Annotated in this window: 59 protein-coding genes, 5 tRNA genes and 1 pseudogene; 33 read left to right on the top strand and 32 right to left on the bottom strand. The window is 68.1% G+C overall.

Translation table 11 applies throughout. The features are described 5' to 3' along the window. Window positions 1–142: transposase (locus BVI061214_RS13165; protein ID WP_162208001.1), on the bottom strand; the 142-nt coding region annotated here is incomplete at its 3' end. 400 nt (window positions 143–542) lie between these two features. On the opposite strand from BVI061214_RS13165, the gene BVI061214_RS01370 reads away from it, so the two are divergent. Both BVI061214_RS01370 and BVI061214_RS01365 read left to right on the top strand, forming a co-directional pair. Beyond that, the gene (locus BVI061214_RS01370) at window positions 543–1,037 is read left to right on the top strand and encodes a hypothetical protein (protein WP_053766992.1); all 495 of its coding nucleotides are present in this window, start codon (window positions 543–545) and stop codon (window positions 1,035–1,037) included. Between the two features lie 25 nt (window positions 1,038–1,062). After that, window positions 1,063–1,656 carry a TetR/AcrR family transcriptional regulator gene (locus BVI061214_RS01365; protein ID WP_053766991.1) on the top strand — a complete coding sequence of 198 codons (594 nt, stop codon included), beginning with the start codon at window positions 1,063–1,065 and terminating at the stop codon, window positions 1,654–1,656. 133 nt (window positions 1,657–1,789) lie between these two features. Here the strand turns inward: BVI061214_RS01365 and uvrA are convergent, their stop codons facing one another. The 3 genes from uvrA to BVI061214_RS12825 are packed head-to-tail and all read right to left on the bottom strand — an operon-like array spanning window position 1,790 to window position 5,302. After that, a complete protein-coding gene (uvrA, locus tag BVI061214_RS01360; protein ID WP_053766990.1) occupies window positions 1,790–4,648 on the bottom strand; it encodes an excinuclease ABC subunit UvrA in 2,859 nt (952 codons plus the stop codon). A 40-nt stretch (window positions 4,649–4,688) separates the two neighbouring features. Next, window positions 4,689–5,087: a type II toxin-antitoxin system VapC family toxin gene (locus BVI061214_RS12830; protein WP_003045239.1), complete on the bottom strand. Its 399-nt coding sequence runs from the start codon at window positions 5,085–5,087 to the stop codon at window positions 4,689–4,691. Continuing rightward, window positions 5,069–5,302 carry a FitA-like ribbon-helix-helix domain-containing protein gene (locus BVI061214_RS12825; RefSeq protein ID WP_053766989.1) on the bottom strand — a complete coding sequence of 78 codons (234 nt, stop codon included), beginning with the start codon at window positions 5,300–5,302 and terminating at the stop codon, window positions 5,069–5,071. The genes BVI061214_RS12830 and BVI061214_RS12825 overlap by 19 nt, the downstream gene beginning before the upstream one ends. Before the next feature lie 30 nt (window positions 5,303–5,332). Between BVI061214_RS12825 and BVI061214_RS01345 the strand changes: the two genes are divergently transcribed. Beyond that, window positions 5,333–6,364, top strand: a complete 1,032-nt coding sequence (locus BVI061214_RS01345) for an SIS domain-containing protein (protein ID WP_053766988.1) — start codon at window positions 5,333–5,335, stop codon at window positions 6,362–6,364. A gap of 6 nt (window positions 6,365–6,370) precedes the next feature. Here BVI061214_RS01345 and BVI061214_RS01340 read toward each other — a convergent pair whose 3' ends face one another. Beyond that, window positions 6,371–6,700 carry a tRNA-binding protein gene (locus tag BVI061214_RS01340; protein WP_003045234.1) on the bottom strand — a complete coding sequence of 110 codons (330 nt, stop codon included), beginning with the start codon at window positions 6,698–6,700 and terminating at the stop codon, window positions 6,371–6,373. Window positions 6,701–6,742: 42 nt separating this feature from the next. Next, window positions 6,743–6,819: transfer RNA gene (locus BVI061214_RS01335), tRNA-Ile, on the bottom strand. Window positions 6,820–6,882: 63 nt separating this feature from the next. Between BVI061214_RS01335 and BVI061214_RS01330 the strand changes: the two genes are divergently transcribed. Then, on the top strand, window positions 6,883–7,074 hold the full coding sequence (locus tag BVI061214_RS01330) for a YgaP family membrane protein (RefSeq protein WP_003045232.1): 192 nt from the start codon (window positions 6,883–6,885) through the stop codon (window positions 7,072–7,074). Further along, entirely contained in the window at window positions 7,071–7,595 is a 525-nt protein-coding gene (locus tag BVI061214_RS01325) for a DUF402 domain-containing protein (RefSeq protein WP_053766987.1), read from the top strand. The genes BVI061214_RS01330 and BVI061214_RS01325 overlap by 4 nt, the downstream gene beginning before the upstream one ends. Here BVI061214_RS01325 and BVI061214_RS01320 read toward each other — a convergent pair. The 4 genes from BVI061214_RS01320 to BVI061214_RS01305 form a co-directional block, all read right to left on the bottom strand. Then, window positions 7,592–8,608 carry a hypothetical protein gene (locus BVI061214_RS01320; protein WP_053766986.1) on the bottom strand — a complete coding sequence of 339 codons (1,017 nt, stop codon included), beginning with the start codon at window positions 8,606–8,608 and terminating at the stop codon, window positions 7,592–7,594. The genes BVI061214_RS01325 and BVI061214_RS01320 overlap by 4 nt on opposite strands. A 3-nt stretch (window positions 8,609–8,611) precedes the next feature. Continuing rightward, entirely contained in the window at window positions 8,612–9,154 is a 543-nt protein-coding gene (locus tag BVI061214_RS01315) for a LabA-like NYN domain-containing protein (RefSeq protein ID WP_053766985.1), read from the bottom strand. 58 nt (window positions 9,155–9,212) lie between these two features. After that, window positions 9,213–10,220 carry an NAD(P)/FAD-dependent oxidoreductase gene (locus BVI061214_RS01310; protein ID WP_053766984.1) on the bottom strand — a complete coding sequence of 336 codons (1,008 nt, stop codon included), beginning with the start codon at window positions 10,218–10,220 and terminating at the stop codon, window positions 9,213–9,215. 192 nt (window positions 10,221–10,412) lie between these two features. Continuing rightward, window positions 10,413–11,444, bottom strand: coding sequence for a zinc-binding dehydrogenase (locus BVI061214_RS01305; protein WP_053766983.1), 1,032 nt, complete (start codon window positions 11,442–11,444; stop codon window positions 10,413–10,415). A gap of 221 nt (window positions 11,445–11,665) precedes the next feature. Here BVI061214_RS01305 and BVI061214_RS01300 point away from each other — a divergent pair, with 221 nt between their 5' ends. The 13 genes from BVI061214_RS01300 to BVI061214_RS01240 all read left to right on the top strand — a co-directional run bounded on the left by BVI061214_RS01300 (window position 11,666) and on the right by BVI061214_RS01240 (window position 24,187). Beyond that, window positions 11,666–13,414, top strand: coding sequence for an ABC transporter substrate-binding protein (locus tag BVI061214_RS01300; RefSeq protein WP_053766982.1), 1,749 nt, complete (start codon window positions 11,666–11,668; stop codon window positions 13,412–13,414). Between the two features lie 51 nt (window positions 13,415–13,465). Then, on the top strand, window positions 13,466–14,449 hold the full coding sequence (locus BVI061214_RS01295; protein WP_003045215.1) for an ABC transporter permease: 984 nt from the start codon (window positions 13,466–13,468) through the stop codon (window positions 14,447–14,449). A gap of 34 nt (window positions 14,450–14,483) precedes the next feature. Continuing rightward, complete coding sequence (locus tag BVI061214_RS01290) at window positions 14,484–15,812, top strand: ABC transporter permease (RefSeq protein ID WP_428843221.1); 1,329 nt, start codon at window positions 14,484–14,486, stop codon at window positions 15,810–15,812. 72 nt (window positions 15,813–15,884) lie between these two features. Next, window positions 15,885–16,904 carry an ABC transporter ATP-binding protein gene (locus tag BVI061214_RS01285; RefSeq protein ID WP_053766980.1) on the top strand — a complete coding sequence of 340 codons (1,020 nt, stop codon included), beginning with the start codon at window positions 15,885–15,887 and terminating at the stop codon, window positions 16,902–16,904. Then, window positions 16,901–17,884, top strand: a complete 984-nt coding sequence (locus tag BVI061214_RS01280) for an ABC transporter ATP-binding protein (protein WP_053766979.1) — start codon at window positions 16,901–16,903, stop codon at window positions 17,882–17,884. The genes BVI061214_RS01285 and BVI061214_RS01280 overlap by 4 nt, the downstream gene beginning before the upstream one ends. Window positions 17,885–17,943: 59 nt before the next feature. Next, on the top strand, window positions 17,944–18,570 hold the full coding sequence (locus tag BVI061214_RS01275) for an acetoin utilization AcuB family protein (protein WP_053766978.1): 627 nt from the start codon (window positions 17,944–17,946) through the stop codon (window positions 18,568–18,570). Further along, window positions 18,564–19,691 carry an acetoin utilization protein AcuC gene (locus BVI061214_RS01270; protein ID WP_053766977.1) on the top strand — a complete coding sequence of 376 codons (1,128 nt, stop codon included), beginning with the start codon at window positions 18,564–18,566 and terminating at the stop codon, window positions 19,689–19,691. The genes BVI061214_RS01275 and BVI061214_RS01270 overlap by 7 nt, the downstream gene beginning before the upstream one ends. 4 nt (window positions 19,692–19,695) lie before the next feature. Then, window positions 19,696–19,893 (top strand): sulfur carrier protein TtuB, encoded by a 198-nt coding sequence (gene ttuB / locus BVI061214_RS01265; protein ID WP_003045202.1) that lies wholly within the window; start codon window positions 19,696–19,698, stop codon window positions 19,891–19,893. Further along, window positions 19,894–20,859, top strand: coding sequence for a tRNA-5-methyluridine(54) 2-sulfurtransferase (gene ttuA / locus BVI061214_RS01260; protein ID WP_053766976.1), 966 nt, complete (start codon window positions 19,894–19,896; stop codon window positions 20,857–20,859). It begins immediately after the preceding gene. After that, a complete protein-coding gene (locus BVI061214_RS01255) occupies window positions 20,849–21,073 on the top strand; it encodes a DUF1653 domain-containing protein (RefSeq protein WP_053766975.1) in 225 nt (74 codons plus the stop codon). The genes ttuA and BVI061214_RS01255 overlap by 11 nt, the downstream gene beginning before the upstream one ends. Window positions 21,074–21,216: 143 nt before the next feature. Then, the gene (locus BVI061214_RS01250) at window positions 21,217–22,803 is read left to right on the top strand and encodes an alpha-amylase family glycosyl hydrolase (protein WP_053766974.1); all 1,587 of its coding nucleotides are present in this window, start codon (window positions 21,217–21,219) and stop codon (window positions 22,801–22,803) included. A gap of 5 nt (window positions 22,804–22,808) precedes the next feature. After that, complete coding sequence (locus tag BVI061214_RS01245) at window positions 22,809–23,447, top strand: class I SAM-dependent methyltransferase (RefSeq protein ID WP_053766973.1); 639 nt, start codon at window positions 22,809–22,811, stop codon at window positions 23,445–23,447. Next, window positions 23,438–24,187 carry a class I SAM-dependent methyltransferase gene (locus BVI061214_RS01240; protein WP_053766972.1) on the top strand — a complete coding sequence of 250 codons (750 nt, stop codon included), beginning with the start codon at window positions 23,438–23,440 and terminating at the stop codon, window positions 24,185–24,187. The genes BVI061214_RS01245 and BVI061214_RS01240 overlap by 10 nt, the downstream gene beginning before the upstream one ends. A 20-nt stretch (window positions 24,188–24,207) precedes the next feature. Here the strand turns inward: BVI061214_RS01240 and BVI061214_RS01235 are convergent. Together BVI061214_RS01235 and lnt are read right to left on the bottom strand one after the other, a co-directional pair. Further along, window positions 24,208–24,294 (bottom strand) — tRNA-Leu (locus BVI061214_RS01235). After that, window positions 24,273–25,604, bottom strand: a complete 1,332-nt coding sequence (lnt, locus tag BVI061214_RS12335) for an apolipoprotein N-acyltransferase (protein ID WP_082333101.1) — start codon at window positions 25,602–25,604, stop codon at window positions 24,273–24,275. The genes BVI061214_RS01235 and lnt overlap by 22 nt, the downstream gene beginning before the upstream one ends. A gap of 68 nt (window positions 25,605–25,672) precedes the next feature. Here lnt and BVI061214_RS13600 point away from each other — a divergent pair. Further along, window positions 25,673–26,191: pseudogene (locus BVI061214_RS13600) on the top strand (metallophosphoesterase family protein); the annotation flags it as partial. 6 nt (window positions 26,192–26,197) lie between these two features. On the opposite strand, the gene queG reads toward BVI061214_RS13600, so the two are convergent. Continuing rightward, complete coding sequence (gene queG / locus BVI061214_RS01225; protein ID WP_053768548.1) at window positions 26,198–27,391, bottom strand: tRNA epoxyqueuosine(34) reductase QueG; 1,194 nt, start codon at window positions 27,389–27,391, stop codon at window positions 26,198–26,200. Between the two features lie 110 nt (window positions 27,392–27,501). Here queG and BVI061214_RS01220 point away from each other — a divergent pair, with 110 nt between their 5' ends. The 5 genes from BVI061214_RS01220 to BVI061214_RS01200 all read left to right on the top strand — a co-directional run bounded on the left by BVI061214_RS01220 (window position 27,502) and on the right by BVI061214_RS01200 (window position 30,567). After that, window positions 27,502–28,500 carry a homoserine dehydrogenase gene (locus tag BVI061214_RS01220; RefSeq protein WP_053766970.1) on the top strand — a complete coding sequence of 333 codons (999 nt, stop codon included), beginning with the start codon at window positions 27,502–27,504 and terminating at the stop codon, window positions 28,498–28,500. Between the two features lie 4 nt (window positions 28,501–28,504). After that, window positions 28,505–28,774: a Uma2 family endonuclease gene (locus tag BVI061214_RS01215; protein WP_248841699.1), complete on the top strand. Its 270-nt coding sequence runs from the start codon at window positions 28,505–28,507 to the stop codon at window positions 28,772–28,774. A 31-nt stretch (window positions 28,775–28,805) separates the two neighbouring features. After that, the gene (gene thrC / locus BVI061214_RS01210; protein ID WP_053766969.1) at window positions 28,806–29,861 is read left to right on the top strand and encodes a threonine synthase; all 1,056 of its coding nucleotides are present in this window, start codon (window positions 28,806–28,808) and stop codon (window positions 29,859–29,861) included. Window positions 29,862–29,959: 98 nt separating this feature from the next. Further along, entirely contained in the window at window positions 29,960–30,271 is a 312-nt protein-coding gene (locus BVI061214_RS01205) for a hypothetical protein (RefSeq protein WP_053766968.1), read from the top strand. Then, a complete protein-coding gene (locus tag BVI061214_RS01200; protein WP_053766967.1) occupies window positions 30,271–30,567 on the top strand; it encodes a hypothetical protein in 297 nt (98 codons plus the stop codon). Before BVI061214_RS01205 ends, BVI061214_RS01200 begins: the two co-directional genes overlap by 1 nt. Here BVI061214_RS01200 and BVI061214_RS01195 read toward each other — a convergent pair. Both BVI061214_RS01195 and BVI061214_RS01190 read right to left on the bottom strand, forming a co-directional pair. Further along, on the bottom strand, window positions 30,540–30,878 hold the full coding sequence (locus BVI061214_RS01195; RefSeq protein ID WP_003045174.1) for a hypothetical protein: 339 nt from the start codon (window positions 30,876–30,878) through the stop codon (window positions 30,540–30,542). The two genes, BVI061214_RS01200 and BVI061214_RS01195, sit on opposite strands and share 28 nt — an antisense overlap. Further along, window positions 30,871–32,298 carry an ATP cone domain-containing protein gene (locus BVI061214_RS01190; RefSeq protein ID WP_053766966.1) on the bottom strand — a complete coding sequence of 476 codons (1,428 nt, stop codon included), beginning with the start codon at window positions 32,296–32,298 and terminating at the stop codon, window positions 30,871–30,873. The genes BVI061214_RS01195 and BVI061214_RS01190 overlap by 8 nt, the downstream gene beginning before the upstream one ends. Before the next feature lie 83 nt (window positions 32,299–32,381). On the opposite strand from BVI061214_RS01190, the gene BVI061214_RS01185 reads away from it, so the two are divergent. From BVI061214_RS01185 to BVI061214_RS01175, 3 genes are all read left to right on the top strand, one after another. Further along, window positions 32,382–32,456, top strand: a tRNA-Cys gene (locus BVI061214_RS01185). A gap of 8 nt (window positions 32,457–32,464) precedes the next feature. Further along, window positions 32,465–32,541: transfer RNA gene (locus BVI061214_RS01180), tRNA-Val, on the top strand. 46 nt (window positions 32,542–32,587) lie between these two features. Continuing rightward, window positions 32,588–32,977: an NADH-quinone oxidoreductase subunit 15 gene (locus BVI061214_RS01175; RefSeq protein ID WP_003045171.1), complete on the top strand. Its 390-nt coding sequence runs from the start codon at window positions 32,588–32,590 to the stop codon at window positions 32,975–32,977. A gap of 62 nt (window positions 32,978–33,039) precedes the next feature. Here the strand turns inward: BVI061214_RS01175 and hemW are convergent, their stop codons facing one another. From hemW to BVI061214_RS01135, 8 genes are all read right to left on the bottom strand, one after another. After that, window positions 33,040–34,146, bottom strand: a complete 1,107-nt coding sequence (hemW, locus tag BVI061214_RS01170; protein ID WP_053766965.1) for a radical SAM family heme chaperone HemW — start codon at window positions 34,144–34,146, stop codon at window positions 33,040–33,042. 23 nt (window positions 34,147–34,169) lie between these two features. Continuing rightward, window positions 34,170–35,390, bottom strand: a complete 1,221-nt coding sequence (locus BVI061214_RS01165; protein WP_053766964.1) for a glycerate kinase type-2 family protein — start codon at window positions 35,388–35,390, stop codon at window positions 34,170–34,172. Beyond that, complete coding sequence (locus tag BVI061214_RS01160) at window positions 35,375–35,767, bottom strand: type II toxin-antitoxin system VapC family toxin (RefSeq protein WP_053766963.1); 393 nt, start codon at window positions 35,765–35,767, stop codon at window positions 35,375–35,377. The genes BVI061214_RS01165 and BVI061214_RS01160 overlap by 16 nt, the downstream gene beginning before the upstream one ends. Next, window positions 35,767–36,027: a type II toxin-antitoxin system VapB family antitoxin gene (locus tag BVI061214_RS01155; RefSeq protein WP_053768547.1), complete on the bottom strand. Its 261-nt coding sequence runs from the start codon at window positions 36,025–36,027 to the stop codon at window positions 35,767–35,769. Before BVI061214_RS01155 ends, BVI061214_RS01160 begins: the two co-directional genes overlap by 1 nt. Window positions 36,028–36,115: 88 nt before the next feature. Beyond that, a complete protein-coding gene (locus BVI061214_RS01150; RefSeq protein WP_248841698.1) occupies window positions 36,116–37,534 on the bottom strand; it encodes a CAP domain-containing protein in 1,419 nt (472 codons plus the stop codon). A gap of 164 nt (window positions 37,535–37,698) precedes the next feature. Then, window positions 37,699–38,955 (bottom strand): glycolate oxidase subunit GlcF, encoded by a 1,257-nt coding sequence (glcF, locus tag BVI061214_RS01145; RefSeq protein ID WP_053766961.1) that lies wholly within the window; start codon window positions 38,953–38,955, stop codon window positions 37,699–37,701. 4 nt (window positions 38,956–38,959) lie between these two features. After that, window positions 38,960–40,015 carry an FAD-binding protein gene (locus BVI061214_RS01140; RefSeq protein WP_053766960.1) on the bottom strand — a complete coding sequence of 352 codons (1,056 nt, stop codon included), beginning with the start codon at window positions 40,013–40,015 and terminating at the stop codon, window positions 38,960–38,962. Further along, window positions 40,008–41,384: an FAD-linked oxidase C-terminal domain-containing protein gene (locus BVI061214_RS01135; RefSeq protein ID WP_053766959.1), complete on the bottom strand. Its 1,377-nt coding sequence runs from the start codon at window positions 41,382–41,384 to the stop codon at window positions 40,008–40,010. The genes BVI061214_RS01140 and BVI061214_RS01135 overlap by 8 nt, the downstream gene beginning before the upstream one ends. A 40-nt stretch (window positions 41,385–41,424) precedes the next feature. Between BVI061214_RS01135 and BVI061214_RS01130 the strand changes: the two genes are divergently transcribed. From BVI061214_RS01130 to BVI061214_RS01110, 4 genes are all read left to right on the top strand, one after another. Beyond that, a complete protein-coding gene (locus BVI061214_RS01130) occupies window positions 41,425–41,823 on the top strand; it encodes a putative iron-sulfur cluster-binding metallochaperone (RefSeq protein ID WP_053766958.1) in 399 nt (132 codons plus the stop codon). Beyond that, the gene (tilS, locus tag BVI061214_RS12325; protein WP_082333099.1) at window positions 41,810–43,339 is read left to right on the top strand and encodes a tRNA lysidine(34) synthetase TilS; all 1,530 of its coding nucleotides are present in this window, start codon (window positions 41,810–41,812) and stop codon (window positions 43,337–43,339) included. The genes BVI061214_RS01130 and tilS overlap by 14 nt, the downstream gene beginning before the upstream one ends. After that, a tRNA-Ser gene (locus tag BVI061214_RS01115) sits at window positions 43,318–43,409 on the top strand. The genes tilS and BVI061214_RS01115 overlap by 22 nt, the downstream gene beginning before the upstream one ends. A gap of 62 nt (window positions 43,410–43,471) precedes the next feature. Then, on the top strand, window positions 43,472–43,834 hold the full coding sequence (locus tag BVI061214_RS01110) for a YbaN family protein (RefSeq protein ID WP_053766955.1): 363 nt from the start codon (window positions 43,472–43,474) through the stop codon (window positions 43,832–43,834). A gap of 98 nt (window positions 43,835–43,932) precedes the next feature. On the opposite strand, the gene BVI061214_RS01105 is transcribed toward BVI061214_RS01110, so the two are convergent. Both BVI061214_RS01105 and BVI061214_RS13265 read right to left on the bottom strand, forming a co-directional pair. Next, window positions 43,933–44,538 carry a hypothetical protein gene (locus BVI061214_RS01105; RefSeq protein ID WP_053766954.1) on the bottom strand — a complete coding sequence of 202 codons (606 nt, stop codon included), beginning with the start codon at window positions 44,536–44,538 and terminating at the stop codon, window positions 43,933–43,935. Then, window positions 44,535–44,711 carry a hypothetical protein gene (locus BVI061214_RS13265; RefSeq protein WP_169775282.1) on the bottom strand — a complete coding sequence of 59 codons (177 nt, stop codon included), beginning with the start codon at window positions 44,709–44,711 and terminating at the stop codon, window positions 44,535–44,537. The genes BVI061214_RS01105 and BVI061214_RS13265 overlap by 4 nt, the downstream gene beginning before the upstream one ends. Window positions 44,712–44,734: 23 nt before the next feature. Between BVI061214_RS13265 and BVI061214_RS01095 the strand changes: the two genes are divergently transcribed. Continuing rightward, on the top strand, window positions 44,735–45,223 hold the full coding sequence (locus tag BVI061214_RS01095) for a DinB family protein (protein ID WP_053766952.1): 489 nt from the start codon (window positions 44,735–44,737) through the stop codon (window positions 45,221–45,223). A gap of 9 nt (window positions 45,224–45,232) precedes the next feature. Next, entirely contained in the window at window positions 45,233–45,628 is a 396-nt protein-coding gene (locus tag BVI061214_RS01090) for a DUF3197 domain-containing protein (RefSeq protein WP_053766951.1), read from the top strand. Here the strand turns inward: BVI061214_RS01090 and BVI061214_RS01085 are convergent. From BVI061214_RS01085 to BVI061214_RS13370, 7 genes are read right to left on the bottom strand one after another with little or no spacing between them, the layout of a single operon-like run. After that, window positions 45,625–46,482: a hydroxymethylglutaryl-CoA lyase gene (locus tag BVI061214_RS01085; protein ID WP_053766950.1), complete on the bottom strand. Its 858-nt coding sequence runs from the start codon at window positions 46,480–46,482 to the stop codon at window positions 45,625–45,627. The genes BVI061214_RS01090 and BVI061214_RS01085 overlap by 4 nt on opposite strands. A gap of 32 nt (window positions 46,483–46,514) precedes the next feature. After that, entirely contained in the window at window positions 46,515–48,188 is a 1,674-nt protein-coding gene (locus BVI061214_RS01080) for an acyl-CoA carboxylase subunit beta (protein ID WP_248841697.1), read from the bottom strand. 30 nt (window positions 48,189–48,218) lie between these two features. Beyond that, window positions 48,219–48,704, bottom strand: a complete 486-nt coding sequence (rnhA, locus tag BVI061214_RS01075; protein WP_053766948.1) for a ribonuclease HI — start codon at window positions 48,702–48,704, stop codon at window positions 48,219–48,221. A 9-nt stretch (window positions 48,705–48,713) separates the two neighbouring features. Further along, complete coding sequence (locus tag BVI061214_RS01070; RefSeq protein WP_053766947.1) at window positions 48,714–49,616, bottom strand: ABC transporter ATP-binding protein; 903 nt, start codon at window positions 49,614–49,616, stop codon at window positions 48,714–48,716. Then, window positions 49,616–50,377, bottom strand: a complete 762-nt coding sequence (locus BVI061214_RS01065; RefSeq protein ID WP_053766946.1) for a hypothetical protein — start codon at window positions 50,375–50,377, stop codon at window positions 49,616–49,618. The genes BVI061214_RS01070 and BVI061214_RS01065 overlap by 1 nt, the downstream gene beginning before the upstream one ends. Window positions 50,378–50,382: 5 nt before the next feature. Continuing rightward, window positions 50,383–51,102, bottom strand: coding sequence for an ABC transporter (locus tag BVI061214_RS12820; protein WP_248841696.1), 720 nt, complete (start codon window positions 51,100–51,102; stop codon window positions 50,383–50,385). 17 nt (window positions 51,103–51,119) lie between these two features. Next, complete coding sequence (locus BVI061214_RS13370; RefSeq protein WP_248841695.1) at window positions 51,120–51,341, bottom strand: IS4 family transposase; 222 nt, start codon at window positions 51,339–51,341, stop codon at window positions 51,120–51,122. Window positions 51,342–51,386: the final 45 nt, after the last annotated feature.

Raw genomic sequence — 51,386 nt, 5'->3', positions numbered from 1 at the left:
GGACGTAAAGGATGGCGTTCATGATCTCTCTTCTGGACACCTTGGCGGGCCGGCCGCCGGGCTTGGGGGCGGGAATGAGGGGCTCCAGGAGGGCCCACTCCTCGTCGGTTAGGTCGCTGGGGTAACATCGTCTAAGAGGCACCCTTCAAGGATACCACCCTTTTACGACAGCCTCTAAGTGCCCGCGCTTTAGTTTCGCAACATGGGATGCCCAAGTCTGGTCTTTGGAAGGGCTTTTCTGGGGCCCCCGCCGTGGCAAGAGCCACGGCGGGGTACTTAGTACGACCTCCTGGTCTACGGGGCCACGCCCCAGGGGGTGGCGGCGGCCTTCCTGCGCAAAGCCCCCCAGGCGGGCCTCCTGCGGGCCCCTCTGGAGGACTTCCCCGCCCTGGCCCAAAGCGCCTCGGGGATGGAGGCCCTGCGCCGGCGCCTGCTGGAGCGGGGATCCTCAACCAGATCCTCCTGGCCCTGGGAGAGCGGGGCAGCGGGGGTGGGGAGGCGGCGGAGATCCTCTTCCGGCTTCTGCCATAATGGCTCCCAGGGTGCTCTCCGTCCTCCTCCTTCCCGAGTTCTCCGAGCTGGAGGCGGCTTTGGCCCTGGAGTGGGCCAGGCGGCTTGAGCTTCCCGCTTGTACCGTGGCCAAGGGGCGCAAAGGGACCCCCGCCCTGGCGGGCTCGGTCTGGACCCCCACCTACGCTTTCCCCGCCGCCCCGCCCCCCAAAGCCCTCCTGATCCCGGGGGCCAGAAGGCCCGAGCGCCCCGCCAAAGACCCCACCTGGCTGGCCTACCTGGAGGAGGTCTGGGAGGGCCTCGAGGTCCTCTTCCTGGGCTTCAACGCCCACCTCTTCCTGGCCGAGGCGGGGAGGCTTCCTCCCCGGGTGGCGGCAGGGGAGGAGGTGGCGGAGCGCCTGCGGGAGATGGGCTACCGGGTGGAGGCCAGGCCCTTCCTGCGGGAAGGCCGGGTATACGCCACAAAGGGGGGACTTGCCCTCCTTTCCGCCCTTTCGGACTGGGTCGGGAAAGCGGTTGAGCTTTGACTTTGGACTGGAGTACACTACCTCCATGTCCGTGAGGGAGTATCAAAAAAAGCGCCGCCGGGAGCGCATCTTCCAGGCGGCCATGGCCCTATTCCGCCAGCGGGGCTTTCAGGAGACCACGGCCAGCGACATCGCCAAGGCGGCCCACGTCTCCCGGGGCACCTTCTTCAACTACTTTCCCTACAAGGAGGCGGTGCTTCTGGAGTACGGCGCCCTCCTCCTCGCCGGCCTCAGGGAGGAGGTGAAAAGGCGCCTGGCCCGGGGCGAAGATCCCCTGGCCATCCTCCGCTTCATCTTCCAGGAGGTGGCCCGCTACACCGAGGCGGAGAAGGACCTGGTCCTCCCCCTCCTCTACGAGCTTCTGAACCCGGACCCCATCCGGGCCAAGGCGGCCTTTGAGGCCCTGCCCCTGGGGGACCTCATCGCCCAGGTGCTGAGGTCCCTCAGGGAGAAGGATCTGGTGAGGAAGGACCTCTCCCTGGAGCGCATGGGCCGGACCCTGGCCGACCTCTACTTCCTCACCGCCCTCCGCTGGGCGGCCTACACCCCGGAGCGGGACCTGAAGGAGGAGCTACAGAAGACCCTGGACCTGGCCCTTCTGGGGATCCTCAGCCGCTAATGCCACCCCATGCTGGGGGCCCCGGCAAAAGGTTCCTGGGGAAGTTACGGCATGGTGGGCCAAGGGAAGCAGGAAACAAGGGTATGAGGGCTTTTCTGGGGCCCCCGCCGCGGCGAAAGCCGCAGTGGGGTACTCAGTCGGCGGCCACCTTGAGCCTTTCCCGGATCTCCGGAATCCGGGCCAGGTAGACCCCGGTGGGGCTTCCCGTGAGGGCCACCTCCTCCGGGGTGCCCTCGGCCACGATCTCCCCGCCCCGGTCCCCGCCCTCCGGCCCCAGGTCAATGACCCAGTCGGCGGTCTTCACCACGTCCAGGTTGTGCTCAATGACCACCACGGTGTTGCCCCCGTCCACCAGGCGGTGGAGGACCGAGAGGAGCTTGGCCACGTCGTCAAAGTGGAGGCCGGTGGTGGGCTCGTCCAGGATGTAGAGGGTGCGGCCCGTGGACTTGCGGCCCAGCTCCGTGGCCAGCTTGATGCGCTGGGCCTCCCCTCCGGAGAGGGTGGGGGAGGGCTGGCCCAGGCGCATGTACCCCAGGCCCACGTCCACCATGAGCTGGAGCTTGCGGGCGATGGTGGGGACGTTCTGGAAGAAGTCCAGGGCCTCTTCCACGGTCATGTCCAGGACGTCGGCGATGCTCTTGCCCCTTAGCTTCACCTCGAGGGTCTCCTTGTTGTAGCGCTTGCCCTTGCAGACCTCGCAGGGCACGTAGAGGTCGGGCAGGAAGAGCATCTCAATCTTGACCGTGCCGTCCCCGCCGCAGGCCTCGCACCGCCCCCCCTTGACGTTGAAGGAGAAGCGCCCCGGGCCGTAGCCCCGCTTCCTGGCCTCGGGGGTCTTGGCGAAGAGGTCGCGGATCTCGTCAAAGATGCCGGTGTAGGTGGCGGGGTTGGAGCGGGGGGTGCGGCCGATGGGGGACTGGTCAATCTCTATAACCTTGTCCAGGTGCTCCACCCCTTCCAAAGCCTCGTAGGCCCCGGGGGTGGTCTTGGCCCGCATGAGCTTCTGGGCCAAGGCGGCATAGAGGATGTCGTGGATGAGGGTGCTCTTCCCCGAGCCCGAGGGGCCGGTCACGGCCACGAAGCGGCCCAGGGGGATGCGCAGGGTCACGTTTTTCAGGTTGTGCTCCCTGGCCCCCTTCAGCACCAGCCACTTGCCGTTGCCCTTGCGGCGCTCTTTGGGCACGGGGATCTTCTTCTCCCCCCTCAGGTAGGCCCCGGTGAGGCTTCGGGGGTTCTGCAGGATGGCCTCCAGAGGGCCTTCCGCCACCACCTCCCCCCCGTGGATCCCCGCCCCCGGGCCCATGTCCACGATCCAGTCGGCGGCCCGCATGGTCTCCTCGTCGTGCTCCACCACGATCAGGGTGTTGCCCAGGGCCTGGAGGCGCTTGAGGGTGGCGATGAGGCGCTGGTTGTCCCGGGGGTGGAGGCCGATGCTGGGCTCGTCCAGGACGTAGAGGACCCCGGTGAGGCCAGAGCCCACCTGGGTGGCCAGGCGGATGCGCTGGGCCTCGCCGCCGGAGAGGGTGTTGGCCGCCCGGTCCAGGGTCAGGTAGTCCAGGCCCACCCCCACCAAAAACCCCAGGCGCTCCACGATCTCCCGCAGGATGGGCCTGGCGATCTGGGCCTGGAAGGGGGGGAGTTTTGCCTCGAGGCCCTGGAAAAAGCCCAGAGCCTCCCGCACGGGCAAGGCGGAGACCTCGGCGATGTTCCTGCCCGCCACCTTCACCGAGAGGACCTCCTTCTTGTAGCGGGTCCCGCCGCAGACCGGGCAGGGCTTCAGGGCCATGAAGCCCTCGAGGACCTCCCGCACCCCCTCGGAGTCGGCCTCCTGGTAGCGCTTCTCCAGCCAGGGGATGACCCCCTCGTAGTGGACCTCCACCCGGAAGGTCTCCTTGCCCCCACGGCGGAAGACCACCTCAAAGGGCTCGGGGAGTCCGTAGAGGACGGCCTTCTGCGCCTCCTCCGGCAGGTCCTTGAAGGGGGTTTTGAGGTCAAAGCCCAGGTGCTCGGAGAGGGCCCTGAGCCGGTCCCAGAGGTAGCTCCTGCCCGTGTCCCGCCCCCGGGACCAGGGGAGGATGGCCCCTTCGGCCAGGGAGAGCTCGGGGTTCACCACCAGGGCCGGGTCAAACTCCTGCTTGTACCCGAGGCCGGAGCAGGCGGGGCAGGCCCCGTAGGGGGCGTTGAAGGAGAAGATCCTGGGCTCCAGCTCCTCCAGGACGCTGCCGTGCTCGGGGCAGGCGAACTTTTCCGAGAAGAGCTCCTCCTCTCCCAAATCGGGGTAGAGGACCCGCATGAGGCCCTCGCCCCGGAGGAGGGCTAGCTCCACGGCCTCGGCGATGCGGGGCCTTTCCTCCTCCTTGAGGACCACCCGGTCTATGACCAGGTCAATGTCGTGCTTCTCGTACTTTTCCAGGTTCAGGTTCTGGGCCTCCTCCAGGAGGTAGATGACCCCGTCCACCCGCACCCGGGCGTACCCCTCCTTCATGAGCTGGGCGAAGAGCTTGCGGTACTCGCCCTTCCTTCCCCGCACCAGGGGGGCCATGAGGATGGCCCGGGTGCCTGGGGGCTTCTGGAGGAGGCGGTCGGTGATCTCGCTGGCGGACTGCTTTTCTATGGGACGGCCGCACTGGGGGCAGTAGGCGGTGCCCACCCGGGCGAAGAGGAGGCGCAGGTAGTCGTGGATCTCCGTCACCGTGCCCACGGTGGAGCGGGGGTTGTGGCTGGTGGTCTTCTGGTCAATGGAGATGGCGGGGGAGAGGCCCTCAATGCTTTCCACGTCGGGTTTGTCCATCACCCCCAGGAACTGGCGGGCGTAGCTGGAGAGGCTTTCCACGTACCGCCTCTGGCCCTCGGCGTAGATGGTGTCAAAGGCCAGGGTGCTCTTCCCTGAGCCCGAGACCCCGGTGATGACGATGAACTTGCCCCTGGGGAGCTCGAGGCTGATGTTCTTCAGGTTGTGCTCCCTAGCACCCCGGATGATGATGCGGTCCATCCGTGGAAGTATACCACTCCTTCTGGGCTTGGAGTAGGGCCTAAAGGCGGAGGTGGATGAGAGGCACGGGAAGGCCGGGAGCTCTGGCCAGGGGGCCGTCCGCGGTGAGGATGGGGGCGGAAAGCCTCTGGGCTAGGGCCACGTAAAGGGCATCGTAGGCGGTGAGGCGGTCCCTTAGGGCGAAGGCGGGGAGAAGCAGAGGCCCGTGGTCTACCCGGAAGAGGGGCCAGCTAAAAAGGTCCTCCAGGGCTTCCTGAGCCCGCGTGGGGGAAAGGCGTCCGGAAAGGGTGGCCTTGCGCACCACGGCCAAGACCTCGGCGTCCAGCAAGGCCGGGGCGAAGAGGCGCTTCCCTTCCACCAGGGCGGCCACTTGCCGGCCCAAGGGGGTGCGAAGCAGGTACTCGGCGGCGGCGGAAGCGTCTAGGACGAGGGGGGCCACCTTTCCTCCCGGGCCTCCTCCAGAAGCTTGGCGGCGGGAAGGCCCAGGTCCACAGGAGCCCTCTGGGCCAGATGCTCCCGCCACTCGGCCTCGTCCAGGGCCCGTTCCAAGGCCTCCAGGACGAACTCGCTCAGGCTGAGGCCCCTGGCCCGGGCCTGGCGTACCAGGCGGGCCTTGAGGTCCTCGGGCACCTTCTTCACCTGAAGGGTGCTCATGGCATGATTGTAGCATGCTAAGCTGAACCCATGTCCTCCTGGATGCTCCGGGAAGCGGAGGAAGCCCCGAGGGTGGTGGAGCGGCTCCTTAGGGAGAACGAGGCCGAGGTGAAGGGCCTAGCCGCTTTCCTAAGGCGGAGGCCTCCCGCTCTTACCCTCACCGCCGCCCGGGGGAGCTCGGACCACGCCGCCCTTTACGCCAAGTACCTCTTGGAGACCCGCCTCCTCTGGCCTACGCTCTCCGTGGCCCCCTCGGTGCTGACCCTCTACGGGGCAAGGCCCAGGGTCCCCCTGCCGGGCCTCCTCCTGGCCTTTAGCCAAAGCGGGGAGAGCCCGGACGTGGTGGAGGTGGTGCGGGCCTACCGGGGGGCGGGGGTCCTCACCGTGGCCCTGGTGAACCGGGAGGAAAGCCCTTTGGCTAAGGCGGCGGAGGTGGTCCTCCCCCTCCATGCCGGGGAGGAGCGGGCGGTGGCGGCCACCAAGAGCTTCCTCGCCATGCTGGCGGCCACGGTCCACCTCCTGGCCCACCTCCTGGAGGAGCCCCACCTGAAGGAGGCCCTTCCCGCCCTGCCCGAGGCCATGCACCGGGCTTTGGGGGCGGAGGGGAGCCTGGAGTACCTGGTGGAGGCGGAAAACCTCTTCGTCCTGGGGCGGGGCCTGGTGTACCCCGTGGCCCTCGAGGCCGCCCTCAAGCTGAAGGAGGTGGCGGGCCTCCACGCCGAGGGGCTTTCCGCCGCCGAGTTTCTGCACGGGCCCAAAGCCCTCTTGGAGCCCGGCTTTCCCCTTCTGGTCCTGGCCCAGAGGGACGGGGCCCTGGAGGCCACGCTGAGGACCCTGGAGTCCCTGAAGGCCACGGGGGCCCACCTCCTGGTCCTCTCCCGGGAGGCCGAGGCCCTGGAGCTGGCGGACACCCCCTTGCGCCTCCCGGTGGCCCTCTCCCCCGAGCTCACCCCCCTCCTCCTGGCCCAGGCCTTCTACCCCATGGCTGAGGCCCTGGCCCGGGCCCGGGGCCTGGACCCGGACCGGCCCCGCCACCTCGGCAAGGTGACCCGGACCCGCTGAAGGCCCTCAGAAAACCTTCTCCCCCAAAGGCACCTCCCGCTCGGGGGTGAGGAGGACCACCCGCCCCTTCTCGTCCCTCGCCCCCAGGACCAGGACCTCGGAGGGGAAGCCGGCGATGGAGCGCACGCCCAGGTTCACCGCCGCCACCACCAGCCGGCCCGGGAGGTCCTCCGGGCGGTAAAGCTCGGTGATCTGGGCCGAGCTCTGCTTCACCCCCAAGGGGCCGAAGTCAATCCAGAGCTTGTAGCTGGGCTTTCTGGCCTTCTCGTGGGGCTCGGCCTTCAGGATGCGCCCGATCCTCAGGTCCAGGGTCTGGAAGGCCTCTAGAGGGTCCATGCCCCGAGTGTGGCAAAAAAGAAGGCCCCCGGCAAGGGGCTATGGTGGGCCGTGCAGGACTTGAACCTGCAACCAACCGGTTATGAGCCGGCCGCTCTGACCGATTGAGCTAACGGCCCGCGCCACTAGGCTAGTTTAGCACAGGGCCCCAGGCGGTGTATACTGGGTCTGGAGGTGAAAGCATGACCGTCAACGAGAGCACCACTGACCGGGTGATCCGCTTTGTCCTGGCCCTCATCCTCTTCTACTTCGCCTTCCAGTCGGCCTCTCCCTGGAACTGGATCCTGGGCATTGTGGCTGTGGTCCTCCTCTTCACCGCCATCACCGGCTTCTGCGCCCTGTACAAGGTTCTGGGCATCAGCACCAAGCGGTGAGCTTTCCCGTAGCCCCCGGGGACTTGGTGCGGGTAGAGTTTCTCAAGTTCCCGGGGGATCTGCTTCACTACTGGTGGGAGGCCCGGGTGGTGGAGGTGCGGGAGGAGGGGGTCCTCACCCTGCTTCCCCAGGGCGGGGTCTTCCACCACGAGGGCAAGGGCAGGCGGGTAGTCCTGGACCACGATGCCTACGTGGCCTTCTTCCCCGGGGCCTGGTATTCGGGAGGGCCCGACGTGCGGGAGGGCCGGGTCCTGGAGTACTACTGGAACGTCCAGACCCCGGCGGTCTGGACGGGGGCGGGCTTCCGCCAGTACGACCTGGAGCTGGACGTCCGCTGCCGGGCCGACCACACCTGCCAGGTCTTTGACCGGGAGGAGTTTCTGGCCAAGCGCCCTCTTTACCCAGAGGCCTGGGTGGCCCGGGCCGAGGAGGCGGTAGAGGCCATCTTCCGCCACATGCGCGAGGGGCGGTGGCCCGTCCTGCCCCCTGGGGAGCCCCTGCCCTGGATGGAGAGGCTTTAGGGGACGTAAAGGGGCGTGGGCGAAGGGGGAGCCTGGCAGGCTCCCGGTCCCCAGGTCTTCAGGGGCAGAAGGCGCCCGTTTTTTAGGTACCAGCGCCGCTCTAAGGCCACTTGATAGAAGAGTCCCTTGAAGAAGCCGTGGAAGCTGTCCTCCCAGGTTTCCAGGTTCTGGGCCCTTAAGGGGTAGTTATGCCAGGCGGGGCCCAGGTAGTAGAGCCAGGGGTCCTCGAGGGGGCGGGTGTCCTCTTGGGGCAGGCCCAGAAGGGCGTTGAAGTAGCCCCGCAGGCGGCTTGCCGTGAAGAGGAGGTTGAGGTAGGGGTCCAGGAGGGCCTTCCTGGCCTCGGCCTCGGTCTTGGGGAAGGGCCTGGCCGGGTCCCAGGCCCCAAAGCGCTTCAGGCGGGGCTCCTGCTTCAGGGCATCCTCCCAGCTCATCTGGGCTAGGCCCAGGGTACGGCTCAGGGGCGCCTGGCCCTGAAGCTCCGCCAGACCCTGGGCCAGGCCGTCCGCCACCTCCCGCACCCCCCGGGAGAGGCCTAGGGCCTTGTCCCCCCCGTACTGCTCGTTGTCCACGATGGCGGCCAGCACCCCGTAGGGGATCCTCAAGGCCCCCGCCGCCGCCCGGATCTTTTGGGCGTGGGGGAGGACGTGGTGGGGGGCGGTGGGGAGGCCTTGGAGGTCCACCGCCTGGGCCCGCAAGGCCTGGCCTATGGCTAAGACCCAAAGCCGGGCGGCCTGAAGGGCCTCCTCCGGCTTGGAAAAGGCGGAGCGCTTGCCCGAAAGCTGATTGTTGAGCTCCAGGCGCAGGAGGCGGTCGTAGGCTCGGGCGGCCTCGTCCCCCAGGAGGAGGTGGAGGCTGGCCTTGTTGGAGAGGTGCAGGGCCACCAGAGCCTCCCGCGTGGCCCTGGGGTACGGCAGAAGCTCCCGGAGGCTGGGCGAGGCGGGCGGGGAAGGGGGAATGGGAAGGGCCAGGAAGAGGAGGAGGGCTAGAAGGAGGGCGGGCCAGGGGCCCGGCATGGGCTACTTCCCGGGTTCCTCCGCCGGAGGTACCTCCACGGTGGCCTCCACGGGGTAGCCGGCGTAGGTGCGGCGCCCGCCCGGGGTCCTCTCCAATACCTCCCGCCACTCGGCCAGGTTCAGGAAGCGGTCCGCCTGGTTGCGAAGCTCCAGGTCCGCTAGCTCGTGCACCCCCAGGAGGTGGACCTCCTTGCCCATGGCCCTAAGGGCCTGGAAGGCGTGGGCCAGCTCCCCGGAGCCCGAGGCCACCACGGCCCGGTCCCAGCGGGGGGCGGTGGTGAGGAGGTCCGTGGCCATCATGGCCTCAAACCGGGCCTCTCCCCGCACCAGGCGGCTCCGCACCGTGTAGCCCATAAAGACCAGGGCGTCTATGAAGCGTTGCTGGCGCTCGTCCTCGGGGTCGGTGATGGGGACGTAGTAAAAGGCGTTGTAGAGCTGCTCGGGGGTGGCGAACTGGGTGATGACCCGCCTGTGGTCCACGTTCCAGCCCAGGCGCTTGGCCGCCTGGTACATGTAAGACCCGTCAATGAAAAGGGCAACCCGCATGCTGGCCTAAGTTTAGCGGAAAAGGGGGCCCATGGGGCCCCCTCCTTTGCCCCGGTCCTTAGGCTGGGGCCTTCTCCTCCCCCTTCTCCGAGGAGTGGCCGGGGTTCACCTTGAGGGCGGGGTTGGCGTAGGCGGCGGCGTGGTTGGCGGCGATGGCCGCCTCCCCGAAGCCCAAGACGATGAGGGGAAGCTTCCCGGGGTAGGTGACGATGTCCCCGCAGGCGTAGACCCCGGGGATGCTGGTGGCCATGGTGGTGTCCACCTTGATCTTGTTCTTCTCCAGCTCCAGGCCCCAGTTGGCCAGGGGGCCCAGCTTGGTGAGGTAGCCCGCCAGGATGAGGACGGCGTCCACCTCCAGCGTGAGCTCCTCCTGGGTCTGGTTGTGGAAGATGACCGCCCGCCTCACCCAGGTGTCCCCCTCGAGGCGGCGCACCTCGTAGGGCGTGAGGACCTTGAGGCGGCCCTCCTCGTGGGCCTTCATGAGCTCCTGGACGCTGGCCTCGTGGGCCCGGAACTGGGGGCGGCGGTGGATGAGGGTGATGGCCCCGGCGGTGTCCAGGAGGTTCAGGGCCCAGTCCACGGCGCTGTCCCCGCCCCCCACGATCAGGACCCGCTTGCCCTGGAACTCCGCCTTGGCCCTCACGGCGTAGTAGACCCCCCTGCCCTCCAGCTCCCTCTCCCCTGGGGCTCCCAGGCGCCTGGGCTCAAAGGCCCCCACTCCGGCAGCGATGATGACCGCCTTGGCGGTGTAGGTGTTCCCCGCCGACGTGGTCACCTTAAAAAGGCCGTCCTCCCTGGACAGGGTCTCGGCCCGCTCCCCCAGGTTGTAGATGGGGTTAAAGGGGGCCACCTGCTCCACCAGGCCCCGGACCAGGTCCTTGGCGTAGACCTTGGGAAAGCCCGCCACGTCGTAGATGTACTTCTCCGGGTAGAGGGCCGATAGCTGCCCTCCCGGCTCCGGCAGGGGGTCTATGAAGCGGAAGGAAAGCCCCCGCATGCCCACGTAAAACCCCGCGAAAAGCCCCGCGGGCCCGGCGCCGATGACGATCACGTCCGTGTGCTCCATGGCCGCACCTCTTCCGGCATTCTAAGCCCTCGGACCTTTTGGGCACCTCATTCTGGGGCCCCCGCCGTGGCAAGGGCCGCGGTGGGGCCCTTATACCCTTGTTTCCCCTTTCCCTCGCCCCACCATGCCTGGTAACTTCCCCAGGAACCTTTCGCCGGGGCCCCCACCGCGGCGAAAGCCGCGGTGGGGTACTTAGTCCACCCTCAGGACCACCTTGCCGAAGACCCGCCTTTCTTCCAGGAGGCGGTGGCCCTTGCTGGCGGCCTCGAGGGGAAGCACTTGCCCCACCACCGGCTTCAGCTTCCCCGCCTCCACCATGCGCAGGATGGGGAAGAGGCGGCTTTTGGAGGCCATGGTGGAGCCCAGGATGGCGAGCTGGCGGAAGAAGACGTGGGCGAAGGGCAGGGTCCCCTCGTACCCCGAGGAGGCCCCGGCGATGGCAATCCTGCCCCCGCTCGCCGTGGCCTTGATGACCCCCTCAAAGTAGAGGGCCCCGGTGTGGTCCACCACTTTGTCGGCCCCCTTGCCCCCGGTGAGGCGGCGCACCTCCTTGAACCAGTCGGGGTGGGTGTAGTTGACCGCTTCGTCGGCCCCAAGCTCCAGGGCCTTCCTTAGCTTCTCCTCCGAGCCAGCGGTGGCGATGACCCGCCCGCCGAAAAGCTTGGCGATCTGGATGGCGGCCACGCTAACCCCGCTTCCCGCCGCCATGACCAGCACGTCGTCCCCAGGGCGCACCTGGAGCTTATCCACCACCATCTGCCAGGCGGTGAGGAAGGTGAGGGGGATGGCGGCCGCCTCCTCAAAGGAGAGGTTTTGCGGTTTTTTGAGGAGGTTCACCTCAGGCACCACCAAGTACTCGGCATAAGCCCCGTGGCGGTGCTCACCCAGGATCTCGTACCGCGGGCAGAGGTTGTCCTCGCCCGCCAGGCACCGCTCGCAGTGCCCGCAGGAAAGCCCCGGGTTCACCACCACCTCGTCGCCGGGGGCGAAGGCGGTGACCCCGGGCCCCACGGCCTCCACCACCCCGCTGGCGTCCGCCCCCAGGATGTGGGGCAGGGGAAGCCTGGGGCTCGCCACCCCCTTGCGCACCCAGATGTCCAGGTGGTTGAGGGCCGCCGCCCGGACCCGGATGCGCACCTCCTTGGGGCCCGGCTCCGGGGTGGGCATCTCCGTGGGCTTCAAGACCTCTGGGCCGCCTCTCGCCTCCATCACCACCGCTCTCATACCACCTCCTTATGCCAGGGATTTTCCCACGGACCCTCCGGGGGGTCAAGGCCGGGTCCTGACAGGCGGGGTTCATTGGGGGGAAGGGGGCCCCAAAGCGGGCTTCCCGCAGGGTCATGCTCCTGCTTTACCCCAAAGGCCGCATACCGGTCCAGTCTGCTTGACGGCCCCCTGGCGGGGCGGGTATCCTTACCCCCGTAAGACCTTTGGAGGAGGTTGGAATGAGAAAAGCTTTGGTTCTGATCGGCCTTTTGGCCCTGGCGGGCGCCGCCAGCGCCCAGACCTTCGTCTGGCCCCAGAAGTGGACGGTGGCCAAGCCCCAGGAGGCCAAGCGCGGGGGCACCCTGCGGGCGGCGGTGATCTCCGACTACCGCACCTTCAACCCCTTCATCACCGCCGAGTCCGGCAACGTGCCCAGCATCATCTCGGGGAACAGGGGCCTGGTGACCCGCGACCCCACCACCGGCGACTGGATCCCCTACATGGCGGAGTCCTGGACCATTAGCCCCAACAAGCTGGAGATCACCTTCAAGATCCGCAAGGGGATGAAGTGGTCCGACGGCCGGCCCATCACCGCCGACGACTGGATCACCACCTGGCGCATCCACACCGACAAGGCGGTGGGCTCCAACAGCTACGACTCCTTCTTCATTGACGGCAAGCCCATCGTCCTTAGGAAGATAGACGACTACACCATCCGCTTCATCTACCCCAAGACGGACGCTGAGGCCTTCAGCGTGGCCAGCTTTGCGCCCTGGCCCGCCCACGTCTTCGGCCCCGTCTACCAGAGGGAGGGGGCGGAGGGCATCAAGAAGATGTGGACCCTGAGCGAGGACCCCGCCAAGATCGTCTCCGGCGGGCCCTGGCTCATTGAGAGCTACCGCCCCGGGGAGCGCTTGGTCCTGAAGCGGAACCCCGCCTTCGGCGAGTGGAACAAGGACGAGGCGGGCAACCCCCTGCCCTACCTGGACCGCTACGAGATCAAGATCGTCAAGGACACCAACGCCCAGCTGGCCGAGTTCCTGGCGGGGAACATTGACATCTTCAACCCCGCCACCGTGGACCACATCTCCCAGGTCCGCCAGGCCATCCAGGCGGGCCGCCTGGACGCCACCATCAAGGTGAACGCCTCCCCCGTGGCCTCCAGCCAGTTCATGGTCTTCAACTGGAACAAGGCCTCGGACCCCTTCAAGCAGAGCCTCTTCCGCTCGGACAAGTTCCGCCGGGCCATGAGTCACGTGGTGAACCGCCAGGCGGTCATTGACATCGTCTACGGGGGCCTGGGCACCCCCATGTACACCAGCGTCTACCCCGTGCTCACCCAGTGGATCAACCCCAAGGTGCCCAAGTACGAGTACGACCTGAACCAGGCGGCCAAGCTCCTCGCTGAGCTTGGCTTCACCAGGAAGGACCGGGAGGGCTTCCTGGTGGACAGCAAGGGCCGCCGCTTGGAGTTCAACCTGGCCACCAACGCCGGCAACGTCCAGCGGGAGCAGATCGCCAAGCTCATCGTGGACGAGGCCAAGAAGGTGGGGGTCAAGGTCAACTTCCAGGCCATTGACTTCAACACCCTGGTGGGCCAGCTCCTCTCCTCCGGCCCCGACCGGCCCTTTGACGCCATCATCATCGGCCTCTCCGGCGGCGGTCTGGACTGGCCTTTCGGCTCTAACGTGGTGCCCTGCAAGGGCAACCTCCACATGTGGAACAAGTCCGGTCAGTGCCTGGACCCCCGGGAGACCCAGCTGGACGCCCTCTACTCCCGCGGCCGCACGGAGCTGGACTTCCAGAAGCGGCGGGAGATCGGCTTCCGCATGCAGGAGATTGAGGCAAGCCTCCTCCCCGTCATCTACATCGCCGGGCCCAACTACCACCCCGCCTGGAACAACCGCCTGGGCGGCGAGCACCCCGATGCCATCATCTCCAGCATCTGGGGCCAGCGGGAGCTGGAGCTGACCTTCATCAAGAAGTGAGCTAGACAGGGTGCGCCCTGGGGCCCGGGCCCCGGGGCGCCTTACACCGCCATGACCACATACATCCTCCGCCGCATCCTCTACCTGATCCCCACCTTCTTCGGGGCCACCTTTTTGGCCTTCCTCATCATCCAGATGGCCCCGGGAGACTACCTGACCCAGCTGGAGCTGGACCCCAAGGTCACGCCGGAGACCATCGCCCGCCTCCGGTCCCAGTTCGGCCTGGACCGGCCTGTCTACGAGCAGTACCTCCTCTGGATGAACAACCTCTTCCACCTGAACCTGGGCTACTCCTTTGCCTACCAGGCCCCTGTGCTGGAGGTCATCTGGCCCCGGGTGGTGAACTCCATGGTGATCGTCATCCCCTCCACCATCCTCCTCTACCTGGTGGCCATCCCCATCGGCGTCTACGGGGCGGTGCGCCAGTACTCCCTGGGGGACCGGATCCTCTCCTTCCTGGCCTACGTGGGCCTTTCCGTCCCCAGCTTCTTTCTGGCCCTCATCGCCATCTACGTCCTGTTGCAGATCAAGTTCAAGACGGGAGTCCTCATCTTCCCGGTCTCGGGGATGACCTCTAGCGGCTTTGAGCAGCTTCCTCCCCTCAAGCAGTGGCTGGACATCGCCTGGCACGCGGTGGTGCCCATTCTGGTGGCCACGGCCAACGACATCGCCGGCCTTTCCCGCCTCATGCGGGGCCAGATGCTGGAGGTCTTAGGGCAGGACTACATCCGCACCGCCCGGGCCAAGGGCCTCGCTGAGCGGGTGGTCCTCTACAAGCACGCCTTCCGCAACGCCGTCATCCCCTTCGTGGCCACGCTGGGGGGCCTTCTTCCCAGCCTCATCTCCGGGGCGGGCTTCGTGGAGGTGGTCATGGCCTGGCCGGGCATCACCCCCTTCTTCCTGGACGCCATCGCCAACCAGGACCTCTACGTGATCGCCGGCTTTCTCACCGTGAGCCTGGTCCTCCTCATGATCGGCAACCTGATTTCCGACCTGCTTCTGGCCTGGGTGGACCCCAGGATCCGCTACGAGTAGGGGGTGGCCTGTGGAACGAACCTCCACTTCCCAGTTGGCCGTCGCCCTGCGCCAGTTCCGCAAGCACCGCCTGGCGGTCTGGGGCGGGCGCATCCTCCTGGTCCTCTACCTGATGGCCGCCTTCGCCGGCTTCTTTAGCCCCTACGACCCCAACTACTACGAGCTTTACCCCCCCAAGGGCCACCACCCGCCCACCCGCATCCACTTCGTGGACCCGGAGACGGGAAGGCTTACTCGCCCCTTCGTCTACGCCACCAAGCGGAGTATTGACCCTGTCACCCTGCAGCCCCGCTACGAGGAGGACCCCAGCCAGGGGAAGTTTTACATCCGCTTTTTCGTGCGCACCCCAGAGCAGCCCTACACCATCTTCCGGGTCTTCCGCTCCGACCTCCGCCTCTTCGGCGTGGACTCCCCGGGGCGCATTTTCCTCATGGGCACCGACAACTTCGGCCGGGACCTCTTCAGCCGGGTGGTCTATGGGGGGCAGGTCTCCCTCACCATCGGCATCCTCTCGGCCCTGGTCTCCTTCGCCCTGGGCCTCCTCCTTGGGGGCATCGCCGGGTACTTCTCGGGGAGGCCCTTCCGGCTCTCCCTGCCCCCTTCCGCCTGGCGGGGGGTGGGGCTTCTCCTGGGGCCTTTGAGCCTCCTCCTCTGGCTGGGGGTGGCCGCCGCGGCCCTCTTCCTCGCCTTCTCCTTCACCCGCTTAAGCCCCGGCAAGGACCTCTTCTCCTTGGGGATAGACGCCCTGGTGGTTCTCCTGGGGGTTCTGGCGGCGGGGGCCATCCTCTATAGGCTTTTCCGGGAGCCCATCCGCCTGGACCCCGACGACCTCATCATGCGCACCGTGGAGATCATCGCCGCCATCCCCTCCCTCTTCCTCCTCATCTCCTTGCGAGCGGTCTTCCCCACCAACATAGACCCCCTCCTCACCTTCTACCTGGTGGTGGGGCTTTTGGGCTTCATCGGCTGGGGAGGGCTCGCCCGGGTGGTGCGGGGCATCGTGCTTTCGGTCAGGGAGATGGACTACGTGCAGGCGGCCAGGGCCCTGGGGGCTTCCGACGGGCGCATCATCGCCCGCCACGTCTTGCCCGCCACCGCCAGCTACGTGATCGTGAGCCTTTCCCTCACCATCCCGGGGTTTATCCTGGGGGAGAGCGGGCTTTCCTTCCTGGGGCTTGGGGTCACGGAGCCCTATACCAGCTGGGGCCTTCTCCTGCAGGCGGCCCAGCAGGGGGGGTTCGCTTCCTTCACCGACCGCCCCTGGGTCCTGTGGCCGGGGTTCTTCATCTTCCTCTCTGTGCTCTCCTGGAACTTCCTGGGGGACGGCCTGCGGGACGCGCTGGACCCCAGGCGGAGGCAGTAGGCCCTTCTCTTTTGGCCGGGTATGGCGTATAACGGATGAGGTGTTTTCGGGGCGGTGCCCGAAGGAGTTAGCATGGACGAGAAGCGGCTGTTGGAGGTGAGAGACCTCAAGGTCCACTTCTTCACCGACGACGGGGTGGTGAAGGCGGTGGACGGGGTGTCCTTCCACGTGGACAAAGGGGAGACCCTGGCGGTGGTGGGGGAGTCGGGCTCTGGGAAGAGCGTGACCTCCCTGGCCATCATGCGGCTCATCCCCACGCCCCCTGGGCGGATCGTGGGTGGGGAGATTCTTTTCAGGGGCAAGGACGGCCAGGTGAAGGACCTGACCAAGCTCCCGGAGGCGGAGATGCGCCGGATCCGGGGCAACGACATCGCCATGATCTTCCAGGAGCCCATGACCTCTCTGAACCCGGTGTACACGGTGGGGGACCAGATCGCCGAGGCCATCATGCTCCACCAGGGGAAGAGCCGGAAGGAGGCCATGGAGCTGGCGGCCCACATGCTGGAGCTGGTGGGGATTCCCGAGCCCAAGAAGCGGCTTGCCAACTACCCCCACCAGATGTCCGGGGGGATGCGGCAGCGGGTGATGATCGCCATGGCCCTTTCCTGCAACCCCTCCCTGCTCATCGCCGACGAGCCCACCACGGCCTTGGACGTGACCATCCAGGCCCAGATCCTGGAGCTGATGAAGAAGCTCCAGGAGGAGATCGGCATGAGCATCCTCTTCATCACCCACAACCTGGGGGTGGTGGCGGAAATGGCGGACCGGGTGGTGGTGATGTACGCGGGGCGGGCGGTGGAGCAGGCGGACGTGGTGCCCCTCTTCAAGGAGCCGCTGCACCCTTACACCCGAGGGCTTTTGCACTCCGTGCCCAGGCTGGACCTGGCGGCGGAGCATAAGGAGCGTTTGGAGGCCATCCCCGGCAACGTGCCCAACCCCCTCTACCTGCCTCCCGGGTGCGCCTTCCACCCCCGGTGCAAGCACTACGTGGAAGGCCTCTGCGACCGGGAGGTGCCGCCTTTGGAGGACACCGGGGACGGGCGCCAGGTCCGGTGCGTGCGCTGGCGGGATATCCGGGAGGTTAGGGCATGAAGGGCGACGGCGTTCTCCTGGAGGTCCAGGACCTCAAAAAGCACTTCCCCATCCGGGGCGGGGTCCTCTCCCGGGTTGTGGCCAGCGTCAAGGCGGTGGACGGGGTCTCCTTCGCCATAAAAAAGGGGGAGGTCCTGGGGCTGGTGGGGGAGTCGGGAAGCGGCAAGACCACGGTGGGCCGCACCCTTCTGCGCCTCATTGAGCCCACTGGGGGCCGCGTCCTCTTTGACGGCCAGGACATCACCGAGCTGCCCAGGAACCAGCTCCGCCCCTACCGGCGCCGGATGCAGATCATCTTCCAGGATCCCTTCAGCTCCCTGAACCCCCGGATGACCGTGGGGGACATCATCGCCGAGCCCCTCATCATCCACGGCATCGGCAAGACGCCCCAGGAGCGCACGGAGAGGGTGGCGGAGCTCCTCAAGCTGGTGGGGCTTTCCCCCGACCACATGCGCCGCTACCCCCACGAGTTCTCGGGGGGACAGCGCCAGCGCATCGGCATCGCCCGGGCCTTGGCGGTGGCCCCGGACTTCATCGTGGCCGACGAGCCCGTTTCCGCCCTGGACGTCTCCATCCAGGCCCAGGTGGTGAACCTTCTGCAGGACCTGAAGGAGGAGCTGGGTCTCACCATGCTCTTCATCGCCCACGACCTGGCGGTGGTGGAGTACATCTCCGACCGGGTGGCGGTGATGTACCTGGGGAAGGTGATGGAGATCGCCTCCTCCCGGGAGCTTTACCGGAACCCCAAGCACCCCTACACCGAGGCCCTGCTCTCCGCCGTGCCCATCCCCGACCCCACAGTGAAGCGGGAGCGCATCGTCCTCCAGGGGGACATCCCTTCCCCCATCAACCCGCCTTCGGGGTGCGTCTTCCGCACCCGCTGCCGCTACGCCCTGCCCGAGTGCGCCCAGGTGGTGCCTGAGCTCAAGGAGGTGGCTCCCGGCCACTACAAGGCCTGCATCCGGGACGACATCCTCTAGGGGTTCAAGACCTCTAGCCCAAGGGGCTTCGGCCTTCCCCTTGGGCGTATACTGCTTTCATGCTGGTCAAGGACGTGATGAAGAGCCCGGTCCTCAGCGTGGGGCCGGAGACGACCCTCGAGGAGGCCTACCGCCTCCTCCTAGAAAAGGGCATCCGCCACCTTCCCGTGGTCAAGGACGGAAAGCTTTGGGGCATCGTCACCGACCGGGACATCCGCCTGGCCACCAGCCACCTGAACCCCAAGGGCCCATGCCCCGGGTGTACCCAGGTGGGGGAGGTCATGACCAAGGAGGTGGTGACCGCCCACCCCCTGGACCCCGTGGAGGAGGCGGCCTTCGTCATGCGCCACCGGAAGATCGGCTGCCTGCCCGTTTTGGAGGACGGGGAACTGGTGGGCATCGTCACCGGCATTGACCTCCTGGACGCCCTCCTGAGGCTTACCGGGGTCACGGAGCCCTCGGGGCGGCTGGAGGTGCGCCTGCCCGACAGGGTGGGGGAGCTCGCCCGCCTCACGGGCTTTCTGGCGGGGCGGGGGGTCAACATCCACTCCCTTCTCTCCTATCCCGAGGAGGGGGAGTATGTGCGGGCCGTGGTGCGGGTCAACACCCTGGAGACCCACCTCCTGGCCCAGGGCCTTCGGGAAGCGGGCTTTGAGGTCCTCTGGCCCCCCAAAAAGCCATGGTGATCTACCGGGACGAGTACCGCCTCTACAACTTCGGCCCCCAGCACCCCTTCAGCCCGGTGCGCCTGGAGATGCTGGTCTCCCTCCTCCAGGCCCTAGGGGTGTGGCGGGAGCCCCTATCTCCCCCTGAGGCCACCCGGGAGGAGGTCCTCTCCGTCCACTCGGAAAGGCTGGTGAAGCGGGTGGAGGCGGCGAGCCGCGGCGAAAGGGTGCCCGATCTAGAGCACTACGGCCTGGGCACGGGGGACACCCCGGTCTTCCCGGGCATGGACCGGGCGGCCCGGGTCCTGGTGGGGGGGACCCTCGAGGGGGCCAGGCGGATCCTCTTGGGGGAAAGGCGGGTCTTGCAGCTGGGAGGCGGCCTCCACCACGCCCAGTACGACCGGGCCTCGGGGTTTTGCGTTTACAACGACCTTTCCGTGGCCATCCGCTACCTCACCCGAGCCGGGCTTAAGGTGGCCTACCTGGACATAGACGTCCACCACGGGGACGGGGTCCAGTGGATCCACTACGAGGAGAAGGAGGTCCTCACCCTAAGCCTTCACGAGTCGGGCCGCTACCTCTTCCCCGGGACCGGCCACGTCCACGAGATCGGCCGGGGGGAGGGGACGGGGCGGAAGCTCAACCTGCCCCTGGAGCCATTTACCGAGGACGAGAGCTACCTGGAGGTCTTTGAGGCCCTTGTGCCTTGGGCCCTGAAGGCCTTCCGCCCCGACGTCCTGGTGGTGCAGGCGGGGGCCGACGCCCACTTCCTGGACCCCTTGGCCGACCTCCTCCTCACCACCCGGGCTTACGAGCGCCTCTTCCGCCTGATCCTGGAATACGCCGAGGCCTTCACCGGGGGCCGGGTTCTCTTCACCCTGGGGGGCGGGTACAGCCTGGACGCGGCGGTGAGGGTCTGGGCCATTCTTTACCACGTCTTCCACGGCCTTCCCCTGCCCGAAAGGCTTCCCGAGAGCTGGCTTAAGGCCTGGGAGGGCTGTTTGGGCGGGGCGCTCACCCCCACCCTTCACGACCCCGAAGGGGGCTACCCCGAGATCCCCAGGAAGCCGGAGATAGAGAAGCGGAACCGCCTCACCCTGGAGAGACTCACGGAGCTGGTCTCCCCCTACCTGCTACACTAGCGGGGTGAGGGTCATTCTGCGCCTGCCGGAGCGCAAAGAGGTGGAGGTGCGGGGGGATAGGCCCCTCAAGGAGGTCCTGGAGGAGCTGGGCCTCAACCCCGAGACCGTGGTGGCCGTGCGGGGAGAAGAGCTCCTCACCCCGGACGAAAGGGTGGGGGAGGGGGAGACCATAGAGGTCCTCTCCGCCATCTCGGGAGGGTAGATGGTCTGTAAGGTCTGCCGCGGTAAGGCCCAGGTGGAGGTGAAGAGCAGGGGCTTCGCCCTCTGCAAGGAGCACTACCTGGAGTGGTTCGTCAAGGAGACGGAGAGGACCATCCGCCGCCACCAGATGCTTCACCCTGGGGAGCGGGTCCTGGTGGCCGTCTCCGGCGGAAAGGACTCCTTGGCCCTTTGGGACGTCCTCCACCGCCTGGGCTACGAGGCCGTGGGCCTGCACCTGGAGCTGGGCATCGGGGCGTACTCCAGGAGGAGCCTCGAGGTCACCCAGGCCTTCGCCAAGGAGCGGGGCCTTCCCCTTCTGGTGGTGGACCTGAAGGAGGCCTATGGCTTCGGCATGCCGGAGCTGGCCGAGCTTTCCGGGCGGGTGGCCTGCTCCGCCTGCGGGCTTTCCAAGCGCTACATCATCAACCAGGTGGCGGTGGAGGAGGGCTTTAGGGTGGTGGCTACGGGCCACAACCTGGACGATGAGGCCGCCGTCCTCTTCGGCAACCTCCTGAACCCTCAGGAGGACGCCCTCGTCCGCCAGGGGCCAGTCTTGCCGGAGAAGCCGGGCCTCGCCGCCCGGGTCAAGCCCTTTTACCGCTTCAGCGAGCGGGAGGTCCTCTCCTATACCCTGCTTCGGGGCATCCGCTACCTCCACGAGGAGTGCCCCAACGCCAAGGGGGCCAAGAGCCTCCTTTACAAGGAGGCCCTGAACCTGGTGGAGAAGGAAATGCCCGGGGCCAAGCTCCGCTTCTTGGAAGGGTTTTTGGAGAAGATCCAACCCCGCCTGAAGGCCGAAGAGGAGGTGGCCCTGAGGGAGTGCGAACGGTGCGGCTACCCCACCACGGGGGCGGTCTGCTCCTTCTGCCGCATGTGGGAGAGCGTCTACCGGCGGGCCAAGAGGCGCCACCTCCTGCCCGAGGAGGCCCAGTTCCAGCCCAGGGTGGAGCCCGTCCGTGTCGGTTAGGCCGGGGATCTACCGCCACTACAAGGGAGGGCTTTACCGGGTGCTCTTCCTGGCCCGCCACTCGGAAACGGAGGAGGCCATGGTGGTCTACCAAGCTCTCTACGGGGAAAGGGGGTACTGGGTGCGCCCTTTGGGCCACTTCCTGGAGAAGGTGCGGGTGGAGGGCCAGGAGGTTCCCCGGTTTGAGTTGGTGGAAGAGGTCGGAGAAGGGTAATACCACCCCGTGCTGGCTTGCGCCCCGGCAAAAGGTTTTTGGGGAAGTTACCAGGCATGGTGGGCCGGAAAAAGGGTATAAAAGCAGGGGCTAGGGGTGTGGAAGGCTTTCCAGATGGCCGGCCCCTGGGGTAGACTCGGGCCATGTGGTGGAAAGAGGCGGTCATCTACCAGATCTACCCCCGGAGCTTCCAGGACACCAACGGGGACGGCATCGGGGACCTCCCCGGCGTGCGGCGGCGGCTTCCCTACCTGAAGAACCTGGGCGTGGACGCCATCTGGCTTTCCCCCTTCTATAAAAGCCCCATGAAGGACTTCGGCTACGACGTGGCCGACTATACCGAGGTGGACCCCATCTTCGGCACCCTCGAGGACTTCAAGGCCCTCCTGGCCGAGGCCCACGCCCTGGGGCTTCGGGTCCTCATAGACCTGGTCCCCAACCACACCTCAGACCAGCACCCTTGGTTTTTGGAGTCCCGCTCCTCCCGGGATAACCCCAAGCGGAACTGGTACGTCTGGGCGGACCCGGGGCCCGATGGTGGTCCCCCCAACAACTGGCAGAGCTTCTTCGGCGGTCCCGCCTGGACCCTAGACGAGAAGACCGGCCAGTACTACCTCCACCAGTTCCTCCCCGAGCAGCCCGACCTCAACTGGCGCAACCCCGAGGTGCGGGAGGCCATCTACGAGGTGATGCGCTTCTGGCTCCGGCTGGGGGTGGACGGCTTCCGGGTAGATGTCCTCTGGCTTCTCGCCGAGGACCTCCTCCTCCGGGACGAGCCCGGCAACCCCGACTGGCGGCCCGGGATGTGGGACCGGGGGCGGCACCTGCACCTCTTCACCGAGGACCAGCCGGAGACCTACGCCTACGTGCGGGAGATGCGCTACGTCCTGGACCAGTTCTCCGAGCCCGGGCGGGAGCGGGTCATGGTGGGGGAGATCTACCTGCCCTTCCCCCAGCTGGTGCGCTACTACCAGGCGGGGTGCCACCTGCCCTTCAACTTCCACCTCATCTTCCGCGGGCTTCCCGACTGGCGGCCCGAGAACCTGGCCCGGATCGTGGAGGAGTACGAGAGCCTCCTCACCCCCTGGGACTGGCCCAACTGGGTCCTCGGCAACCACGACCAACCCAGGCTGGCCTCCCGCCTGGGGGAGGCCCAGGCCCGGGTGGCGGCCACCCTCCTCTTCACCCTCCGGGGCACCCCCACCTGGTACTACGGGGACGAGATCGGCATCGTGAACGGGGAGATCCCCTGGGAAAGGGTCCAGGACCCGGCCGCCCTAAGGCAGAAGGGCCGCCTGGGCGAGCACGGCCTGCCCCCGGGCCGCGACCCCGAGCGCACCCCCATGCAGTGGGACGCCTCCCCCTACGCGGGGTTCTCCTCGGTGGAGCCCTGGCTTCCCGTGAACCCCGACTACCCCGAGCGGAACGTGGCCCTCCAGGAGAAGGACCCCCGGTCCATGCTGAGCCTGGTGCGGCGCCTCATCGCCCTGAGGAAGGACCCCGGGCTCCTTTACGGGGCCTACCGCACCTACCAAGCCCGGGGCGGGGTCTACGCCTACCTCCGGGGCGAGGGCTGGCTGGTGGCCCTGAACCTGACGGACAAGGAGAAGGCCCTGGACCTGCCCAAGGGCGGACGGGTGGTCCTCTCCACCCACCTGGACCGGGAGGAGGGGGTGGAGGAGAGGCTTCTCTTGAGACCCGACGAGGGCGTGGTGGTGCGGCTAGACTAGGGGGCGTGGACCCCTTCGCCCCCATCGCCGAGGCCTACGAGGCCTGGTACGAGACCCCCTTGGGGGCCTTCGTCATCGCCGAGGAGGAAAGGGCCCTTCTTCGCCTTCTCCCCCCGGGAGAAAGCCTCCTGGAGGTGGGGGCGGGCACGGGGTACTGGCTCAGGCGCCTCCCCTACCCGAGGAAGGTGGGCCTCGAGCCCTCGGAGGCCATGCGCCGCCTGGGCCAGGCCCGGGCCCCGGAGGCGGTCTGGGTGGCGGGCCGGGGGGAGGATCTGCCCTTTGGCGAAGGGAGCTTTGACCTGGTCCTCCTCTTCACCACGCTGGAGTTCGTGGAGGACGTGGAGAAGACCCTTTCCGAGGCCCGGCGGGTCCTGAGACCAGGAGGGGCCCTTCTTGTGGGCATCCTCGAGGCCCTTTCCCCGTGGGCCGCCCTCTACCGGCGGCTTGGGGAGAAAGGGGTCCTCCCCTGGACCCGGGCCCGCTTCCTCTCCCGGGAGGACCTCCTTGCCCTCCTGGGGCCCCCGGAGGCGGAGGCGGGGGCGGTCCACCTGGCCCCGGAGGCCCCTCCGCCCTTCCTCGAGGCCGAGGCCGCGGGGAGGCGGGCCGGGAACCGCCCCGCCCTATACTTGGGAAGATGGCGGTGAAGGCCCTCTTCGCCCTCTACCCCCTCCTCCAGGGGGACTACAAGGCGGTGGAGAAGGCCCTCCTGGCCCTAGAGGGAAGCGGGCTGGACTACCGGGTCTTTCCCACCCACTCGGAGGTCTCTGGGAAGGAAGAGGAGGTCTTCCAGGCCCTCGAGGCGGCCTTCCTGGCGGCGGCGGAGGAGGGGGGCCTGGTCATGTGGGCCCTCCTCACCAACGCCTGCGAGGCGGGGGACCCCTTCCGCAAGCCCGATCGCCTCCTGCGCTTTCCCCCGCTGGAGATCGCCCAAAAGGCCCTGGAGGGCCTAGAGGCCCGAAGCGCCCTGGACATCGGCACCGGGACCGGGGTCTTCGCCGAGGCCTTCGCCCGGTTGGGCCTCTTCACCGTGGGGGTGGACCCCCGGGCGGACCGCCTGGAGGTGGCCCGGAACCGGGTGAAGGGGGCCCGTTTCGTGGAGGCCAGGGCGGAAAGCCTTCCCTTTCCCGACGGGAGCTTTGACCTGGCCTTCTTCGGCCTCTCCCTCCACCACCTGGAGGCGCCCATGGCCCTCAAGGAGGCGGCCCGGGTGGCCCGGCGGGTGGCCGTCTTGGAGTGGCCCTATCGGGAGGAGGCGGTGGGGCCGCCCCTCGCCAGGAGGTTTTCCCCGGAAAGCCTTAAGGCCCTCTTCCTGGAGGCCCTGGGAAGCCCGCTACGCCTCCTGGAGGAAGAAGGCTACGTCCTCGCCCTCTGGGATAAAACCTAGGCCCCCCGGAGGGGGCCTTCTGGTGCCGGGGGCGGGACTCGAACCCGCACGCCCTTGCGGGCAGCAGATTTTGAGTCTGCCGCGTCTACCGATTCCGCCACCCCGGCAGACGCACCCTAAGGATAAGCCCCAGGAGGAGCAAGGTCAACGCCACCCCCACGGCCCAGTCCCCCAGGCGCACATAAGGGGTCTCGCCGGAGAGGAGGGCGTAGGGGGCCAGGAGGAAGCCCTCCCGGTGCGGGGGGATGGCGGCCACCACCCTCCCGTAAGGGTCTACGCTGGCGGTGATGCCGTCGTTCCCGGCCCTAAGGAGCCAGCGCCCCGTCTCCACCGCCCGGAGGCGGCCCAGGGCGAAGTGCTGCCTTCCCCCGTAGGAGGGGCCGTACCAGGCGTCGTTGGTGAGGAGGATCAGGACCTCCGCCCCGGACCTGGCGAGGCCCCGGGCCACGCCCGGAAAGACGGACTCGTAGCAGATCATGACCCCATAGGGCCCCAAGGGCCTCAGGTCCTTCCCCGGGGTGCGGTCCAGGACCTCCCCCAGGCCCATGGCCCGGAAGAAGAAAGCGTAGACCCCGCCCAGGGCCTCCCGGAAGGGGAAGCGCTCCCCAAAGGGCACCAGCCGGGTCTTGTCGTAGTGGGCCAGGATCCGGCCCTCCTGGTAAAGGACCGCCCGGTTGGGACCGAAGAGGTTGAACCCGGTGAGCAGGGGGCGGCCCTCTAGGACCCCGTCCACCCCCTCGGGGATGCGCCAGACGGCGGTCTCCGGCCAGACCACCAGTTGGGCCTCGGGGTGGGCCTTCAGCCCCTCTTCCGTGAGGCGCAGGTAGACCGCCTCGTCCAGCTCCCCTTGGAACTTGCGCAGGGGGTTGATGTTGCCCTGGACCAGGAGGGCCATCCCCTCGGGCCTGGCCTCGGGCAGGGGAAGGAGCCAGAGGAGGGCCCAGGGGAGGAGGAGGGACCACCGCCCTGCCGAAAAGCCCCAGGCGAAGAGGAGGACCAGGAGGGAGAGGAGGTAGACCCCGCCCCAGGCGGCCAGGAGCCGGCCGGGGGCCTCGAGGAGGGCGTAGCCCAAAAGGCCCCAGGGGAAGGCCAGGTCCCCCTGTTCCGAAAGCCACTCCAGGAGGACCCAGCCTCCCACCCGGGAGAGGGGCGTGGGGGTGAGGGCGAAGAGGAGGCCGAAACTGAGGGCCTTGACGAGGACCAGGGGCAAAAAAGGCACGGCGCCCCAGGGGCCGAAGTTTTGGGCGAAGCTCTGGGGAAGCCAGAGGAGGTGAAGGCTAAAGAAGCCAAGGCCCATCAGGAAGCCTTCCCGGAAACCCCCCCTCAGGAGGAAGGCCAGGACCAGGGGGGCCAGGGGCCCAAAGGGGAAGGGAGGGAGGGTGAGGGCCAGCAAGAGGCCCAGAAGGAGGGGCCGCACCCTTCCACCATACGGGCTTGGCCCCAAGTTTTCACGCCCTTTTGGCGGGGGCGTGGGAGAATGGGGGCGTGCGGCTTGGGGTCATCTCCGACATCCACGCCAACCTCCCGGCCCTGGAGGCCGCTTTGGAGGCCCTCCGGGAGGAAGGGGTGGACGAGGTCCTGGTCCTGGGGGACCTGGTGGGGTACGGTCCCCACCCCAAGCAGGTGATCCACAGGATCTGGAAGGAGGGGCTTCCCGCCATCGCCGGGGCCTGGGACCTGAGGGTGGCCTACCCCCTGCCCGACACCCTGCCTGAGGGGGTGGGCAAGGAGACGTTGGCGTGGACCCGAAGCCAGCTTTCCGAGCGGGAGCTCGCCTACCTCCGCTCCCTGCGCCTTTCCCACCGCAAGGCCTACGGAGAAAGGCGGCTTGTGGGTTTTCACGGCAGGCCCGGGAAGCCCGAGGAGCACCTGGACCTCCTGGGCCCCGCCAAGGACTTTTTGGAGCTTCTTTCCCACTACCGGGCCGACCTCCTCCTTCTGGGGGGACGGCATCTGCCCCTGGCCCGCAGGGTGGGGGCGGGGCTCGTGGCCGACCCGGGGAGCGTGGGCCTAAGCCTCTCCGGGGAGCCCGGGGCCGACGCCCTCATCTTGGACACCGACACCCTCGAGGCCCGCTTCCTCAAGGTCCCCTACGACCTGGGCCCCCTCCTCTTTGACCTGAAGGCCTGGGGCCTCCCCACCGTTTTGGAGAGGGTGTACCGCACCGGCCGCTTCCCCAAGGAGGGCTAGGGCCTCGGCCCGGACCAGGGGGTCGGGGTCCTTCAGGAAGCCCTCCAGGGGCTTCCCCGCCCGGTGGAGGGCGTGGAGGGCGGTGCGCCGCACCAGGGGGTTTGGGTCGCGGGCCGCCTCCGCCATCAGGGCCTCCCCCAGGCCCAGGTTGCTGAGGACGATGAGGGCGTTCCGGGCCATCCGGACCCGGTCCGGGCGGGCGAAAGCCGTCCCCGCGTACTTTTTGGCGAAGGCCCGCCCCGAGAGGCGGAAGAAGTCCAGGAGGTCCGGGTGGGCCAGATGGGGCTCGGGCCTGAGGGCGGGAAAGACCCCGCCGAAGCGGCCCCAGGGGCAGGTGTCCTGGCAGAGGTCGCACCCCAAAAGCCAGTCCCCCATCCTGGGCCAGAGGCCAGGGGGGATGAAGCCCCTTTCCTCAACGGTGAGGTAGCTGATGCAGATGCGGGCGTCCAGGGTGCCGTCTCCCAAGAGGGCCCCGGTGGGGCAGGCCTGGAGGCAGCGGACGCAGCGGCCGCAACGGGAGGGGTGGCGGGGAGGCGCCTCCACCTCCAGGGGGGTGAGGAGCACCCCGATGAAGGCGTGCACCCCGAAGGCCTGGGAGAGGAACATGCTGCTTTTCCCCACCCAGCCCGCCCCGGAGAGGACGGCCAGGGCCCGCTCGGGAAGGGGGCCGTGGTCCACGTAGCCTCGGGCCTCGAGGCCCAGGCTCCGGGCCAGGGCCGCAAGCGCCCCCAGGGCCTCCCCCAGGACCAGGTGGTAGTCCCGGCTCCAGGCGTAGCGGGCTACCCGCCCCACCCTCAGGCCGCCGGGGGGCCTTCCCGGGTCCTCATAGGCGTAGGGGGCGAAGAGGAGGAGGGCGCTTTTGGCCCAGGGAAAGCGCTTCTCTGGCCAGAAGCGCTCCTCAGGCCTCTGGAGGTAGGCCATCCCCCCGTGCCTCCCTGCCTCCAGCCAGGCCCGAAACCGCCTTTCGGCCTCCTCCAGGGGCTTCAGGGGAGCCCAGGCGGGGATGAGGCCCATGGCCTGGGCGGTCTCCTCCAGAAGGTCCTTCACCTCCCCCAGTTTAGGCCTGGGCCCCCTTGGGGCTCCCCTGTGGCAAGGGCCACGGCGGGGTACTTATAATCCCCTCCATGGAGCCCCTGAAGATAGCCCTCCTGGGGGGCGGCACCGTGGGCAGCGCCTTTTACAGCCTGGTCCTGGAGCGGCGGGAGGACCTGGCCGCCATGGGCTTTGTTCCCAGGTTTCTGGGGGTTTTGGTGCGGGACAAGGCCAAGCCCAGGCCCATCCCCGAGGCGCTCCTCCGGACCGAGCCCTTTGACCTCCTGGAGGCCGATGTGGTGGTAGAGGCCATGGGGGGGGTGGAGGCGCCCCTAGGGCTGGTCCTCCCGGCCCTCGAGGCCGGCATCCCCCTCATCACCGCCAACAAGGCCCTCCTGGCCGAGGCCTGGGAGAGGCTCAAGCCCTTCGCCGAAGAGGGCCTCATCTACCACGAGGCCAGCGTCATGGCGGGCACCCCGGCCCTCTCCTTTCTGGAAACCCTTAGGGGAAGCCAGCTCTTGGAGCTCCACGGCATCCTGAACGGCACAACCTTGTACATCCTCCAGGAAATGGAGCAGGGGAGGACCTATGAGGAGGCCCTAAGGGAGGCCCAGCGCCTGGGCTACGCCGAGGCCGACCCCAGCCTGGACGTGAAGGGCATAGACACCGCCCACAAGCTCACCCTCCTGGCCCGCCTCCTCCTGGACCCGGACTTCCCCTTGAGCCAGGTGGAGGCCAGGGGGATTGAGGGCCTCACCCTCGAGGCCCTGAGGGCGGCCGAGGCCCGGGGAGAGAAGGTGCGCCTGGTGGCGAGCCTCTACGGGGAGGGTGGGCGCTGGCGGGCCCGGGTGGCCCCCGTGGCCCTTCCCCAGGATCACCCCCTGGCCCGGGCCCGGGGGAACGCCCTCCTGGCGCGCACGGCGCCCTTGGGGGAGGTCTTGGTCATTGGCCCGGGGGCGGGGGGCGGGGCCACGGCCAGCGGCCTTTTGGCCGACCTTTTCCGCTTCCTCTCCGGGGCTCCCGGGCACCTGCCCGCTTCCCGCAAGAAGGCCCCGCCCTCGGAGGGGGCTCCCTTTCCCGAGGTAGAATGAGGCCATGCCCCTCCTGGAGCTCCTAAGCTCCGTCAGCGATGAGGACCTCCTGGCCCTTTCGCGGCGGAACCCTGGGCTCAAGTTGGAAAGGACGGCGGAAGGGAGGCTTCGCCTGTCCCCCACAGGCGGCGAAAGCGGGCGGGTGCGCGCCGAGGTCCTGGGCCAGCTTTACCGCTGGAACGAGGAGAAGGGCCTGGGTGTGGTCTTTGATGCCACCGGCTTTCGCCTGCCCGACGGGGCGGTCTTTTCCCCGGATGCCGCTTTCGCCCCTTGACCCTTAGGTCCTTATCCCCGAGCATATCCCCATGCGCCTGCCCCTGATTGAGCGCTACCGCGCCTTTCTGCCGGTCTCCCTGAACACCCCGGTGGTCTCCCTTCTGGAGGGCTCCACCCCCCTCATCCCCCTGAAGGGCCCCGAGGAGGCCAAAAGGCGCGGGGTTCAGATCTACGCCAAGTACGAGGGCCTGAACCCCACGGGGAGCTTCAAGGACCGGGGGATGACCCTGGCGGTGTCCAAGGCGCTGGAGGGCGGGGCCAAGGCCGTGGCCTGCGCCAGCACGGGGAACACCGCCGCCTCCGCCGCCGCCTACGCCGCCCGGGCGGGCATGACGGCCATCGTGATCCTCCCCGCCGGGTACGTGGCCCTGGGCAAGGTGGCCCAGAGCCTCATGCACGGGGCCAGGATCGTCCAGGTGGAGGGGAACTTTGACGACGCTTTGCGCCTGACGCGGGAGCTCACGGAGCGCTTCCCCGTGGCCCTGGTGAACTCGGTGAACCCCCACCGCCTCGAGGGCCAGAAGACCCTGGCCTTTGAGGTGGTGGACGAGCTGGGGGACGCGCCCCACTACCACGCCCTTCCCGTGGGCAACGCCGGCAACATCACCGCCCACTGGATGGGCTACAAGGCCTATTTCGCCGCCGGGCGGGCCTCGAGGCTCCCCAGGATGCTGGGCTTCCAGGCGGCGGGGGCCGCACCCCTCGTCCTGGGGCGCCCCGTGGAGAAGCCCGAGACCATCGCCACCGCTATCCGCATCGGCAACCCGGCTAGCTGGGAGGGGGCCATCCGGGCCAAGGAGGAGTCGGGGGGGCTCATTGAGGCCGTCACCGACGAGGAGATTCTGGAGGCCTACCGCTATCTGGCCCGGGAGGAGGGGGTCTTCGTGGAGCCCGCCAGCGCCGCCAGCCTGGCGGGGGTGTGGCGGCTTCTTCGGGAGGGCCGCCTGGAGGAGGGAACGAGGGTGGTCCTCACCCTCACCGGCCACGGCCTCAAGGACCCCGCCACCGCCGAGAAGGTGGCCCAGCTTCCCCCTCCGGTGCCCGCCACCCTCGAGGCGGTGGCCCGGGCCTCGGGCCTTCTGTGACACCACCCCATGCTGGCCCCGGCAAAAGGTTCCTGGGGAAGTTACCAGGTATGGTGGGCCAAAGGGAGCAGGAACCAAGGGTATGGTAAGCTTGGGCCATGTCCGAGGCCAAGGACGCCAAAAAGCGCAAGGAGCCCTTCCCCGGGGCCTACTACCTGGCGGGGGCCATCACCATAGGCCTCATGCTCCTCTTCCTGGTCCTGGGGGCCAGCCTGCCCCCGGGGGTGGCGGGGTTTTTGGTGGCCTTCGTCCTGGGGCTCACGGTTAGCCCTAAGTATGTGCCCTTTTTCCTCTTTGCGGCCATCTTCTCGGCCCTTATGGGCTTTCTGGGCCGGGAGCCCCAGGTGGCCTGGGGCGGGGTGGGCCTCCTCCTCTCCCAGCTGGTGGTGGCCCGTTTCGTGAAGGCGTGATGGAGCCTAACCGCCTCTCCAAGGCCCTCTCCCTCCTGGGCATCGCCCTTTACGCCTACTTCCTCTGGTTCCGCCCCTCCCAGGAGGGCATCGCCCTGGGCCTGGGCCTGGCCCTGGGGGGCGCCGCCTTCGGCTACGGGGAAAAGCCCTTCCCCGTGCCCTTTTTCCTGGGGCTTTTCGCCCTTTTGGGGCTCCTCCAGGTCTTTTACGGCCATCCCCTCCTCTTCCTCCTGGGGGGCCTGGTGGGGATGGGAGCCCCCTACCTGGCCTACCGCCTGCGGAAGCCCGCCAAATAGAGGAGAGCCCCCAAGACCATCCCCTCGCCCAGGGCGGGAAGGTAGAGGGCGAACTCCCGCACGTCCAGGCGCAGGTAGAGGAGAAGGGGCCAGGGGGTGAGGGCCCAGGCCAAGCCGGGCCTGCCGTAGCCCGCCGCCAGGAAGAGGCCTATCCCCAGGCCCCGCAGGTAGGCCAGCCACCCCGAGCCCCACTCGTTCTGGTAGACGAACCAGAGGAGGTTGAGCCACACCCCGAGGGCGGGGAGGGGAAGGCGGCCTTCTAGGCGGAAAGCCAGGGCCAGGAGGAGGGGGAAGGCTAGGGCCTCAAGCACGGGCCGCCTCCTCCGCCTCCAGGTAGGCCACCAGGACTTCGAGGGCCTTCTCCACCGCCTCGTCCAGGTCCTCCCCCGGGATGGTGGGGATGCCCTCCTCCTGAGCCCAGAGGAGGAGGTGGTCCTGGATGAGGCGGATCTCGGCGAAGTGGGCCAGGTACTTCTCCTTCTGCCTGGCGTGGCCCGTCTCCCGGTCCCGAAGGAGGAAGCGGTCCCGGTGGAGCTTCTCGTCCTGGAGGACCACCAGCATGGGCACGGTGAGGACCCGGTCCTTGTGGGGGTGCTCCAGGTAGCGGGGCACCACGTGGACCCCCTCCAGGACGATGGAGGTGCCCTCCAAGGCGCTCCTTTCCTGGATGGCCCTGAGGCCTACGGCCACCTTCATCACCTGATCCAAAAACCCCCGCATGACCCTTTCCTCGTGGCTTTCCTCCTCCAGGCTGATCTCCGGCAGAAGGGCCTTCCAGGCCTCAAAGGTGGACTGGTGCAGGGTGGGGAGGAGGTCTTTGGAAAGCGTGGCCCGGAAGACCTCCCGCACCGCGTCCGAGGGGACGATGTGGGTGATGCCGAGCCGGTAGGCCAGGGCCGAGGCCAGGACGCTCTTGCCCACCCCCGTCACCCCGCCGATCAGGATGTGGACGGGGCGGGCGCTCCGCCTTAGGCGCCTTAGGAGCAGGTAGCGCCGGGCCATCTCCTCCCCCGCTTCCTTGAGGAGGGCCTGGTAGACCCTCTCCCTGAGCTCGGTGCGGCGGATGACCCGCCTGCCCTCCCGGTGGAGGAGGGCCTCCAGCTCCCGGGCCAGGCGGTAGGCCTTTTCCGGCGAAAGCCCGATGCCCATGAGGGACTGGGCCAGGATGCCTTTGGAGAAGGGCATTCTGGGCTCGCCGCTTTCCTCCTCTACAAAGAGCTCCCCGGCGAAGGCCTGGCGCTGGAGGTAGCGCCTTTTGGCCGCCTTGCCCTTGAGCCTTTCCAGCTCCTGGGCCACCAGGGCCTCGAGGCGGCGGGCGGAGATGGTCCTGACCCCCTCTTCCCTCAGGCGGCGCTCCACCTCCTTGGCCAGCTGGTGGGCCTCCTTCAGGGAAAGCCCGGCCTCCTCCAGGCTCCGGGCCAGGAGGCCCTTGGAGAAGGGGCGCCTCTTTTTGCCCTCCGCCACCTGGATCTCCTCAAAGGGGAGGGTCTGGCGGGCCAGGCGATCGGCCACCTCTTGGCCCAGGGCTCCCGCCACCTCTTCCAGAAAGACCTGGCGGAGGGTCTTGGGAGAGACCTCCGAGCGCCCCTTGGCCTTGAGGCGCTCCTCCACGGTGTGGGCCACGGCCTGGGCGGCCTCGAGGGGGATGCCCAGAGGCAGAAGGGCCTCCACCAGAAGCCCCTTGGAGAGGGGCCAGCGGCCCCGCCGAAGGCGCACAAAGACCTCGCCCACTCTTGGGCATCATAGCACTTTTCCCTTGGGAAGGGGCTTTCTTGACAGGCTTGGCCCCGACGTGCTAGGATACCTTACGGCTTGGCGCCGTAGCCAAGTGGTAAGGCAGAGGTCTGCAAAACCTCCATTCGCCGGTTCGAATCCGGCCGGCGCCTCCAAAGAACGCGGGCGCGTAGCTCAGGTGGCCAGAGCACTACCTTGACACGGTAGGGGTCGGTGGTTCAAGTCCACTCGCGCCCACCAAAGGGCCCCGGGGAATCCCGGGGCCTCGCCCTTGTATACTCAGGCCATGAGCGCGTCCCACGAGCGGGAACTCTACGAGGCCTGGGTGGAGCTTTTGGGCTGGATGCGGGAGTACGCCAGGGAAAAGGGGGTCCGCTTTGAGAAGGAGGCCGACTTCCCCGACTTCATCTACCGCATGGAGCGGCCCTACGACCTCCCCACCACCATCATGACCGCCTCCCTCTCCGATGCCCTAGGGGAGCCCTTCCTCCTGGCCGATGTCTCCCCCCGGCACGCCAAGCTTAAGCGCATCGGCCTCCGCCTGCCCCGGGCCCACATCCACCTCCACGCCCACTACGAGCCCGGCAAGGGCTTGGTCACGGGGAAGATTCCCCTCACCAAGGAGCGCTTCTTCGCCCTGGCGGACCGGGCTCGGGAGGCCCTGGCCCTAGCCTAAGCGGGCGCCCATTTTTCCGTCCCTTAGGGGCCCCCACCGCGGCGAAGGCCGTGGTGGGGTACTTAAAGGGCTTCCCAAAGGGAAAGCACCACGGCGTTGAGGAGGGCGAGGCCCTTCCCCGTGGGCCTCAGGCGCTTGCCCGAAAGGAGGAGGAGCCCTTCCTGGGCCAGGGCCTCGGCTCTGGCCTCCAGGGCGGGCCAGAGGGAAAGGCCCGTGCGCCCTTCCAGCTCCCCCACGTCCACCCCCTCCTTAAGCCTCAGCCCCAGCATCAGGGCCTCTTTGGCGTGCTCCAGGGGGGTGATGGCCTCCTCCCTTGGGGCCTCCCCTGTAAGCCAGCGGGGGAGGGGAGGGCCCGTGCGCCGGAAGGCGTAGGCGGGGCCTTCCCCCGGGTACTGCCCGGTGGCGGCGGGCCCTAAGGCCAGCCAGAACCCCGCCCGCCAGTAGACCAGGTTGTGCCGGGCCTCCTCCCCCTCTCTGGCGAAGTTGGAGACCTCGTAGCGCAGAAGCCCCGCCTCGCCCAGGACCTCCTCCGCCCGCTCCATGGCCCAGGCTTCCCGCTCGCGGTCTTCCTGAAGGCCCAAAAGGGCGAAGGGGGTCCCCTTTTCCACCTGGAGGGTGTAGGCGGAGACGTGGCCCACGCCCAGGCGGGCCGCCTCCTTCAGGTCCTTTTCCACGTCCTGCATGGGGAGGCCCAGGATCAGGTCTATAGACACCCGAAAACCGGCCTCCAGGGCCATCTCCACTGCCTTCAAGGCTCCCTTTCTCCCGTGGGCCCGGCCCAGGAAGCGGAGGACCTCGTCTTGGAAGCTCTGGACCCCCAGGGAGAGGCGGTTCACCCCCAGGTCCTTGAGGAGGGCGAGCCTAGAGGGGGAGAGGGTTCCCGGGTTGGCCTCGAGGGTCACCTCGGCCCCTTCTTGAAGCCGCCAGGGGAGGCTTTGGAAGAGAGCTACGAGCTCCCGGTCCCTCAGGTAGCTGGGCGTGCCCCCGCCCAGGTAAAGGGTGGCCAGGGGCCCCGGGTGGGCCTGGTGGAGGGCTTTCGCTTCTTCCTGCAGGCGCTTCAAGTAGGCCTCCACCCAGACCCCACCCCGGCGCACCACGTGGAAGTCGCAGTAGGGGCAGAGGGTGGGGCAGAAGGGGACGTGGACGTAGAGGCTAGCGGGGTTCGGCATCGCGCAGAGGGTGCGCCACCCCTTCAGTCTACGAAAAGGAGGCGGAAGTCGTTGAGGTTGGTGCCCGTGGGCCCGGTGGTGAGGAGGGTGCCGGCTTCTTGAAAGAAGGCCAGGCTGTTGTTCTCCTGAAGGTAGGGCCTGGGGTCCAGGGCCCTCGCCCACACCTCCGGGGTGAGGAGGGCCCCGGCGGCGCCGCTGGGGCCGTCCAGGCCGTCCGAGTCGGCGGCCAGGGCGTAGAGGGGGGCCTTCAGGTGGGCGTAGAGGGCCAGGAGGAACTCCAGGTTCCGCCCGCCCTGGCCTTTTCCCTTCACCCGCACCTGGGCCTCGCCCCCGGAAAGGAGGAAGAGGGGCTTGCGGAAAGAAAGGCCGTGGGCGCGGATGGTCTCCACCAGCTCGGCGTGGAAGCGGGCCAGGTCCCGGGCCTCGCCGCCGAAGCGGTCCGAGAGGATGACCGCCCGGTAGCCCCGCTCCCGCAGGAACTGGCGCGCCGAGCGCAAAAGGTCCAGGTTCCGCCCCACCACCCGCCAGGAAAGCCTCTTCAGGGCGGGGTCGCCGGGCTTCAGGGTCTCGGGCAACTCCCCCTTTAGCCCCCGGAGGAGGACCTCCCGGGCCCTGGGGAAGGCTAGGCCGTAGCGGTCCAGGACGGCCAGGGCCTCGCCGTAGGTGCTGGGGTCGGGGTGGAAGGGCCCGGAGGCGATGACGCTGGGGTCGTCGCCGGGCACGTCGGAGAGGAGGAGGGCGTGGACCCGGGCCCGGCTGGCCAGCAGGGCCCTCCCCCCCTTGATGCGGGAGAGGTGCTTGCGGACGGCGTTCACCTCCCCAATGCTGGCCCCACTCTTTAGGAGGGCCTCGGTCAGGGCCCCCTTCTCCTCGAGGGAGACCCCCAGAGGGGCGCACCAGAGGGCGCTTCCGCCCCCGGAGACCAGGGCCAGGACCCGGGCCCTGGGAGAAAGGCTTTGGAGGAGGGAGAGGACCTCCTCGGCCGCCTTCTGGCTTTCCCCGTCGGGCACGGGGTGGCGGGCCAGGCGGGCCCTGAGGCCCAGGGGGTCTTGGCCCTGGGGCAGGGTCAGGTGGTAGGGGACCTCCCCGTAGCGGTCCAAGGCGGCTTTCAGCATGGGGGCCGCGCCCTTGCCCACCGCCAGGATCAGGTCCGGCCGCCAGGGGGGAAGGGCCTTTTGGGCCAGGCGGTAGGGGTCCGTGGCCCTCAGGGCGTGAAAGAAGGCTTCCTTTAGGAGGGCTTCCACGCCAGGTCCGTCCGGTCAAAGTCCTCGCCCTTGTAGAGGAGGGGCTCCCCCTCTACCTTGGCCAGGGCGTAGCTCAGGCAGTCCCCGAAGTTGAGGCCGGCGGGGTGCCTCCCCCGCCCATAGCGGCGGTAAGCGGAAATGGCTTCCCGGGCGTGCGCTTCGCCGAAGGGGATGACCTCGGCCTGGAGTTCGCTTAGGAGGGCGAGAAGAAGGTATACCCGTTCAAAACCCAGCCGGGCGCCTAGAACGATCCCCGCTTCGGCCAGGGTGGGCGCGGCCACCTTGCGGGGATGGGCGCGCCGGATCTCTTCCAGCAGGTCCTCGTACCCTTCTTCCCGAAAGAGGATGGCCAGGAGGGCGGAGGTGTCCAGTACCATCAGTACCCCTCCCTGCCGTAGCCGAGGATGGCTTCCTCTTCTTCCTTGGAGATGCCCTTTCCCAAAAGCTCCGGGGGTATCTGGGGCCAGACCTCCTCTTCCAGGAAGCGGAGCACCCGGTCAAAGCCCCGCTTGCCCTTCAGCAGCTTGAGGCGCATCTCCAGGGCCTTGCGGATGGCCTCGGTCTTGGTCTCCCCCGCCAGGCGGGCCACCTCCTCCGCCAGGCGCTCCACCTCGCGGTTGCGGATGGTGAGGGGCATGGGGTTAAGCATAAGCAGAAAAAGGTATGCACGTCAAGCTAAGGGTGCAGGACGCTTTTACCTTCTTCCTCCTCCCGCCTCCCGAGCGCTAGGGGCTAAGGCGGAGGGGGAAGAGGTCGTCTTGAGGGGCCACCCGGAAACTCCAGATGAAGGTTTTCTCCGTGCCCCCGAAGACCGCCCGCACCTCGGCCCGGTAGGCCTCGCCTGGGTCCAGGGGGTAGCGGGGGACCACGAAGACCGAGGAGTAGCCCTTGAGGATGCTCTTACCCCAGTCCCTCGCAAAGGCATCCTGGTTCCAGAACTGCAGGCTCCCGTAGCCGCAGACGGGAAGCTCCTGCCCGTCGGAGAGGCGGACGAGCCGGGCCTGGAGGACCCGGGTGTCGTTGGGACCCGGGGCGAACATGGAGATGGAGAGGGGCAGGCCGTAAGGCTGCTGGGTCCAGTCCAGCCCGGGGTGGCTCAGGTAGGGCGGATCCGGGTTCTGGTCGGGGTGGGCGCAGGGCTCCGTGGGAGAAGGCCACTCGTAGTAGTAGGTGGGGTTGACGGGGACCACCTTGTCGGGGACGGGGAAGAGCTGGAAGCCCGAAGCGGGGTTGGGGTTGTTGCTCTCCGAGATGGGGAGGGTGCTGACGTTCCGGAGGAGGTCCCACCCGCTGTACCCGGAGTAGGGCACCCGGTCCCGGTAGAGGCCGAAGCCGCCCGCGGAGGTGAGGGGGAAAATCATGCCAAGCCGATGGAAGGGAAGGGCGACCCACCCGTTGAAGAGCCGGCTCTCCACGGGCCAGGGGACCTGATCCGCTGGCGTGGAGGAGGGGACCACCTCGTACCCTCCGCCCACGTTACCCCTCCGCCCCGCCTCCCGCCCCTCGGGGCTGGAGAAGGGATAGCTCAGGTCCTCGTCGTGGCCGAAGGGGTTCCTGTCCGCGTTCATCGCCAGGTACCGTCCGTGGAGCCAGGCCTTGAAGCTCCACTCGGGGTCCTCCCGGACGGGGGCGTAGCCCATGTAGTCCCGCCAGAAGTTCCAGTACTCCATGGCGGAGGTCTCCCCGGGACGGAGGATCCTCAGGTAGAAGGGCACCACCTCCTCCCACACTTTCCCCGAGGCGTCCCGCCCCGAGAGGACGAGTTCGTACTTAAAGGGGCCCTGGGGCGGAGCGGCCGAGTCCACCTGGAAGGTCAGGGTGGCGCTGGGGCTAGCGGGGGTCAGGGTGTAGCTCTCCGTGGGGTGACTCACCCCGGGGTAGCGGCTCGCGTCCCACCCGGGGCAGTAGGAGGTCCCCTTGGCGCAGGGGTCGGCGAGGCGCACGGTGAGGGTCACGGAGGCCACCCTGGAGTCGTTGAACGCCACCCGCACCGGGACCTGGACCTGGCCCCCGGGGGCCACGGTCTGGAGGGGGGAAGGGAGGTCCAGGGTCCCCGTGAAGGGCTTGGGCTGAAGGCCGGGGAGGTTGTTGCAGGCCGCGAGGAGGAGGGCGGCCAGGGGGAGGAGAACCTTGGTCTTTGCCATCCCCTTCATTCTACGTATTCTACGTACGCTTTATGAGAGCCTTCGCCTCGAGGACCCTCCGCCCGGTCGTGTCAAGATTTATGGGGTGCCCAAGTCGGGACTATGGAAGGGCTTTTCTGGGGCCCCCACCGCGGCTTTTGCCGCGGTGGGGTACTTAAAGGCGCCTAGGCCCGGGGTTCCTTCCCCTCGTAGAGGAGGGCCAGAAGCTCGGCGGTGTGGAGGACGGGGAGGTCCAGGTAGGCCTGGATCTGGGTGAGGCAGCCGATGTTGCCGGTTGCCACCAGGTCGGCCCCGGTGGCCTTTAGGTTCTCCGCCTTCCTCCGGCCCAGGGCCTCGGCCAGGTCCGGCTGGAAGAGGTTGTAGGTGCCGGCACTTCCGCAACAGAGCTCCCACTCCCTGGGCTCCAGGACCTCGAGGCCCGCCGCCCTTAGGAGGTTTCTCGGGGCCTCCCGCACCCCCTGGGCGTGGGCCAGGTGGCAGGCGTCGTGGTAGGCCACCTTCAGGGGCCTTCTGGGGGGAGGAGGGGGGAGGAAGCCCAGCTCGTCCAGGATCACGGAAAGGTCCTTCACCTTGGCGGCCAGGCGCCTCGCCGCCTCCTCCTCGGGCTGGCCCAGGAAGAGAAGGGGGTACTCCTTCATCCCCGAGCCGCACCCGGCGGCGTTGGTGATGACGTAGTCCACGTCGCGGAAGGCCTCCAGGTTCCGCCTGGCCAAGGCCCTCGCCCCCTCCTCGTCCCCGGCGTGGAGGTTTAGGGCCCCGCAGCAGACCTGCTCCTTCAGGGCCAGGACCTCCACGCCGTTCTCCTGGAGCACCTTTATGGTGGCCCGGTTGATGGAGGGCCTCAGGACCCTCTGGGCGCACCCCAGAAGGAGGCCCACCCGCGCACGCCGCTCCCCTTTAGCGGGGTAGACCTCCTGGTAGGGCTCCTCCTTCTCCAGGCGGTCCGGGAGGAGGGCGATGGGGGCCTTGAGGGCCTTGGGCAGGGGGAGGGGCTTCAGGAGGGGCTTGAGCCTTACCCCAAGCTCCGCCAGGGGCCGGAAGCGGCCCGGGTACGGGAGGGTGCGCAGGAGGGCCAGGCGGTAGGCCCTCTCCAGGGGGTAGCGGTGGCGCTTGTCCTCGCTCCAGAGCCGGAAGGTGGCGATGAGCTCCCCGTAGGGCACCCCGCTGGGGCAGGCGGTGACGCAGGCCTGGCAGGCCAGGCAGCGGTCCAGGAAGGGGAGGGCCTCCTCCAGGGGCAGGCTTCCTTCCAGCACCTCCTTCATGAGGAAGATCCGCCCCCTGGGGGAGTCCATCTCCTCCTGGAGGACGGCGTAGGTGGGGCAGGTGGGCAGGCAGAAGCCGCAGTGCACGCAGGCCTCCACGGCGTGGGCCATGACCTGGCCCTTGGGGCCCAGCTCTTCCAGGGGGATCTGGTGTTGCATAGACCTACCTTAGGGGAAACCGGCCTTTGGGGTCTAGAGCTCCCTTCACCCCCAGGAAGAAGGGGTCCTGGGGCTTGGGGGAGAGGGGGTCTTGGGCCCCTCTTAGGACCAGGTGAGGGATCCCCGCCTCTTTTAAGGCCTTCAGGCCCTCCTCCTCGAGGCCCACATAGAGCACCTCCCCCCCGTCCAGGTACCTTCTGGGTCCTAAGGGAAGGCCTTCCAGGAAGGGAATCCGGGCAAGCCCCGCGGGCACCTTGGCGTGAATGGGGCTTCCCTCCAGGAAGGCCAGGTCCCGCACCGCCTGCCAGTGGGCCTCCTCTCCCGCCACCTCCTCCACCTCCTCTAGGCCCTCCTCTTGCCCAAGGAGGGCCTTCAGCCTCTCCAGGCGGGCCTTAAGGCTCTCCGGGAAGCCCCCCAGGCGGAGCTCAAGGGTGGCGGGGGGGACCAGGTCCAGGGCTAGGAGGTCCAAAGGGAGAAGCCTCAGCTTCTCCACCGCCCTTAAGGCCTCCTCCAGGCCATTCATGGTGGCCCGCAGGGTCCGGGTGGCCCGGGGCCTGGGGAAGACCTTGAAGGAAAGCTCCACCATGACGCCGAAGGCCCCCAAGGAGCCCACCATGAGGCGGTGGAAGGGGAAGCCGGCGGCGTTCTTCACCACCTTGCCCCCGCCCCGGATCAGCCTCCCTTCCCCGTCCACGAACCGCACCCCCAGGATGAAGTCCCGGACCCCGCCATAGCGGTGGCGCATGGGCCCGGAAAGCCCGGCGGCCACGGTGCCCCCCAGGGTGGCCCCCTTCCCCAAAAGGGGCGGGTCAAAGGGGAGGTACTGGCCGTGGGCCTTTAGGGCCGCCTCTATCTCCCGCAAGGGGGTCCCCGCCAGGGCGGTGAAGACGAACTCCTCGGGCTCGTACTCCAGGATCCCCCTGAGGCCGGAGAGGTCCAAAAGGGCCTCGCCTTCCTGGGGGCTGGAGAGGGCGGGCTTGGTGCCGGCCCCCCTGAGCCTCAGGCGGGGGTGGGTTAGGACGGCCTCCTGGACCTCTTGGGGGGTGGTGGGCCTAAGCATGGACCTCCTCCGGCAGGACCTTGCCCCGGTTGGCCAGGCCCTTGGGGTCCAGGGCGGCCTTGACCCGCTCCATGGCCAGGAGGTCCTCCGGGGCGAACATCTCCGGCATGTAGGCCTTCTTCTCCACGCCGATGCCGTGCTCCCCCGTGAGCGACCCCCCCAAGCGGACGCAAAGCCTTAAGATCTCCCCGGCCAGTTCTTCGGCCCGCTCCAGCTCCCCGGGCCGCTTGCCGTCGTAGAGGACCAGGGGGTGGAGGTTGCCGTCCCCGGCGTGGAAGACGTTGGCCACCCGGAGGCCAAAGACCCGGGAAAGCCTCCCGATCTCCCTTAGGGCCTCCCCCAGGCGGCTTCTCGGCACCACCCCGTCCTGGACGATGTAGTCGGGGGAGAGACGGCCCACGGCGCTGAAGGCGGCCTTGCGCCCCTTCCAGATGGCCTGCCTCTCCGCCTCGCTCCTGGCCACCCGCACCTCGTAGGCCCCGCTTTCCTGGATGACCCCGTGGAGCACCCTGGCCTCCTCCGCCACCTCCTCCTTGGGGCCTTCCAGCTCCACGATCAGGAGGGCCTCGGCCTGGGGGTAGCCCGCTCTGACCGCCTTCTCGGCGGCCTCAATGCTCAAGCGGTCCATGATCTCCATGGCCCCGGGCAAAAGCCCGGCCCGGATGACCAGGCTCACCGCTTCCCCTGCCCTCTCCAGGCTATCGTAGGCGGCGAGGAGGGTGTGGTAGGCCTCGGGCCTGGGGAGAAGCCTGAGGGTGATCTCCAGGGCCACCCCCAAAAGCCCCTCGGTGCCCACGAAGAAGCCATGGAGGTCCGGCCCCACGCCCTCGAGGCCCTCCCCGCCCAAGCGCACCACCTCGCCCTGAGGGGTGACGATCTCCAGGCCCAGGACGTGGTTGGCCGTCATCCCGTACTTCAAGCAGTGGGCCCCCCCGGAGTTGAAGGCCACGTTGCCCCCGATGGTGGAGACGGGCTGGCTGGAGGGGTCCGGGGCGTAGAGGAGGCCGAAGGGGGCCGCCTGCTTGGAGACCTCCAGGTTGACCACCCCGGGCTCCACCACGGCGATGCGGGCCTTGGGGTCCAGCCTGAGGATCCGGTTCATGCGGTTCAGGGCCAGGACGATGCCCCCTTCCACGGGGAGGGAGCCGCCGCTTAGGCTGGTGCCGCTTCCCCGGGCCACAAAGGGGACCCCGTGGCGGTGGCAGAGGCGCACCACCGCCACCACCTCCTCCTTCCTCTCGGGCAGGACCACGGCCAGGGGGCGCCTGCGGTAGGCGGTGAGGGCGTCGGACTCGTAAGGGGCGAGCTCCGCCTCCTTGGTGAGGACCCTCCCCGGCACCAGGGCCTTTAGCTCCTCCAGAAAGCCCACCTCTTACCTCCTCCCTCCATTCTAGCCCTAGAATGGGGGCATGCTGTGCCCGGCTAACGGGAAGGAGGGGCTTTCCGTTCCCCTGAAGACGGTGAAGAACTTTCTCACCGGGAAGGCCCTGGCCCGCCTGGACCCGCAAAGCCCCCACTACCTCTGCCAGGACCCGGCCTGCCCCGTGGTCTACTACGGCGAGGAGGGGGTCTACACCCTCGAGGAGGTGCGCTTTCCCGTCTACGACAAGGGGGCCTCCTGGGTGTGCTACTGCTTTGACTGGACCAAAGAGGCCCTTCAGGAGGCCCTTTCCCGGGGAGAGGACCCGGTGGCCCAGGTGGAGGCGGGGGTGAGGGCCGGAAGGTGCGCCTGCGAATGGCGCAACCCCCGGGGGAGGTGCTGCCTGTCCACCTTGAAGGCGGAGGTGGCGAGGCTTGTCGGTCCTTGAGGAGGCCTTTCGCGGGCGCCTGGCCCGCCTGGCCCCCCAGGACCCCCTGGTCCTGGCGGTCTCCGGGGGCGGGGACTCGGTGGCCCTGGCCCACCTGGTGCGGCGGGCGGGGAGGCGGGCGGTGGTGGCCCACCTGGACCACGCCCTGCGCCCGGATAGCGGCGAAGACCTCCTCTTCGTGCGGGACCTGGCCCAAAGGCTTGGCTTTCCCTTCTACGGGGAGCGGGTGGAGGTGGGGCGAATCGCCAAGGAGAGGGGGGAGAACCTCGAGGCCCTGGCCCGGGAGGTGCGCTACGCCTTCCTCCACCGGGTGGCCAAGGAGGTGGGGGCCAAGGCCATCCTCACCGCCCACACCCTGGACGACCAGGCGGAGACCGTCCTCCTCAAGCTCCTCCAGGGCACGGCTAGGGGCCTCGGTATCCGGGAGAAGGAGGGGATGGTGGTCCGCCCCCTCCTCCCCTTCACCCGGGAGGCGCTCCGGGCCTACCTCCTGGGCCTGGGGGAGGCCTGGCGGGAGGACCCCACGAACCGGGACCTTTCCCTGGACCGCAACTACCTGAGGCTCTCGGTCTTGCCCCTGATCCTGGAGCGCTTTCCCCGGGCCAGGGAGGCTTTGGCCCGCTTCGCCCAGGCCCGGGAGGAGGAGGAGGCCTTTCTGGAAGGCGTGGCGGAGGTCCGCCTCCTCCCTGACCCCCGCTTCTTCGTGCCCGCCTTCCGGGCCTTGCCCCTCCTGAGGGCCCCGGAGGCCGTGCGGAGGCGGGCCCTGAGGCGGGTTTTGGAGGCCCTGGACCTCCGCCCCGAGGCCAGGCTCATCGCCCTTCTGGAGGAGGCCCTAAAGGGCAGGGCGGGGACGCTTCCCGGGGGGTATCTGGCCCGGCGGTATCTGGGGACCCTGTTCCTCATCCCCCCCAGTCCCCAGATCCCCCTCCCCAAGGGCTTCCGCAGGCCCCTTCCCGGGGACCACCTGGAAAGGCCCGCTGGCCGGAAACGCCTGGCGGCCTTTTTGGCGGAAAAGGGCGTGCCCAAGGAGCTCAGGGCCCTCTGGCCCGTGCGGGGGGCGGAGGGGCGGGTGGAGGAGGTCTTGGGCCTCTTTCCCCCTTCGGCGGAGGAGGGCTACATGGGCCTGGCCCTCGAGGAGGCCAAGAAGGCCTTCGCCGAGGGGGAGGTGCCGGTGGGAGCGGTCCTGGTCCTGGAGGGGGAGGTCCACGGGGAGCGGAACCGGGTGGAGGCCATGGAAGACCCCACCGCCCACGCCGAGATGCTCCTCTTGCAGAAGCTGGGGAAAAGGGCCAGGGGAGGGCGGCTTTACGTGACCCTGGAGCCCTGCCGCATGTGCCACCACGCCCTTATGGAGGCGGGGGTGGAGGTGGTCTACGGGGTGGAGAACCTGAAGGAGGGGGCCCTCACCCGCTACGGCCAGGGGGGGAGGATGCGGGGTGGCCTTCGGGAAGGGGAGTGTGCTAAGCTTTTAAGGGACTTCTTCGCCCGGCTCAGGGAGGGGTGCCGGAGCGGTTGAACGGGCCGGTCTCGAAAACCGGTAGGCCCCGCAAGGGGTCTCGCGGGTTCGAATCCCGCCCCCTCCGCCAAAGGCGGCCTTTGGGTCGCCTTTCCTTTTCTGCGGGGTGGGGAAAGGGCTAGACTGGACCTGATGCGCGGGTTGGCCTTAGTCTTGGGCTTCTTCTTCACCGGGCTAGGCTTTTTGGGAAGCCTTCTCCCGGTTCTGCCCTCCACGCCCTTTTTCCTCCTGGCGGCCTACTTCTTCTCCCGCTCCAATCCCCGCCTCGAGGCCTGGCTCCTGAGCCTACCCAAGGTGGGCCCCCTCATCCGGGACTATCGGGAGGGCCGGGGCATGTCCCGGGGAACCAAGGCCTGGGCCACGCTCCTCATCCTGCTAGGGGCCGGCTTCAGCCTCCTTCGCCTGTCCCATCCTGGGGCCTGGGCCCTCCTTCTGGGCCTGGTGGCCTACGCCCTCTACTTCATCTGGAAAAGGGTCCCCACCCAAGAGGCCTAAGTGCCCGCACTTTGGTTTCGCAACATGGGGTGCCCAAGTCGGAGCTGTGGAAGGGCTTTTCTGGGGCCCCCACCGCGGCTTTTGCCGCGGTGGGGTACTTAGAGCACCTGGTACCCCCACCTTCCCCCAAGCACCCCAAGCTCCTGAAGAAGGGCCTCCACCCCTTCCCGGTCCTGGGGAAGGCCCTTTAGGAGGAGGTAGAGGAGGCTTGCCAGTTCCCCGATGAGGGCGTGGCCGAAGCGCCTCCTTTCCTCCTCCCAGAGGGCCTCCATGCGCAGGCGGGCCATGCGCCAGGGCACGGGGAGGAAGTGCCCCTTGGGCGGGGTCGCCTCGGGGGCGCAAAGCCTGGGGTCCCCCTCTGTGAGGAGGCCCCGGCAGGCCAGGGGCCTCTGGGGGTAGACCCCGCAAAGCCCCCCTTCCAGAAGGGGGCAGGGGGTGCGGCTTTGGAAGAAGCGGCTTGGGAAGTGGGGGTCGTCCTTACCCTCCTTGAGGAGGGCCAGGCGCCTCGGGCCTTCCTCAAGGAGGCGCGCCTTCTGAAGGGGGGTGAGGTGGGGGAGGAGGGCTAGGCCCTCGAGGCGGGAGAGGGTGACGAGGCCGAAGCAACAGGCGAAGCACCCCGCCCGGCAGGAGGGGACGACGCCCTTCCTCTCCAGGTAGTCCGCCAGGTCCTCTTCCAGGGCGCGCCAGGCCTCTTCTGGGGTCATCGCCGCAAGCGGTATAGGCCCTTCCTGGGGTCAAAGGGGCAGGCCCGGAAGGCCACGTGGGGGCAGAAGCGCCGGTGGCGGCGCACCTCCTCCGCCAGGGGCCGGGGAAGCCCGCAAACGGGGCAGGGGCCTGGCCTTCGGGTCCTTTGGAAGAGGCGGAGGAGCGCCCTCACCCCAACCAGGGTAGCATGGGAGGATGAGCGCGCCCTTTCTGGAACCTTTGGTGCCGGGGGTACCCCCGGCGGTCTCGGCCTGGATAAGGGGCCTGGAGGAGGTCCGCTTCCACCTGGAGCGGTGGGCCTTTGGCCTTTCCGAGGAGGCCTTCTGGTGGCGGCCCAAGGAGGGGGCGAACCCCATCGGCGGCCTGGTGCGCCACATCACGGGAAGCTCCCTGCGCCTGGGCGCCTACGCCCTTGGCCTTCCTCTGCCGGAGTGGGCCAAAAGGGGCCGGGAGTGGGAGCTACAGGGGGAGAAGGAGCCCAAGGAGGCGGTGGTGGCCCGGTTTGGCGAGGCCTGGGACGCCCTTCTTCAAGCCTTCCGAGGGGTGAGGGAGGCGGACCTTTCGGCTTTGGTGCGGGTGGGAAGCCAGGGGGTGGAGGCCCCCCGGGCCCACGTCCTCCACCACCTGGTGGAGCACGCCCAGCACCACGCCGGCCAGGTCATCTACGCCAGCAAACTCCTGTAGGATAGGGGCGTGGAACGCCTAGGCCTGCGCAGCGCGCCCAGGGTGACCCTACAGGCCCTAAAGGAGGCCTTGAAGGGGGTTCGCTTCCCCGAGGCCAAGGTCTACCTTATCACCGACTGGCAGGACCAAAGGGATAAGGCCCGCTACGCCCTCCTCATTCACGGGGGCAAGAAGGACCTTTTGGTCCCCGATGCCTTCGGCCCCGCCTTCCCCGGAGGGGAGGAGGCCTTGGCGGAGCTCATGGCCCTCCTCCTGGAGCGGGGGGCCAAGCGCTTTTACGAGGCCGTGGTCTCCCCGGGGGAGATGAGTGCCCTCTTAAGCCTCCCCCCGGAGGAGCTCATCGCTCGGGTCAACGCCATCGCCAACCCCACGGACCCCCACATCTACCTTAAAAAGGCCGCCTAGGCGTAAAGGGCCTTGAGCCTGGCCGCCTCCTCGGCCAGGAGGGGAAGCCGGGCCAGGTCCACGCCGGTCCGGAGGCCCCGCCTCTCCAGGTAGGGCAGGACCACCTCCGTGGGGAGGTTGCCCACGAGCTCGTCCCCGGCGAAGGGGCACCCCCCCACCCCGGCCAGGGCCCCCTCCAGCCAGGTGATCCCGGCCTCCAAGACCGCCTCCACCTTCTCCAGGACCCCCTGGGGCCTGGCGTGGAGGTGGGCCCCCAGGCCCTCGGGGCCGAAGCGGGCTACCGCCGCCCGCAGCACCTCCTTAATGGTTGCGGCCTCGGCCACCCCGTAGGTGTCGGCCAGGGCGATCTCCTCCACTCCCAGCTCCCGCAAGCGGGCCACGGCCTCCAGGACCTCTTCCACGCTCCAGGGGTCGTCGTAGGGGTTGCCGAAGGCCATGGAGAGGTAGACCACCAGGCCGAGCCTCCCCCGGGTCCCCTCCACCATGGCCTTTACCAGGGGCCAGGACTCCTCCGGGGAGCGGTTGGTGTTTTTGCGCTGGAAGGTCTCCGATAGGGAAAAGGGGTAGCCCACGTGGGTCAGGTTGGGGGCCTTTAGGGCCCGCTCCAGGCCCCGCTCGTTGGCCACGATGGCCAGGTAGGTGCGCCCCTCGGGGGGCGGGAGGGATTTTAGCACCTCCTCGGCGTCCGCCATCTGGGGCACCCACCGGGGTGAGACGAAGCTGGTCAGGTCCAGGTGGCGGAAGCCCGCCTCCAGAAGATTCTTCAGGAAGGCCACCTTCTCCTCGGTGGGGATGAAGCGGGAAAACCCCTGCCAGGCGTCCCGGGGGCACTCCACCCACTTGACCGTTGCCATCTTTTCCCTCCCTTGGGGCGCCAGGATGGGGTTTAGACTTGGAAGACCCCCACCCGAAGAGGTTCCCGCTCCGGGTTCAGGGCGCAGGCCTCGAGGCTCTTGATGATCCACTTCCTGGTTTCGTGGGGAAAGATGATGCCGTCCACCCAGAGCCTGGCCGCCGCGTACCGGGGGTCTAGGGTCTCCTCGTAGCGGCCCTTGATGCGCTCGTAAAGCGCCTTGAGTTCCTCGTCCGAGGGCTCCTTTCCCTGGCGCCTCAGCTTCTCCACCTCCAGCTCCAGAAGGGTCTTGGCCGCCTGGGCCCCGCCCATGACGGCGTACTTGGCGCTGGGCCAGGCGTAGATGAAACGGGGGGCGTAGGCCTTCCCCGCCAGGGCGTAGTTGCCAGCCCCAAAAGACCCCCCCAGGATCACGGTGATCTTGGGGACCACCGAGTTGCTGACGGCGTTCACCAGCTTGGCCCCCCGCCTGATGATCCCCGCCTGCTCGGAGTCCTTGCCCACCATGAAGCCGGTCACGTCCTGGAGGAAGAGGAGGGGGATGCCCATCTGGTTCACCTCCAGTATGAACCGGGCCGCCTTGTCGGCCGCCTCAGCGTAGATGACCCCGCCCACCTCAATCCGGCCCCGCTTCTTCAGGATGAGGCGCTGGTTGCCCACGATGCCCACCGGGTACCCCCCGATGCGGGCGAAGCCGGTGACCAGGGTCTCCCCGTATCCCCCCTTGTACTCCAGGAACTCGGAGCCGTCCACCAGCCGGGCGATGACCTCCCTGAGGTCGTAGGGCCGGGAGCCATCGGGGGAGACCAGGCCGTAGAGGTCCTCGGCGGGGTAGAGGGGCTCCTTGGGCTCCTTCCTGGCCTCGGCCCAAGGAGCGGGGCGCGAGGGCGGGTAGAGGGCGGCCAGTTTCCTGATGCGTTCCAGGGCGGCCTCGTCCGTGGGCTCGTAGAAGTCCACGGTGCCCGAGACCTCGTAGTGCATCCTGGCCCCGCCCAGCTCCTCGGAGGAGACCTCCTGGCCGATGGCGGCCTTGACCAAAGCGGGCCCCGCCAGGTAAAGCCCCGAGCCCTCGGTCATGAGGAGGACATCGGTCATCACCGGGAGGTAGGCCCCCCCGGCCACGCAGTTGCCCATGATGGCCGAGATCTGGGGGATGCCCAGGGCCGACATCCGGGCGTTCAGGTAGAAGATGCGGCCAAAGTCGTCCTGATCGGGGAAGACCTCGTCCTGGAGGGGGAGGAAGACCCCGGCGGAGTCCACCAGGTAGACCGTGGGGATGCGGTTTTCCAGGGCGATGGTCTGGGCCCGGATCACCTTCTTGGCGGTGATGGGGAAGAAGGCCCCGGCCTTCACCGTGGCGTCGTTGGCGATGATCATCCAGAGCTTTCCGGCGATGGTGCCCAGGCCGGTGATGACCCCGCCTGCGGGGGCCCCGCCCCACTCCTCGTACATCCCCCACCCGGCGAAGGCCATAAGCTCGTGAAACTCCGTCCCCGGGTCCAGAAGCCTTTCTATCCGCTCCCGGGCGGTGAGGCGGCCCTTTTGGTGCTGGCGCTCCACGGCCTTGGGCCCGCCCCCCTGGCGGACCTTCTCCAGGCTCTCCTTGAACTCCCGCACCAGGGCCACCCAGGCGTCCTTGTTGGCCTTGAAGTGGGCGCTTTCCCGGTTCAGGGCGCTTTCCAGCACCGGCCGGCCACGGGGCTCCATGGCCCAAGTATAACGCTTTTCCGCCCAGGGCTAAAAAAGCGTGGCCTCCTTGGGCGGGCAGGGCACCTGGGGCTGGGCCTTCGCCTGGCGGCGGGCCTCCCGGTCCACCCGTTCGTTTTCGGGGTGGCCGCTGTGGCCCTCCACGAAGTGGAAGGCCACCTCGTGGCCCTCCATGGCCTTCAGGAGGGCCTGCCAGAGGTCCTGGTTTTTCACGGGCTTGCCCTCGGCGGTGCGCCAGCCGTTCCTCTGCCACCTCTCCACCCAACCCTCGGCGAAGGCCCGCTTTAGGTACTGGCTGTCGGTGTGGAGGTGGACCTGGCAGGGCTCCCTTAGCGCCAGGAGGCCCTCGAGGGCCGCCTTTAGCTCCATGCGGTTGTTGGTGGTGCAGGGCTCCCCGCCGGAGAGGAGCTTCTCCCGGCTTCCGTAGCGGAGGAGGGCCGCCCACCCTCCGGGCCCCGGGTTCCCCAGGCAGGCCCCGTCGGTGAAGAGGTCCACGCGCTTTAGGGGAAGGCTCACCCTCCCATTCTAGCCCCGGGGAGCGGGCCCAAAGAGCCTGAGGAAGAGGCTTTCCAGGCTGGGCGTCCCCCGGGAGACCTCCAGCACCTCCCCGTCCAGGCGGGGAAGGTAGGCCCGCAGCGCCTCCCACGGCCCCAGGAAGAAGAGGCGGTCCGGGGCCTCGGGGAGCCACCCCGGCCCCAGGGCCCCCGCCAAGGCCTCCGCCTTGGGCTCGGCGAGGCGCAGGCGGTACCCCTCCCCGGCCCACTCCCGCAACAGGGCCCGGGTGGGGCCCTCCCGCAGCACCTCCCCCCGGTGGAGGAAGGCCACCCGGTCGCTCACCCGCTCCACGCTCTCCAGGTCGTGGGAGGTGAGGAGGATCCCCCACCCCTCCCCCTTCAGGTCCAGGAGGATGGCCTCCAGCTCCTTGCGGCTCACGGGGTCCAGGCCCAGGGTGGGCTCGTCCAGGAGGAGGAAGCGGGGGTTGAGGGCCAGGGCCAGGGCCAAGGCGGCCTTCTGTTGCATCCCCCGGGAGAGGGAGGCCAGGGGGGCGTGGAGGCGGTCCAGGAGGCCAAAGCGCGCCAGCCAGGCCTCAAACCGGGGCCGCACCTCCTTGGGGGAAAGCCCCCGGATGCCCCCGAAGTAGAGGGCGTTGGTGAGGAGGGAGTGGTTCACGTAGAGGTTGCGGCTTCCCTCCAGGAGGACGCCGAACTCGTGGCCCTGGGGCCTCCGCCTCCCCTTCCCCTCCTCCAGGACCACCTCGCCCCCATCGGGGAGGAGGAGGCCCAGGACGATCTTGATGAGGGTGGTCTTGCCCGCCCCGTTGGGCCCCAGGAGGCCCAGGATCTCCCCCGGGGCCAGCTCCAGGCTCACCCCTTTCAGGGCCTCCAGCTTCCCGAAGCGCTTGTGGACGTTCTGCACCAGAAGCCGCATCAGTACCTCCCAAAGATTCCCCGACGACGGACTAGGGCATAAACCCAGGACATGGCGACAAAGCCCAGGACCAGGAACAGGAGGGCCTGGAAAGCGGCCAGGCCCACCAGGGCCAAGGACGGCCCCTCCCCGGTAAAGCCCATCCGGAGGAGGTAGGCCCCCGGGGCGAAGGGCAGGGGGGCCATCCAGGGCTCAAACCGGACCAGGGAGAAGAAGTAGGGCAGGAAGAGGAACTGGACGATGGTGAAGAAGCCGTCCACCCGCTTGAAGTAGAGGGCCAGGGCCCCCATGGCGAGGGCAAAGCCCAAGGCGGCGAGGTAAAGGAGCAAAAGGCCCAGGGGCCACCAGGGAGCGGGGGCGAGCCGCACCCCCAGGAGAAGAGCGAGAGGGAGAAGGACAAGGAGGCTGGTGGCGATGCCTTCAAGACCCACCACGAAGGAGCGCAGGAGGAGCTGCCAAAGGAGCCCTCCCCGGGCTAGGCCCAGGTGCTCCAGGGTGCCTTGGGCGGCCTCGGACTGTACGTCGTACGCCACGGACTGAAAGGTGCCCACCACCATGCTGAAGGCGGCGAAGAGGAGGAGTAAGGGGCCCACATCCAGGCCCAGGCTCGCCAGGCCCTCAGGGGTCAGGTTCTCCAGGCCAAGGACCATGGAGTAGAAGAAGAGGACCGAGGCCAAAAGCCCCGCCACCTGGTCAAACCAGTAGCGCTTGGTCAGGTTCCATTCCAGGAGAAGCTCACTCCAAAGTTGCCAGAACATCACGCCTCCTAGAACCTCCCCAATATACCCCATCTGCGGACCATGCGGTACATGTAGACCATGGCGAGAAGCCCGGCGGCGAACAAGAAAAGACCCTGAAAAAGGGCCAGGAGGAAAATACCCCGGTCAAAATCGCCCCCCGTGAGCCCAAGCCGCACCAGGTGGGCTCCCGGGGCGAAGGGGAGGTAGGCCATATAAGGCTGCCATTGAATGAAAGAGAGGAAGTACGGGATGAGGATGAACTGAATGAGGGTGAACACGTTGTCTATCTCCTTGAAGTAAAGACCAAGCGCTCCCATGAGCAGGGAAAGCCCCACCGCAGCCAGCAAGACCACTCCGACCCCTAGGGGCCACCAAGGGGTAATCTCTAGGGTCACCTTCGTAAGCGCCACGAGGATCAGGAGAACTAGGAGGCTTTGCAGGATGATGTAGGCGCCTTGGACCGCAAGCCTCACGAAAAGCTGACTCAGTAGGCCTCCTCTAGCTAGGGCTAGGTGCTCCAAAGTGCCTTGGAGCGCATCGTTGCGCAGGAAGCGATAGAAAGAGGTGTAAAAGCCCAAGGTGAGGTGGAGGACCGTATACATCAAGATCAAGGAAGGGGTGCCTGGCAGGTTTTCTCCCGGCACCAGGCTCCGTACAGCCACAAAGATAGCGTAAAAGTATACTAAGTCCACAAAGAAGCCCACGAGGTTACTAAACCAGTAGCGCCTCAGGACCTGAATCGTCAAGATAACCTCTCAGGGCTTTACCCAAAACTCCTTCCTCGCCCTCCCTTAGCCTGCTTCAAGAGTTCTTGGGTGACTTCATAGTTGAGCAGGCGAACCAGGCCCCTCAGGAGCAGGTACGGACCATCCCTCTCGCTGGGCAGCCCCAGCTTGCCCCCGAGCTGCAAAAGAAACCCCTTGAACGGATCCCCCAACCGCTCAACTTCCCAAAGGAACACCGCCAGCCCCAGCAAAACCGCCACCACCTTCCGGATCCGGGCAAGCCCCCGCACCTGGAAGGTCTCAAG

The sequence above is a fragment of the Thermus aquaticus genome (assembly GCF_001280255.1).
GTDB lineage: Bacteria > Deinococcota > Deinococci > Deinococcales > Thermaceae > Thermus > Thermus aquaticus.
Note: the sequence above shows the minus strand (reverse complement) of the source record. Positions and strands in the feature narration are given on the sequence as shown.

What these genes read in the sequence shown, in the direction of transcription:
- BVI061214_RS01250 (WP_053766974.1), top strand. Translation starts at nt 21,217, where the DNA reads ATGTGGTGGAAAGAGGCGGTCATCTACCAGATCTACCCCCGGAGCTTC.
- BVI061214_RS01310 (WP_053766984.1), bottom strand. Translation starts at nt 10,220, where the DNA reads ATGGAGCACACGGACGTGATCGTCATCGGCGCCGGGCCCGCGGGGCTT.
- BVI061214_RS01215 (WP_248841699.1), top strand. Translation starts at nt 28,505, where the DNA reads ATGCCCCTCCTGGAGCTCCTAAGCTCCGTCAGCGATGAGGACCTCCTG.
- BVI061214_RS01330 (WP_003045232.1), top strand. Translation starts at nt 6,883, where the DNA reads ATGACCGTCAACGAGAGCACCACTGACCGGGTGATCCGCTTTGTCCTG.
- BVI061214_RS01285 (WP_053766980.1), top strand. Translation starts at nt 15,885, where the DNA reads ATGGACGAGAAGCGGCTGTTGGAGGTGAGAGACCTCAAGGTCCACTTC.
- BVI061214_RS01205 (WP_053766968.1), top strand. Translation starts at nt 29,960, where the DNA reads ATGTCCGAGGCCAAGGACGCCAAAAAGCGCAAGGAGCCCTTCCCCGGG.
- BVI061214_RS01365 (WP_053766991.1), top strand. Translation starts at nt 1,063, where the DNA reads ATGTCCGTGAGGGAGTATCAAAAAAAGCGCCGCCGGGAGCGCATCTTC.
- hemW (WP_053766965.1), bottom strand. Translation starts at nt 34,146, where the DNA reads ATGCCGAACCCCGCTAGCCTCTACGTCCACGTCCCCTTCTGCCCCACC.
- BVI061214_RS01345 (WP_053766988.1), top strand. Translation starts at nt 5,333, where the DNA reads ATGTCCTCCTGGATGCTCCGGGAAGCGGAGGAAGCCCCGAGGGTGGTG.
- BVI061214_RS01300 (WP_053766982.1), top strand. Translation starts at nt 11,666, where the DNA reads ATGAGAAAAGCTTTGGTTCTGATCGGCCTTTTGGCCCTGGCGGGCGCC.
- BVI061214_RS01295 (WP_003045215.1), top strand. Translation starts at nt 13,466, where the DNA reads ATGACCACATACATCCTCCGCCGCATCCTCTACCTGATCCCCACCTTC.
- BVI061214_RS01080 (WP_248841697.1), bottom strand. Translation starts at nt 48,188, where the DNA reads ATGGAGCCCCGTGGCCGGCCGGTGCTGGAAAGCGCCCTGAACCGGGAA.
- queG (WP_053768548.1), bottom strand. Translation starts at nt 27,391, where the DNA reads ATGGGCCTCATCCCCGCCTGGGCTCCCCTGAAGCCCCTGGAGGAGGCC.
- BVI061214_RS01095 (WP_053766952.1), top strand. Translation starts at nt 44,735, where the DNA reads ATGAGCGCGCCCTTTCTGGAACCTTTGGTGCCGGGGGTACCCCCGGCG.
- BVI061214_RS01320 (WP_053766986.1), bottom strand. Translation starts at nt 8,608, where the DNA reads ATGCCGGGCCCCTGGCCCGCCCTCCTTCTAGCCCTCCTCCTCTTCCTG.
- BVI061214_RS01305 (WP_053766983.1), bottom strand. Translation starts at nt 11,444, where the DNA reads ATGAGAGCGGTGGTGATGGAGGCGAGAGGCGGCCCAGAGGTCTTGAAG.
- BVI061214_RS01220 (WP_053766970.1), top strand. Translation starts at nt 27,502, where the DNA reads ATGGAGCCCCTGAAGATAGCCCTCCTGGGGGGCGGCACCGTGGGCAGC.
- BVI061214_RS01280 (WP_053766979.1), top strand. Translation starts at nt 16,901, where the DNA reads ATGAAGGGCGACGGCGTTCTCCTGGAGGTCCAGGACCTCAAAAAGCAC.
- ttuA (WP_053766976.1), top strand. Translation starts at nt 19,894, where the DNA reads ATGGTCTGTAAGGTCTGCCGCGGTAAGGCCCAGGTGGAGGTGAAGAGC.
- BVI061214_RS01155 (WP_053768547.1), bottom strand. Translation starts at nt 36,027, where the DNA reads ATGCCCCTCACCATCCGCAACCGCGAGGTGGAGCGCCTGGCGGAGGAG.
- BVI061214_RS01200 (WP_053766967.1), top strand. Translation starts at nt 30,271, where the DNA reads ATGGAGCCTAACCGCCTCTCCAAGGCCCTCTCCCTCCTGGGCATCGCC.
- BVI061214_RS01315 (WP_053766985.1), bottom strand. Translation starts at nt 9,154, where the DNA reads ATGCGGGTTGCCCTTTTCATTGACGGGTCTTACATGTACCAGGCGGCC.
- BVI061214_RS01105 (WP_053766954.1), bottom strand. Translation starts at nt 44,538, where the DNA reads ATGACCCCAGAAGAGGCCTGGCGCGCCCTGGAAGAGGACCTGGCGGAC.
- BVI061214_RS01270 (WP_053766977.1), top strand. Translation starts at nt 18,564, where the DNA reads ATGGTGATCTACCGGGACGAGTACCGCCTCTACAACTTCGGCCCCCAG.
- BVI061214_RS01175 (WP_003045171.1), top strand. Translation starts at nt 32,588, where the DNA reads ATGAGCGCGTCCCACGAGCGGGAACTCTACGAGGCCTGGGTGGAGCTT.
- BVI061214_RS01130 (WP_053766958.1), top strand. Translation starts at nt 41,425, where the DNA reads ATGCTGTGCCCGGCTAACGGGAAGGAGGGGCTTTCCGTTCCCCTGAAG.
- BVI061214_RS01275 (WP_053766978.1), top strand. Translation starts at nt 17,944, where the DNA reads ATGCTGGTCAAGGACGTGATGAAGAGCCCGGTCCTCAGCGTGGGGCCG.
- BVI061214_RS01070 (WP_053766947.1), bottom strand. Translation starts at nt 49,616, where the DNA reads ATGCGGCTTCTGGTGCAGAACGTCCACAAGCGCTTCGGGAAGCTGGAG.
- BVI061214_RS12825 (WP_053766989.1), bottom strand. Translation starts at nt 5,302, where the DNA reads ATGAGCACCCTTCAGGTGAAGAAGGTGCCCGAGGACCTCAAGGCCCGC.
- BVI061214_RS01150 (WP_248841698.1), bottom strand. Translation starts at nt 37,534, where the DNA reads ATGGCAAAGACCAAGGTTCTCCTCCCCCTGGCCGCCCTCCTCCTCGCG.
- BVI061214_RS01240 (WP_053766972.1), top strand. Translation starts at nt 23,438, where the DNA reads ATGGCGGTGAAGGCCCTCTTCGCCCTCTACCCCCTCCTCCAGGGGGAC.
- BVI061214_RS01085 (WP_053766950.1), bottom strand. Translation starts at nt 46,482, where the DNA reads ATGGCAACGGTCAAGTGGGTGGAGTGCCCCCGGGACGCCTGGCAGGGG.
- uvrA (WP_053766990.1), bottom strand. Translation starts at nt 4,648, where the DNA reads ATGGACCGCATCATCATCCGGGGTGCTAGGGAGCACAACCTGAAGAAC.
- thrC (WP_053766969.1), top strand. Translation starts at nt 28,806, where the DNA reads ATGCGCCTGCCCCTGATTGAGCGCTACCGCGCCTTTCTGCCGGTCTCC.
- glcF (WP_053766961.1), bottom strand. Translation starts at nt 38,955, where the DNA reads ATGCAACACCAGATCCCCCTGGAAGAGCTGGGCCCCAAGGGCCAGGTC.
- BVI061214_RS01140 (WP_053766960.1), bottom strand. Translation starts at nt 40,015, where the DNA reads ATGCTTAGGCCCACCACCCCCCAAGAGGTCCAGGAGGCCGTCCTAACC.
- BVI061214_RS01340 (WP_003045234.1), bottom strand. Translation starts at nt 6,700, where the DNA reads ATGGACCCTCTAGAGGCCTTCCAGACCCTGGACCTGAGGATCGGGCGC.
- BVI061214_RS01160 (WP_053766963.1), bottom strand. Translation starts at nt 35,767, where the DNA reads ATGGTACTGGACACCTCCGCCCTCCTGGCCATCCTCTTTCGGGAAGAA.
- BVI061214_RS01110 (WP_053766955.1), top strand. Translation starts at nt 43,472, where the DNA reads ATGCGCGGGTTGGCCTTAGTCTTGGGCTTCTTCTTCACCGGGCTAGGC.